Origin of the sequence: Microvirga massiliensis (assembly GCF_001006805.1) — a bacterium.
Lineage (GTDB): Bacteria > Pseudomonadota > Alphaproteobacteria > Rhizobiales > Beijerinckiaceae > Microvirga > Microvirga massiliensis.
Genome location: NZ_LN811354.1, coordinates 354,002 through 411,672, shown reverse-complemented (window position 1 = coordinate 411,672; position 57,671 = coordinate 354,002). Strand labels below are relative to the sequence as shown.

The window sequence follows — 57,671 nt, the reverse complement described above, 5'->3', positions numbered from 1 at the left end:
GGCCATCAAGGTCATCCTGCCGACCTTCAAGGACGGCGGCACCCACATCAACGTGTCCGGCATCGTGATGGCCAAGAACGCGCCGCACCGCGAGAATGCGCTCAAGCTCATGGAGTTCATGGTCACGCCGGATGCCCAGCGCGTCTTCGCGAACGTGAACTACGAATATCCCGTCCGGCCCGGCATCGAGATCAACCCGCTCGTGAAGTCCTTCGGGGAACTGAAGCCCGATGCCATGCTGGTGGCGGATGTCGGCAAGGCGCGCGCCAAGGCCAGCGAGCTCGTGGATCGCGTCGGCTTCGACCGGTGAACATTTGGCAGAACGAACCCACGGCGCGCTCATGAGCACCGCGGGTCTCGCCCCTCCGTCGTTCCTTGCCGTTGCCCGGCGGCGCGCCCTCCACGGCGCGCCGCTCTCGGCGTTCGTCTGGGTCTTCGCCGCCGCGGCGCTTGTCCTCGCGCCGCTCGTCTCGCTCGTCAGCGTCGCGGCGCAGGGGGACCGGACCCTCTGGGCGCGGCTCGTGGCGGATGTGCTTCCCGCCGCCCTCCTCGACACCACGCTCCTTCTCGCCGGCGTCGCCGCCCTTACCTCGGTGATTGGCATCGGCACCGCCTGGGTCGTCACGGCCCACCAGTTCCCGGGGCGGAACGCTCTCGCCTGGCTGCTGCCGCTGCCGCTGTCGGTGCCGACCTACATCACGGCCTATGTCTATGTGGAGGTGTTCGACTCCGCCGGGCCGGTGCAGGACTGGCTGCGGGCGCTGATGGGATGGTCGTCGCGGGCGGATTACTGGTTCCCCGAGATCCGCTCTCTGCCCGGCTGCATCCTCGTGATGTCGGTCGTGCTCTACCCTTACGTGTACATCGCGGCGCGGGCGATGTTCCTCACGCAGAGCGCCTCAATGATCGAGGTCGCACGGACGCTCGGCGCCGGCCGGCTCGAGATGTTCCGCACCATCGCGCTCCCCCTCGCCCGCCCAGCCCTTGCGGTCGGCCTGTCGCTCGCGCTCCTCGAGGCGCTCAACGATATCGGCGCCACGGAATATCTCGGCGTGCGGACGCTGACGGTCTCGGTCTTCACCACTTGGCTCAACCGCGGCAGCCTCCCGGGAGCCGCGCAGATCGCCTGCGTAATGCTCGCCGTCGTGATCCTGCTGATCCTGCTCGAGCGGTTCGGGCGGCGGAACCGGCGCTACGTGCTCTCGACCCGGCGCCCGCGCATGGTCCATCCGGTCCCGCTCGGGCGTCGGCTGGGCCTGATTGCCGCCATCCTGTGCGCCCTGCCGGTGCTCCTCGGCTTCGGGCTGCCGGCCTCGTTCCTGGCCCGAGAGGTGGCTGAGCGGGGGCTGCTGGCTCAGGCCGACTCGGCCTTCCTCGGCCATCTCCTGACGACGATCGCGCTCGCGGGCTCGGCCACCGTCGCGGCTCTCGGGCTCGGCATTCTCGTGGTGACCGGCGCCCGCCTCGCGCGTACCCGCATCGTCACGGCGGCGCGCTCGATCTCCGGGATCGGCTATGCGGTTCCCGGAACGGTGCTGGCGCTCGGTCTCCTCGGCCCGCTCGTCGCCGTCGACAACGGGCTCAACACGATCTGGCGGTCCCTCACCGGCGAGCGCCTCGGCCTCGTGCTCATGGGCTCCTCGGCCGCGATCGTCGCCGCCTACACGATCCGCTTCCTGCCTATCGCGACGGGCTCGCTGTCAGCGGGCATGGAGCGGGTCTCGAACGGCCTCGAGGATGCGGCGCGCCTCCTCGGCGCCCGCCCGCGCGAACTCGTCCTGCGGGTGCAGCTGCCGCTGCTGCGCCCCGCGCTCGCGAGCGCGGCCCTTCTCGTCTTCGTGGATTGCCTGAAGGAGTTGCCCGCGACGTTGCTGCTGCGGCCGCTCAACGCCGAGACGCTGGCGACCCTCGTTTACGGGCATGCTTCGCGCGGCATGTTCGAGGACGGCTCGCTCGCCGCCCTCCTGATCGTCCTCGTCGGCGTGTTGCCGGTGCTTCAGCTCACGCGCAGCGCCGAAGCGCAGCGCGCGTCATCCTCGTCGTCCGTCGAGAGCTGACTTACTCCGCGGCGTGCGCCGGCTTCTGGCCGAGCGTCACCGTGAAATCGGCCTGCGTCTTGGCCTTGATCTCATCGACCGTCACGCCGTCCGCGAGCTCGATCAGCGTCATGCCCGAGCCGCCCTTCTTGTCGATCGTGAAGACGCCGAGGTCGGTGATCACCATGTCAATAACGCCGGCGCCGGTGAGCGGCAGGGTGCAAGCCTTGAGGAGCTTCGGCTCCTCCGTGCCGTCCTTGGCTTTGGCGGTGTGCTCCATCACGACCACAACCTTCTTGACGCCGGCCACGAGGTCCATGGCGCCGCCCATCCCCTTCACCATCTTGCCGGGGATCATCCAGTTCGCGAGGTCACCATTCTGCGCCACCTGCATGGCGCCGAGGATCGACAGGTCGATATGGCCGCCGCGGATCATCCCGAACGAATCGGCGGACGAGAAATAGCTCGTTGTTGGCAGCTCGGTAATGGTCTGCTTGCCGGCATTGATGAGGTCGGGATCCTCTTCGCCCTCATAGGGGAACGGGCCCATGCCGAGCATGCCGTTCTCGGATTGCAGCTGCACCTTCATGCCGCTCGGGATGTAGTTCGAGACGAGCGTCGGGATGCCGATGCCGAGGTTCACGTAGAAGCCGTCACGCAATTCCTTCGCGGCCCGCGCCGCCAACTGATCTCTGGTCCAGGCCATCAGACTTCCTCCCCTGCTCCGGCGGCCACCGGCGCGTCGCTGCGCTTGCGGGTGGTGCGCTGCTCGATGCGCTTCTCCGGGTTCGTGACGTGCACGAGGCGGTTCACGAAGATGCCCGGCGTGTGGATCTGGTCGGGGTCGATCTCGCCCGCCTCGACGAGGTTCTCGACCTCGGCGACTGTGAGCTTCGCAGCCGTCGCCATCATCGGATTGAAGTTCCGCGCCGTCTTCCGGTAGACGAGGTTCCCTTCGGTGTCGCCCTTCCAGGCATGGACGACGGCGATGTCGGCGAACAGGCCGCGCTCCATCACGTATTTCTCGCCGTCGAACTCGCGGACTTCCTTGCCCTCGGCGATGATGGTGCCGACGCCCGTCTTCGTGAAGAAGGCCGGGATCCCGGCGCCGCCGGCGCGGATCCGTTCCGCGAGCGTGCCCTGCGGGTTGAACTCGAGTTCGAGCTCGCCCGAAAGATATTGCTGGGCGAAGAGCTTGTTCTCGCCGACATAGGACGAGATCATCTTCCGGATCTGGCGCGTCTCGAGCAGGAGCCCGAGGCCCGCTCCGTCGACGCCTGCATTGTTGGAGATGACGGTCAGGTTCTTGGCGCCGGATTCGCGGATCGCCAGAATGAGCGTCTCGGGTATGCCGCACAGGCCGAAGCCGCCGGCCATGATCGTCATGCCGTCCTTGACCAGACCGGCCAACGCCGCCCCGGCATCGGAATAAACCTTGTTCATAACCCGCTCGACCTCCCTCGCTCACAGCGTCGATGCTGTTTAGTGCGGCTTCCGGCCCCGATGCAAGGCGGCCTCAATTTCGACAAGCGGCTCGGGTGAATGAAGGTCAACCTTCAGGGGGAGTCGGCGCTCGGCTTTCGAGCGGACCCGGCATTCCGTCGCCGCATCGCTCTGCAGGGACCCGTTCGCCCATCCGGCTTTCCATGTCTCGCCGCCTCGTCTTGATCCTTGCCCTCGCCGTGCTGGCGGCCATGGCCGCGGCCGTCGCGCCCTGGACGCTGACGACCGGCGGCATGGCCGGATCCGTGGCCCGGCAGCTCGACGAGGCCTATGGGCTCAAGGTCGAGGTGCTCGGACGCAGCACGATCGCGATCCTGCCGATCCCGCGCGTGAAGTTCGAGAACGTGCGCATCGCCGCCCGGGACGGCTCGATCAAGGCCGAGGGCGGGACGCTGCGCGGCGAGCTGCGCTGGCTCCCGCTCCTCGCAGGCCGCATCGAGGTGGACGAGATCGCCCTCGCGGATGCCCGGATCGACATTGCAGGAGCTGTGCAGGCACCCAACCCCATCTCGGCGCTGCGCGCCTTCTTCATCGCCGAGCGCCCCGGCAAGCCGGTGCGGCGCCTCATTCTCACCGGGTCCACACTGCGCTGGGCGCCGGGCTGGGACGGCGCCCTCGAGAATCTGCAGACGGTCGCGAACTGGTACACCTCCGATGAGCGCATCGTGCTGGCCGGCGCGGCGCATTGGCGCGGCGAGCGCATCGAAGTCTCCGAACTGATCGTGTCGCCGCGGCGCTGGGCCGCGAACAAGCCGTGGCCCTTCGTGGTCAATGCCGGCAATTCCTTCGCCCGCGCCTCCCTTGCGGGCACGGTCGAGGGTGGCCCCGACCTCCTCGTCAACGCGAGCGGAACCTTCGAGGCCAAGTCGCTGAGGGATTTCGCGCGGTGGAGCGCCATCGACATCCCCCTCGCTTCTCTCATGCAAGCCGGCTCGGTCCAGGGGCGTTTCACCGCGGATCACCGTCGTTTCAGCTGGCCCGCTGCCGTCGTGCATCTCGGCAAGAATCGCCTCGACGGCTCGCTCGCCATCCGGTTCGATGCCGAGCGGCCGGTCGTTTCCGGCACCCTCGCCGCGGACCAGCTCGACCTCTCGAATTTCGCCACCCCCTTCACCCGGGCCCGGTCTGCCGCGGGCTTCTGGAGCTACGAGGAGTTCGGAAGCCTCACACCGCCGGTCTGCGATCTCGACCTACGGCTCTCCGCCAGCGATGCGCAGTTCGGGGCCGTCACCCTCGGGGATGCCGCCCTGAACCTGACCGCCCGCGCGAACCAGGTCGAGATCTGGCTCGGCCGTGCCGGGTTGCGGGGCGGAACCGTCAAGGGCCGGCTCGCCCTGGCCGCATCGGGCAATCAGGTCGAGGTCCGCAGCCAGGCGAATTTCGAGAACATCGATCTCGCCGCCGCCCTCGCCGATCTCGGCCATCCGCACTGGATCACCGGGCAGGCTTCCGGCCAGTTCGCCCTCGAAGGTTCCGGACGCAGCCCGCGCGAGATCGTGCGCCACAGCAAGGGCCATGCGCGAATCGCGGTACGGGACGGGGAGCTCGTCGGGATCGGCTTCGGCGATGCGCTGAAGCGCCTGGAGAAGAGGCCGCTGGCAGCCTCGCTCGACTGGAGAGGCGGCCGCACGCCCTTCGATCTGGCTCAAGGAGCCTTGACCGTCACGGGCGGAGCCGGCGAGATCGTCGCCAGCATGAATTCGGCGGCGCTGAATGCGGAGGTCGCGGGCAATGCCTCCCTGGTGGACCGTTTCCTTGCGATGAAAACGCAGGTCCAGTCCAGTGCTCCAGCCCTGTCCGCCCTTCCGCCCCTCGTCTTCGATGTGCGGGGCGGCTGGGACGATGTCGCCGTCATCCCGGATGCCCGCTCGCTGATCGAGCGTTCCGGCGCCGCCAAGCCGCTCCTGCGGATCGATTCCCTGGCGCCTGTCGCCGCGCCAGGCGCCGTGACACGCTGAATGGTCCGGGATCAGTTGCTCGCCGGTTGCTGAGCCGGGTTCTCCTGCTTCAGCGCAATGCGCTTCATGATCAGCGCCACCACGACGAGCGCCGCCGAAACGATCCCGACGAGGATGGTCGAGATCGCGTTGATCTCCGGAGAGACGCCGAGCCGCACCTGGCTGTAGATCCGGATCGGCAGCGTCGTGGCGCCCGGCCCGGTGTTGAAGCTCGCGATCACGAGGTCGTCGAGGGAGAGCGTGAAGGCGAGGAGGAAGCCCGCGACCACCGCCGGAGAAATCATCGGGAGCGTGACCGAAAAGAAGGTCCGGATCGGCGGCGCGCCGAGATCCATGGCGGCCTCCTCGTAGGACCGGTCCAGCGTAACGAGCCGCGCCTGCACGACCACGGTGACGAAGCACATCGTAAGGGTGGTGTGCGCCAGGGTAATCGTCCAGAACCCGCGATCGAGATCGATCGCTACGAAAAAGAGGAGAAGCGCGAGCCCCGTCATCACCTCCGGCATGACCATCGGGGCATAGACGAGGCCTGTGAACAGCGTGCGGCCCGCAAACCTCCCCCAGCGCACGAGCGCCAGGGCCGCGAGGGTCCCCAGGATGGTCGCAGCGCTGGCGGACACGAGTGCGATGCGTACCGTCACCCAAGCGGCTTCCATGAGGGGCTCGTTGTCGAGTAGGGCCCGGTACCACCGCGTGGAGAAGCCGCCCCAGACGGTGACGAGGCGGGAATCGTTGAACGAATAGACGACGAGCAGGAGAATCGGCACGTAGAGGAACGCGAAGCCGAGGGCGAGCGCTGTCGCGTCGAGGAAACCGAAGCCGCGTCTCATCACATGAATTCCGATTGCTGCATCTTGGTGCGGGCCATCGAGCCACGTACGCGCCCGGACTCGGCATCCCTTCGCATCATCCGTGCTGCCCGACCCGCTGTGCCTCGAAGTTCCGATACGCGACGATCGGGCCGACGAGGATGATGAGCATGACGATCGCCACCGCAGACGCGAGCGGCCAATCCCGGTTGGAGAAGAACTCGCTCCAGAGCTGGCGGCCGATCATCAGGGTCTCGGGTCCGCCGAGGAGATCCGGGATCACGAACTCTCCCACGGCCGGAATGAAGCAGAGGAGCGAGCCCGCTACGATACCAGGAAAGGCGAGCGGGATCGTGATCGTGAAGAAAGATTTCCATGGCGGCGAGCCGAGGTCCTCTGCGGCCTCGAGGAGAACCGGGTCGATTCGCTCGAGAGCCGCATAGAGCGGCAGCACCATGAAAGGCAGATACGCATAGACGATCCCGATGAAGATCGCCGTCTGCGTGTTGAGAAGCACCAAGGGCTCCGACACGAGACCGAGCCAGAGCAAGATCTGGTTGAGAAATCCATCCGCCTTGAGAATGCCGATCCAGGCGTAGATCCGGATCAGGAAGCTCGTCCAGAACGGCAGGATCACGAGGGCAACGAGCAAGGGCCGAACGCGCGGCGCCGCCCGCGCCATCGCGTAGGCAATCGGGAAGCCGACGAGCAGCAGCAGTAAGGTCGATGTGATGGCGATATAGACAGAGGACAGGATCGCATCGCGATAGAGAGGGTCCTCGAGGAGAACCCGATAATTCTCGAGGTCGAGGGCTGCGAGAAAGCCCTTCCAGTCGCCCCACTCGAAAACGGGGACGTAGGGCGGCTGGGCAGCGACCGGATCCGAGAGGCTGATCTTGAGGACGATCAGAATCGGCACGAGAAAGAAGATCCCGAGCCATAGGAATGGTACGGCCGGGACCAGGGCGTCGCGGAGGCGACGTGAAGCGCGCTTGCCCATCTATTCGGAAAGGATCACGGCAGCATTGGGCGCGAAGGTCACGTAGACCTCCTCCTCCCAGTCCAGAGGCGCGGAGACGTAACGGCTGCGGTTCGCCTGCGACACCCGGATGATCAGGCCCGATGCGAGCTTCACCCGGTAGACCGTCCAATCGCCGAGATAGCCGATGTCCCACACCTCGCCCACGAGATGGTTCAACGGCGTGTTCGCCGCGCCCGGAGCGGCTTCGGGAGGATTCCGGGAGATCGTCATTTTCTCGGGGCGCACGGCGATTGCCACGCCCTGCCCGGTGGCGAGCATCTCGTCCGGATCGTCGATCGTGAGGGGCTCCACGGCATGATCGCTCGCGATCCGCCACAGGCCCTCTTCCTGGCCCATGACCCGGCCCTCGAGGATGTTCACGTCGCCGACGAACTCGGCAATGAACCGGGTTTTCGGCTGCTCGTAGATCTCTGCCGGAGTCGCGATCTGCGCGATCCTGCCGTCCTTCATAACTGCGATCCGGTCAGCCATTGTCATGGCCTCCTCCTGATCGTGGGTGACCATGAGGAATGTCATGCCGAGGTCGTGCTGGAGGTCCATCAGCTCGAACTGCGTCTCCTCGCGCAACTGCTTGTCGAGTGCCCCGAGCGGCTCGTCCAGCAGCAAAACCTTCGGGCGTTTGGCGAGCGCTCGCGCCAGCGCTACGCGCTGCCGCTGCCCTCCTGAGAGCTGGCCCGGATACCGGCTCGCGAGCTTCTCCAGCTTCACGAGCCGGAGCATCTCGCGGACCCGCTCCCGGATGGCATCGCTTGGCAGACCGTCCTGCTTGAGGCCGAATGCGATGTTCCGCTCCACGCTCATGTGCGGAAAGAGCGCATAGGACTGGAACATCATGTTCAAGGGACGCCGGTAGGACGGGATGCCTGCAAGGTCCTGGCCGGCCAGCACGATCGCGCCCTCGTCGGGCGTCTCGAAACCCGCCAGCATCCGCATCAGCGTGGTCTTGCCGCATCCCGACGGGCCGAGAAGGCAGAAGAACTCCCGCTCGAAGATGTCGAGAGAAAGATGGTCGACCGCAACGGCCGCGCCGAACCGCTTCGTGACATCGGTAAATCGGATCAACGGTTTCGCGTCGGGATCCTGCCAGGGCGCAAACGAACGGCGCACCGCCCCTACCGAGGGGCGCAGCGTGGGAGCTGCCATGATCAGTTTTTGTCCAAGTGTTGTGAGGCCCGGAGAGGCCGAGCAGGGCATGCCTGGGATGTCATGGTTTCAGGCGTCCTCGCGTAGCGCTTCAGCCACCCGGGTCTCCAGAATCTCCGGATGCTTCAGCACCAAGGCGCCCCGGGTCCGCTCGATCAGCCCCTCCTGGGCCATGAGCGTGAATTCACGCGTCACCTGCTCGCGCCTGCAGCCGATCCGGGAGGCGAGATCATGATGGAACGGCGGCGGCGTCACGACGCGCTCGCCCGCGCCATTGGCGCGGGGGGTCGAGAGCCGGAGCAGTTCCGAATAGAGGCGATGGCGCAGGTCGAGGATCGTCTGTTCGATGAGCCGCGAATTGAGGTCGCGGATGCGCGACGTCAGCAGACGAAAGAGGCGATCGGCCAGTGCCGGAGAGGCGAAGGCGGCCTCGCGGAAAACCGCGGCTGGCATGACCCAGGCTTCGCCTCTGGTCAGAGCCGTGACGTTGGCGGAGCGCTTGATGCCGTCGAGCGCGGCGAGTTCGCCGAACAGCTCTCCCGGGCGCATCTCGTCCAGAATGACCTCCTTGCCGGAGGCGGTCCGCATCAGAACCCGAACCTCGCCGGCCGTCAGGAAGAAGACGTCCGTCGAAAGATCGTCGAAGTCGACGAGGATCTCTTCCGGCGCAAAGCGATGCCAGCGCGACCGGGCTTCGAGCGACGCGGTGTCCACGTCGATATCCCGGAAGAAGGGCACGGCTGAAAGAGGCGTCATCATTGGTTCCGCGAATATCGTCTACAAACCCGGCGGTACGGGTCAAGACCTCCGCAGGGCCGAGACGACGAAGTTACGCCTTTACAACAGCATAATCGGTCAAGCCCGATCGTGCCAGAGCATTGCGGGTATCCACGACGAGCCGTGCATGCGCGGCAACGGTCCGGTAATCGACCGCGTCGTGATCGGTCGCGATCAGGACCGCGTCGAAGGCCTGCAGCGTTTCGGGCAACAGATCCATGCTGCTCCGTCCAGCCAAGTGAGAATACTCGCGCGTTCGCGGAATCTCCGGGACGTGAGGGTCGTGAAAGGCGCAAGCGGCGCCACGACTCTCGAGGATTTCCATCAGCTTCAGCGAAGGGCTCTCCCGGATGTCGTCCACATTTTTCTTGTAGGCAAGTCCGAGGACGAGAATGCGCGCACCGGCCAGCCCCCTTCCCTGGCAACGGTCGAGCGCCCGCGCGAGGCGCTCGACGACGTAATAGGGCATCCGGGTGTTGACCTCGCCCGCGAGCTCGATGAAGCGCGCCGTAACGTCGTATTCCCGCGCCTTCCAGGAGAGATAGAAGGGATCGATCGGGATGCAGTGTCCGCCGAGGCCCGGGCCCGGATAGAACGGCATGAAGCCGAACGGCTTCGTCTTGGCCGCCTCCACGACCTCCCAGATATCGATTCCCATTGCCTCGAACACGACCTTGAGCTCGTTCACGAGGGCGATGTTCACGGCCCGGAAGATGTTCTCCGTGAGTTTTACCGCCTCGGCCGTCGCGGTCGACGAGACCGGAATGACGCGCGTGACGAGCTCGCCATAGAGCGTCTCGGCCAAGTGGAGCGCCGCTTCCCCATCGCCACCGACGATCTTCGGGATCGCCGTGGTCGTGAACTGGATGTTGCCGGGGTCCTCGCGCTCCGGGGAGAACGCCAGGAAGAAATCCTGTCCGCTCACGAGGCCGGTCTCCTCGAGAATCGGCTTGACGACTTCCTCGGTGGTCCCGGGATAGGTTGTCGATTCGAGAACGACCAATTGACCTGAGCGCAGGCGCTTCGCGATCGCACTCGTCGTTGACTTTACGAAGGAGAGGTCGGGCTCGCGATGGCGAGTCAGCGGAGTCGGCACACAGATGATGATGGCATCGGGCTCGGCAAGGTGCGTGAAATCCGGCGTCGCCTCGAACCGCCCGGCAGCGATAACCTCGGCGATGTCCGTTGCCGGAATATGGCCAATGAACGTGTCCCCGCGGTTGAGGCCTTCGCAACGGCTTTCGTTGATGTCGAAACCGATAACGCGGAAGCCCGCCCGGGCCGCTGCGATCGAAAGCGGCAGACCCACATAGCCGAGGCCGATCACGCCAAGGCATGCGGAGCGGTCCCGAAACGCCTGCGACAACCGTTCAGGCAGCAGAGTCGATGGCATCGGGCGACCGGCTTGGATGCGTCACGATGTCATCGTAGCTCACGGGCCTCCATCCGCCAAGCTTCGGCCGGGCTCGGCTACAGGGTTCTAGCCGTCAGGGCCCTTCAGGCGATCAGGAAGTCGGCATTCGTCAGGGACAATCCCGGCGCGAGCTGGGCGAATTTCAAGGCTGCGGCGGAACCCGTTCCGTCCTGATCATAGACGAGACTACCAGTATTTCGGTCATAGAGAATCCGGTCGCTGGCATCATGAGCCGTGCTGCCCGTGTAGAATGCCTCTGCTGCCAGAATACCGGTGGTCGTCAGGGCGGTGAAGATCGCCTTCGACAGCTGGATCGTATCGTCTGCGACCACGAAGTCGGTGATTTGGTCGACATTCGTCGGCGATGGCGCCGTCGAGAACACGAAGGTATCCACGCCCGCGCCCCCGATGAGCACATCGCTCCCGAGGAGCCCATCGAGCACGTCCGATCCCGCCCGACCCTCGAGTTTGTTGGCGGCATCGTTCCCCGTGATCTGGTCAGGACCGGATCCGCCGACGGCATTCTCGATGAGAGAGCGCGGATCGCCGTCGTGGAGCAACGCATTGTAGATGTTGCCCTTCGCGTAGTGCCCGTCTCCTAGATAGGCCCGCTGCGTCATGCCCGTCGTCGAGAAATTGCCCGGGCGCAAATCGATGGTGAGCGCGCTCGTGTAATTGGAAAAATCGTAGGTATCGATCCCGCCGCCGTCCCAGACGGTCAGAAAGATCCGGTTCGCGGATCCGCCGGCGCCGCCCCCCGGCGCGCCGTATGCCACGCCGTCGACAAAGGTCTCACCCGTCCCCGGGCTCCAGCTGTAAGTGTTGTTGCCGCCGCGGGTCGTGTAGTCGGCCCCATACAGTTCCTGCAGGGCGGCGATGTCATCCATCATATACGTCTGCGGGTAGCCGAACGTCTCGTTGACGTAGTAGCTTCCGGACTGTCCTGCATATGAGTTGTAGCTCATTACGGAGTATTCGAGCGCGTCGCGCTCAGTGCTGGCCGTCGTGCCGGTGACGCCACTTGCCTCATGGGGGTGCTTGAGGCCCAGCGCATGGCCAAGCTCATGAAGGATCGTGAGAAACGCGTAATTTCCAACCTCGGGATTCCGGTAATCGTAGGCGTTTCCGAACCAGACATCCCCACCATAGGGAGAATTGCCGGGATAATATGAGTAGGCCGTCGGGTTGGCGCTCGCGGATTGGCCGATCCGGATATCGGCTCCATCGAAGCCGTTGTCGTAGAAGTTCGCATTCGTGAACCCCTCGACCCCCATCAGGGCCATCTTCGGTCCGCCTGAATATGGGCTGCGCCCGTCCAGGATGAAGCGGACTGCCTGCATCTGGTCATATGAGACCTGGGCGAACGCCTCCGAGGCCTCGAGATAGCCGGCCTCGTAGTCGGAGCGGCTGTCCGGGAAGCTGTAAGTGACGAGCCCATTCCAGTGCGTGCTCGCAAGGAGCGCATCAACCGAACGGGACTCGGTGGCCGACGTTCCGACGCTGGTTGCCCAGTTCGGAGCCATTGTCTTCTCGAGCCCCCAAGGGCTCCACTCTTCAGAGTGCAAGGCATGCAGATGACGGGCAGCAGACTTGAAGACGTCCATGATCCCCTCGGGCAATCAATCCGTGATTCGCGGATCTGCGAGCAGGTTCCGCAAGGGAAGTATGCTCCGGTGTAAGCACCAAAACGGCTAAACCAAGACTGCCTGCCACCCCTACGCACGAAGCCGCCCGGCCGGCCCCGCCGCATTCGGTTTTGCGTTGCTGCTTGAATGGCTGCAAAAGGCCGCGATGCTGACCGTCCAAGATCTCACCTACCGCATCGGCGACAGGATCCTCCTCGATCATGCCTCCTTCTCGATTCCGAGTGGCGCACGCGTCGGCCTCGTGGGTCGAAACGGTGCCGGCAAGAGCACGCTCTTTGGTCTGATTCGCGGCGACCTCGTCCCGGAGGGTGGGGAGATCGGCATGCCGCGCCAAGCCCGGATCGGATCGGTTGCTCAGGAAGCGCCCGGCGGGCCGGAAACCCTGATCGAGGTCGTTCTCGCCGCCGACACGGAGCGCACTGCCCTGATGGCTGCAGCCGAGACGGCCGAGGGGTTCGAGCGGGCCGAGATCGAGACGCGCCTCAACGACATCGGTGCCTATTCCGCGCCGGCGCGCGCCGCCTCCATCCTGCACGGCCTCGGGTTCGATGCAGAGGCTCAGAACAGGCCCTGCTCCTCCTTCTCGGGCGGCTGGCGCATGCGCGTGGCGCTCGCGGCCGTGCTCTTTTCCGAGCCGGATCTCCTTCTCCTCGACGAGCCGACGAATTACCTCGACTTGGAAGGGACACTTTGGCTCTACGACTATCTGGCGCGCTATCCGCACACGCTCGTCGTCATTAGCCACGATCGCGAACTCCTGGACAACGCCGTCGATCACATCCTGCATCTCGACCGCGGCAAGCTTTCCGTCTATCGCGGTGGCTACACCTCCTTCGCGCGTCAACTCGCCGAGAGGCGCGAGCTCAATGCGAAGATGCAGGCGAAGCAGGAGGCCGAGCGCAAGCATCTTCAGGCTTTCGTCGACCGCTTCCGCGCCAAAGCCTCGAAGGCAAAGCAAGCCCAATCCCGCTTGAAGCGGCTCGCGAAGCTCGAGCCGATCGTGCCGCTTACGGCGGAGGACGCCCTTTCATTCAACCTTCCGAATCCCGAAGCTCCCCTTGCTCCGCCGCTTATCACTCTCGATCGGGTGGATGCCGGTTACGGAGACCGGAAGATCCTGCAGCGGCTCAGCCTCACGATCCTGCCGGACGACCGTATCGCCCTGCTCGGCTCCAACGGGAACGGAAAGAGCACCTTCTGCAAGCTCGTGGCCGGACGTCTGCCGCCCCTCGCTGGCGAAATCAGGCACCCCGGCAAGCTGGAGGTGGCTTATTTCGCGCAGCACCAGCTCGACGAACTCGATCCGTCCGAGAGCGCCTATCAGCATGTTGCCGCACGAATGCAGGGCGCGCCGGTTGCGCGGGCAAGAGCTCGCGCAGCAGCCATGGGCTTTCCGGGCTCGAAAGCCGATACGGTCGTCTCATCGCTGTCCGGCGGCGAGAAGGCGCGCCTCCTGATGGGGCTCACTGCGTTCGGCGGCCCACACCTCCTGATCCTCGACGAGCCGACGAACCATCTGGACATCGACAGCCGGGCCGCGCTCATCGACGCTATCAACTCCTATGAAGGGGCGGTGATCCTCGTCAGCCACGACCGGTTTCTGATCGAGGCTTGCGCAGACCGGCTATGGCTCGTCGGTAACGGGACCGTAAAGCCCTTCGAGGGCGATCTCGAGGAATACCGACGTCTCGTCCTCGCCGGCGCTTTGGACGAGGAGGTGCGCCCGGCGAAGAAGGGTGGAGACACCGGATCGCGGCAGGACGAGCGGCGAGCCGCGGCCGAGCGCAGAGTGGCGCTCGCACCGATCCGCAAGAGGATCGAGACTGTCGAGGCGCGCCTGTTGCGCCTGACGGAGATCATTGCGAAAATCGATGCCGCTCTGGCGGACGGGGCCGCATTTCAGCAGGATCCGGAAAAGGCGCTCGATCTCTCACACAAGCGGGCCGAGGCTGCCGCTGCGCTCCACCGTCTCGAAGAGGAATGGCTCACTTTGAGCTCCGAACTCGAGAGTGCCGATGGCTGAGAGGACATCGCATCTCTGACGAAGGGACAGCAGCGCCTGAGTGGGAGCAAGCGCAGATCGGTGTAGAATTTTCCGATCGGCGGACACGGGCAATTACCGCGACCCGATCAGGCGCCCATCTGCGAGATGGACGAGCCGTCCACCCGCGATCGTTGCCACTACTCTCGGCTGCGGCTTGGTCTCGACAAGCACGATATCGGCACGCAATCCGGGGGCGATCATGCCGCGGTTGTGAAGTTGCAGGGCCTCGGCCGGCCCTTGCGACACGAGGCGCCAGGCATCCGCAAGGCCCGTTTCATCCTCGCCGGTAAGGACGAAGGGCGACAAGGCCATAGCGGGATAGTAATAATCGGATGCGAGGACATTGCAGAGGCCTTTTGCGATCATTTCAGCTGCTGCGACACAGCCGGTATGGCTGCCGCCACGAAGAACATTCGGAGCGCCGAGCACAATCGGCTCTCCTTTCACGGCAGCTCCCCGCGCGGTGGGTTCATCAAGGGGGGATTCGGCGATGGAAGCACCGAGTGCCCGAAACCAACGGCGCATCTCCGGATTCATGTCGTCGTGCGACATCATCGGGATGCCGGAACTTCGCCTTTGCGCGAATAGACCCGCTCGACGAGCCCCATGAACTCTCCGTCGGTCAATCCGGACCGTTCGACCATCGTTGCGATCTTGTCGGGCCTGTGCCGCGCCTTCAGGGTGCCTTCCATGTGATCATTGAAGGCCAGGATACCGATCCGGCGCATGGTGATCCAATCGATGATCTCCCGCTCGGCCGCCAGATTGAACGTCTCGTGACGCAGGTGAATGCGGGTGTCGGCGCAGAAGCGTGAAGCCAGACGCTCGATCGCTGCCACGAGACGGCGCACATTCTCCGCACCTCGCAATCCCGGCTCCCACGACCATGTGACGCCATGAAATGCCGTCGTGATGCCGTTCGCGACGAGAGAGCGATCCGCGTCGAGGAGCGCGACCTCGATGTCGAAGGCCGCGCCCAGCCGTGGACACGATCGGCTATGCAGGCCGCTTCTTCGCCGAGGCCATGGAGGAAACGGACAGGGGCCCGCGCGAGGCCTTGTTGACGATTGGAGCGACACGAACCGGGCTCGTCTTCTCAGCAGTCGTGCCGAACGCGATGCCCTCCTTCATCGCCACTGCGCTCTTCTGCCTCGAGAAGGCAACGCGGGCGTCGGTCGTCCTTGGGCTCGTCGGGCCGGAGGGATTGGCATTGAGTTAAATGTCGCTTTCGATCTCTTCGACTACGACACCGCCGCGACGATCGTCATCGTCGTGTTCATCCTGGTCGTAGTCGTCGAGCAGATTGGGGCTTACCTGCGACGACGGATCCTTTGACCGTCGGACCGCGATCAAGCGTCGGGGGCCTGTCCGTCTTCCGCCCTGTCGGAGACGCTACCTGATCCAACTGCACGGAAACCCTTGCGGTGTCGGTCGTGCGAGCTACCGCACGACCCGGTCCAGCCGGTTGTCGACGAAGAAATACAATTCTCGCCCACCGGGTTCGGAGTAAAGCACTTGAACTTCGCGCTGGCCTCGGCCGCTTTCTCCGATGAGCACATCCGTCGGCGTGCGCCCCTTCAGACGAACGAGATCGCATTCGCCGATGCCGGGCTCGATTCGCGCAGCGGTTGTCAGGGACTCGCCGGTGCAGCGCCCATCCGGTCCGAGCACCGGACCCATGACACGCGCAGGAGTTGTCGCGACCGGTGGTGCGGCGGCTACCCGCGGCGGTTCGGAGCCGCCTCCGACACAGGCCGCCAGGGCGAGACAGCCGGCAAAGCCGAGCAGAAACGTGAATCCTCGGATCGCTTTCAATTTCAAGGCTCTTCCGCGTTTCGGGCTCGAAGGGCTTCGGAATAGGTCCGCTGGGCTACGTCGCGAAACGCGCGGCGACTCGCCCCACGGGAGTAGAACATGTGCCCGCCCTCGAAGACCTCGAGGGATACCCGAGGTTCCGGACCGAGCGACGGGAGCTGGTTCAGCAGGAGCTGGCTCGCGAAGTAGGGCGTCACGAGGTCGGTGTAGCCATGGGCGACGAGAACCCGGAGATTTCCGTCGAGCGCCAGCGCGCGACGCATCTCCTCCAGGCTCTCGGGCTGTCCGCGCCCCCTGCCCCAGCGCCATGCACCATTCACGTCGCCGTTCAGAAGTTCGTATCGGCGACCCTCGACGGGGTATGAAAGTGTCCGTGACAGATGATCGATGATCGCGCTGGTGAGCGGCGCAGTCATTCCGGTCAGCCCGGGATCCTCGAATCGAGTGAAGGCGGCAGTCGGGTTCGGATCGGCGCTCCTGACATCCGTGTCGTAAGCACTGACCACCTCGGAACTGCCGCGCCGGAACTCTCGCTGGAATGTCCCGGGCTCGATGCGCCCCGCAAGCCGCCGCACCAGATCCCGGTCGAGGCCGGTGAGTTCAGAGACGCGTTTGCTGAGCCGGTCCAGGGCCGCGGCGTCCTGCAATCCTCGCATGAGGTCGACGAGATATTCCCCGGATGCGTATTGCTCGACATCCTGCAGTGCTTCGCGGGACAGGCTTCCGCGCCTTGCGAGGACCGCAGCGGCCATCGAAGGTAGCCGCGTCGCGTGAACCCATGGAGAGTGCCCGGGCTGGCTGAACCAGCCAAAGTCCAGAACCGGGGAGATCAGGACGACCGCGCTCAGGCCCACTCCCAGATCGCTTTGCAGCTTCTGTGCCAAAAGCGGGCCGCGAAATCCACCATAGCTCTCGCCCACGAAGGCCTTCGGGGATTGCAGCCGGTTCTTCTCCTTCAGCCAACGCATCACGAAAGCGGCGAGCCCGTCGATGTCTCCCTCGACGGAATAGAAGCGTTCCCGAACCTGATCGCCTCCGATGACGCGCGCGTATCCGGTTCCCGGCGGGTCGATGAACACCAGATCGGTGAAGTCCAGCCATGTCTCGTCATTCGGGACGAGAGCCGGGGATGTGGACGGAGAGATCCGTTGATCGTTAAGCGGAAGGAGCCATGGTCCGAGGGCCAGGAGATGGAGATAGGCCGAGGATGCGCCCGGCCCGCCATTGATTGCGAAGGTGACGGTTCGCGTCGACGGGTCCGCCCCGTCGAGCGTGTAGGACGTGAAGCCGTATTCCGCGACCGGATTTCCCTGCGGATCCGTCAGGGTCAGCGCGCCGGTCGTCGCTATGAATTTCAGCGTGCGCCCGGGCAGTTCCAGCGAGTGGCGGGTCGTGACCTGAGGCGGCAATTTGGCCGGCTCGGGGGCGCGCTCGCGCCTGGACGCCTCGGAGCCTGAACGCGGCTGATCTTCCCTCCCCTGCTGGGTGTTCGAAGCTGGCTGCGCGAGTGATGCCGACGGAACGGACAGGGGGGTGGCCAGGGCGAGAGCCAGGATCAGGGCGAAAAGGCGAGACATGTCGATCTCCGTGCTGATGGACGCACCTAGCGCGGATTGGATGCACGGCGATGCGGCATCCATCGTCCCGATCGGATTTGTCCGTTGAGTGCGGCCTATGCTTTCTTCTGCCAGCGCCCTCGCTCGTCCTGCTGCCAATAGGTCGCGGACATTCCGGACTTCGTGACCGCCCGCCACTGTGTGCGTGCACGAGCAAGCGCCTCCTCATCGTCACCATCGAAGAGAATCACCACTCGCTCATAAGTGTCGATCGGGTCCGGGAGGTCGGCCCCTTCCACGAGAAAGCGGATTTTCGCGGCGTTCGGGTTTGAAGGTAGAGTGGTCAGCAGAACGGGCTGGCTCTCCGGCTGCGGTTCCCGATCCGTGCCGTGCGGCAGGAAACTCTCATCCGAATAAATCCAGAGATGGTCGTCCAGTGCGGCCAGACGTTCCTCGGTCACTGCCTGGACGACGACGCGCCAGCCGCGCTCGATCGATTTGACGAGGAGGCTGGGCAGCACCGCCTCGAGGGGCTGCCGTTGCAGGTGATAAAAGAGAATCTCCGCCACGGCGACCCCGGGAACTCAACCCTCGTAATGGTCGCGCACCAGACGATCGAGGAGGCGGACACCCCACCCGGAGCCCCAGCTGCGGCTGGTTTCGGTATTCGGTGACCCCATCGCGGTGCCTGCGATATCGAGATGAGCCCACGGAACGTCGTTGACGAAGCGCTGAAGCAGAGCCGCCGCCGTGCTGGAGCCACCGTGACGCCCGCCGGTATTCTTCATGTCCGCGAACTTCGATTCGATCATCTTGTCGAACTCGGGGCCAATGGGCATCCGCCATACCCGCTCCCCAGTCGCCTGTCCGGCTGCGACGAGTCGTTCCACAAGCTCGTCATTGTTGGAGAAAAGCCCGGCATATTCCTGCGCGAGAGCAACGAGAATGGCGCCCGTCAACGTCGCCAGATCGATCATCATTTTCGGCTTGAAGCGATCCTGCACGTACCAGAGCACGTCGGCGAGGACGAGGCGTCCCTCAGCATCCGTGTTGATGATCTCGATCGTCTGTCCGGACAGCGTCGTCACGATATCGCCGGGGCGTTGAGCTCCGCCGTCCGGCATGTTCTCGACGAGACCGATCGCCCCGATCGCGTTGACCTTCGCTTTCCGCGTCGCGAGGGCATGCATCAGGCCAACGACGCAGGCTGCGCCGGCCATGTCGCCCTTCATGTCCTCCATGCCTCCGCCCGGCTTGATCGAAATGCCGCCGGAATCGAACACGACGCCCTTGCCGATGAAGGCGACCGGCGCATCGTCCGACTTTCCGCCGTTCCAGCGCATGATCGCAACGCGGCTGTTCCGGGCCGAGCCCTGGCCGACACCCAGGAGGGCGCGCATCCCGATCTTGCGCATCGCCTTCTCATCGAGCACTTCCACGTCGACCCCATTCTTGGAAAGCGCCTGGGCCCGAAGCGCGAACTCCTCGGGACCGAGGACATTGGGCGGCTCGTTCACGAGGTCACGGGCGATGACCACGCCCGTAGCAACGGCATCACGGCTCTTCGCGGCTCGCTTGGTGCCCGCGGCGTCCGACACCGCCAGGACGACCCGGGTCTGGCCGGCCGGTTTCTCGTCGTCCTTCTTCTTCGTCTTGTAGCGGTCGAAGGTATAGGCCCGCAGGCGCATCCCGAGAGTGAAATCAGCTGCAGCGTCGCTGCTGAACGGCACGCCCGGACAATCGAGCAGAACGGTCGCAGTCTTGGCGCCGAGCTTGCCCGCCACGAAACCGCCGAGCTGGGCGAAGTCCAGCTTGGCGCGCTCCTTCTCGCCCCCGAGGCCCACGACGATCAGGCGGTCGATGGGCAGATCGGCAGGGGCGACGATCGTCATCCCCGACAGGTACTTGCCCTTGAATCGCTCCAGCTCGGCCGTCCGCGCCAGAAGATCCGTGATCCGGCTGCCAAGCTGTTCCGAGACGCCTGGGGTCGGCGCGAGATCTTCCGCAACGAAGATGACGACGTCACCGCCTTCGAGGCTGGCGGTGGACTGGAACTCCATCTTGAAAGTGTCGGCCATTCTGACCTCTGATCGCGTGAAAGCGGGAAACTGGGGCAGAGATGCCGCCAAATTGCCTCAGTCACACGCCTCTGAAGAGGCGTCAACTTGCGTGGCCGGACACCTCGGGTTACCCACGCCAGGGCCCGAAAGTTCCAGAGATCCACGTCCTCCATGCAACTGGCCGAGCGCTATATTTTCGGGATCGCGTTCAGCGCGTTCGCGGCATGCCTGATCGGGCTCACGGGTGTGATCTGGATCACCCAACTCCTGCGCGAACTCGATCTCCTGACGGGCAAGGGACAGACCCTCTTCGTGTTCCTGGTGGCCACCGCATTGTCGCTGCCGGCGCTCATCACGGTGATCTCGCCGGTCGCGCTCTTCATCGCGACGATCTACACGCTCAACCGGCTGAACAGCGACTCCGAACTGATCGTCATGAGCGCGGCCGGCATGGCGCCGTCCAGGTTGATGCGGCCCTTCCTCGTCCTGAGTCTTCTGGTCGCCATGCTCGTCGGGCTCATGACCATGCACCTGATGCCTGCCAGCCTCCAGGAGCTGCGTGATCTCGTCACCCGGGTCCGCGCCGACTTCGTCGCGAACATGGTCAAGGCCGGCCAGTTCACGAGTCTCGATAATGGCATCACCTTTCATTACCGGGAGCGATCCGGGGACGCCCTGCTCGGCATCTTCATGCAAGATCGGCGGGATCCCGATCGTCCCATCGTCTATCTCGCCGAGCGCGGACAGACCGTAGAGGTGAATGGCCAGCCCTATCTCGTGCTCGAGAAAGGCAGCGTTCAGCGCCAGGAGCAGAACAGCCGGGATTCGTCCATCGTCTCCTTCGAGCGCTATGCGGTGGACCTGACCGCCTTCAACCAGGAGGGAGACGAAGTCGTCTACAAGCCGCGCGAGCGCAGCACCATGCAACTCCTCTTCCCCGACAAGGAAGAGCCCTACTACAAGGTCCAGGAAGGCCGCTTCCGCGCCGAGTTGCACGACCGCCTGTCGGCCTGGCTCTATCCTCTTGCCATGATGATGATCGCCTTCGCGGCGCTCGGAGACGCCCGCACGACCCGGCAGGGGCGTGGGCTCGCCATCGCTGCAGCGGTCACGGCCGTGGTCGGCGTGCGGATCGCCGGGTTCGCGGCGTCCGGAGCCGTCGTGCGCAACCCCCTCGCCACGATCGGCGTCTATGGAGCACCGCTCGCCGCCATCGCGATCTCCCTAGTCTATATCTTCAGAGGCTCCTTGAAATCTGCACGAGCCTTGAGCCGTGCCGGACGCAGCCACCATGCCGCCCTCCGCGGCTTTGCACGCGGGAGGACATGATTTGATCATCGGTGCGACCCTCGGGCGCTATTTCTCCATACGGTTCGTCAAGACCATCCTCGTGGTGTTCGGCACGGTCTTCGCACTCGTCTACACGATCGACTTCGTCGAGCTCATGCGTCGCGCCGGCGATGCACCCGGCGCCACCGCCGCGATGATGGCCCAGCTGGCCCTTTTCCGGACTCCGTCGGTCGCCGAGCAGGTGCTGCCCTTCGCCGTACTCTTCGGCAGCATGGCGACCTTGCTGCAGCTCAGCCGAAAGCTCGAGCTCGTCGTCGCCCGCGCAGCCGGCATATCCGCTTGGGAGTTTCTGCAGCCCGGGCTTCTGGTTGCCGCCTTGCTGGGGGTTGCATCGATCACCCTCTACAACCCGCTCTCCGCGGCCCTGCGGCAACAGGCCGGGATCATCGAGGCACGCATTTTCGACAATCCCTCCCGCGCAACTGGACGGGAAATCTGGATGCGGCAGCGCAGCCCCGAGGGACAGGCCATCATTCGGGCAGAGGCACTCGTTCCGGGAGCCTCGACTCTGACCCGGGTGACCATGTTCATGTTCGACGATTCGGGAGCGTTCATCCAGCGCGTCGAGGCTAAGGAGGCTCACCTCCGGGACGGGTTCTGGGACCTCCGCGACGCTCGTGTCCTGACAGCCGAGGAAGAACCCCGCAGCTATGGCCAGATGATGGTAGCGTCCTCACTCGAGCCAGCGCAGCTCAAGGAGAGCTTCACCGCGCCGGACGCAGTTTCGTTCTGGTCTCTTCGCGAGACCATCGAGCGGACGGAGCGGGCCGGCCTCGACGCCCGTCCCTACCGGCTGCATTACGACACCCTTCTCGCACGTCCCGTGCTCTTCGTCGCCATGGTCCTGGTGGCGGCGTCGGTTTCGTTAAGATTTTTCCGATTTGGTGGGATCGCGAAGTTGGTTCTGGGTGGTGTCGCAGCAGGCTTCATGCTTTATGTCGCGACCGAACTCATGGAGGATCTGGGCGCCTCGGGTCTCGTTGAGACAAGGGTCGCAGCCTGGTTCCCCGCTATTGTAGGCGTGATGCTGGGTGTCCTTGCTCTCTTGTACCAGGAGGACGGCTGATGGTTCTCGGAGCAGGATCCCGGTAGGAGCGGGAATGGGACGGGGCAGGACACCGGTCGCAGCCGCTGCAGTGGCGGCGGCGCTACTTTGTACCACTGCTTTGCACGCGCAGGCTCAGGGCACTCTCAACGAGGCCATCGCCAGCCGCGCGCCCGCGCAGTCGGGCGAGGACCGGCTGCTCGTGGATGCCCGCGAGATCGTTTACGACAACGACCGGAACACCATCTCGGCCTCCGGCGATGTCCAGCTCCATTACCAGGGCAGGACATTGCAGGCCGACCGGGTCACCTACGACCGCAATACCGGGCGGGTGTTCGCGGAAGGCAACGCGCGGCTGACGGACCCCTCCGGCGCGGTCATCACGGGTGATCGATTCGAGCTGACTGACGATTTCAAGAGCGGCTTCATCGATTCGCTGCGGCTCGTGCAGAGCACGAAGGATGAGATCGGGCCGGTGACCACACGTTTCTCGGCCCCGCGCGCCGAGCGTGCCGCCGGCGAGACCACCACGTTCCAGCGTGGCACCTACACAGCCTGCGAACCCTGCAAGGAGCACCCCGAGCGCCCTCCCCTCTGGCAGGTCAAAGCGGCGCGGATCATTCACGACAACAGCGAACGCACGATCTATTACGAGAATGCATCGCTGGAATTTCTCGGCGTCCCGATCGCCTATGTCCCATATTTCTGGACCCCGGATCCGACCGTCAAACGCAAGTCCGGATTCCTGGCTCCGCGCTATGTCGCCTCGACATCCCTCGGGACTGGCGTCACGATTCCCTATTTCTGGGCGATCGCGCCGAACTATGACTTGACATTTTCACCGACGTTCCTGAGTCGCCAGGGCGTTCTCGGACAGGTGGAATGGCGCCACCGGCTGTTGACCGGCGCCTACAACATTCGCGCGGCCGGAATCATCCAGCAGGACAAGGACGCCTTCCTGGTCAGCCCGCTCGGCGCCGGCGACCGCGAGGACCGTGGCTCACTCGAGAGCTCGGGTCTCTTCCATCTCAATGAGCGCTGGAAGTGGGGCTGGAACATCGCCCTTCTTTCCGACAAGTGGTTTCTTCAAAACTACCATATCCGCAGCGAGAGCGTGACCTCGCTGTACTACTTCAAGGAATCGATCTCGACCCTGTACCTTCAGGGTCAGGGCGATCGCTCATGGTTCGATCTGCGCGGCTACTACTTCCAGGGCCTCTCGACCTACGATTGGCAGAAGCAGCAGCCGGTCGTGCATCCCGTCCTCGACTACAACAAGCGCTTCGACGGGCCCGGTGCGCTCGGCGGCGAGATTGCGGTCGACATGAACGTCACCAGCCTCACGCGTGAGGCTGCCCAGTTCCAGCAGATCCCCGTTCAGGTCGAGCGTCTATTCGGCCTCTATCCAACTTGCACAATCTTCGAGCGCGGCGTGTGCCTCGTGCGCGGGCTCAGCGGGACGTACTCCCGTGCGTCTGTCGGCGTGTCCTGGCGCCGGGAGGTCATCGATCCGATCGGTCAGGTCTGGACGCCATTCACCTATATGCGGGCGGACGGCTTCTTCCTGGCGCCCGACACAACCAACTTTCAGAACGCCGAGATCCTGAATTTCATCGGTGGGGAGGACCACACCGCCACGCGCTTGATGCCGGCTGTCGGGCTCGAGTATCGTTTCCCGCTCGTGGCAAGCCTCGGCGAAAAGGCTTCTCAGGTTATCGAGCCGGTCGCGCAGCTAATCGTGCGGCCGAACGAGACGAGAGTGGGTCATGTGCCGAACGAGGATGCGCAGAGCCTAGTTTTCGACGACACCTCGATCCTCGAATGGGACAAGTTCTCGGGCTATGATCGAGTCGAGGGCGGAACGCGTGCCAATGTCGGCGTGCAGTACACGGTCACTGGAGAGGATGGCTTCTATGCCAATGCCCTCTTCGGCCAGTCCTTTCAGATCGCGGGCAGAAACTCCTTCCGCCAGTTCGATCTCGTGAATACTGGCCGGGATTCGGGCCTCGAATCCCAGCGGTCGGATTACGTTTCGCGCGTTCAGGTTTCGCCCAGCAATTCGTTCTCATTCTTCGCACGCGGACGGCACGATCAGGATGATTTCGGCCTGAAGTCGTTCGAGGCTGGAACTGTCGCAAACTTCGCCCCCTATGTACCGCTCAGCGCCTCGGTTCTCTACGCACGATACGCTGCGCAGCCCGAAATCGGCTATGATCAGCGCCGCGAAGGCGTCGTCGCCTCGGCCCGCTGGGGGCTGCCACAGAACTGGTTCCTGACCGGATCTGTCACCGTCGATCTCGACCGGTACATCACGGCACGCAACCAGTTCATTGCGGATTTCATCAACGACCCTACAACGGCATATTATCGCCGCCGCGACCCGTTGAATCTCAACCAGGTATCACTCGGCGTCGGGTATATGGACGAGTGCACGACGTTCTCTGTCAGCTACATCATGACGCCGCGTGATGATTCCCTTGCATCTGGAGAGCGGGACCGAAACCAGACGCTCCTCTTCCGGCTCGAACTGCGCACGCTGGGCGCAGCCACGGTCCAGCAGCAACTGAGCGGGGGCGCGAGCAATGGCACTGCGGACCGGTGAATACTGCTGAACCGACTCCTCTCATCCTGACGCAGGGCGACCCCGCCGGGATCGGACCGGACATCACGCTTGCCGCCTGGCAGTCTCGCTCGTTCCTGCAGCTTCCGCCCTTCGCGGTGCTGGCCGACCCGGAACTCCTTCGCGAACGTGCCGTACGTCTGGGTTGGGATATTCCGCTCGCGGAAATCGAGCCTGATCGGGCCTGCGTGACCTTTGATCGTGCCTTTCCGATACTGCCTCTCGCACAGAAGACTCGTGCGGAGCCCGGGCAGCCGGATCCTGCTTCGGCTGCGGGAACGATCGAGGCAATCGAGCGCGCCGTCTCGCTCGTCACTTCGGGTCGCGGCGCCGCCGTCGTCACCAATCCCATCGCGAAGGACGTATTGAGGGAGGCGGGTTTCCCGCATCCGGGCCACACCGAGTTTCTCGCAGAACTTGCACGCACTCCGGATTCTCCTCCGCCGCATCCCGTCATGATGCTCTGGAGCGAAACGCTCGCCGTCGTGCCCGTCACGGCCCATGTGCCACTTGCACGCGTGCCATCGCTGCTCGACGCGGCTCTGATCGTCAAGACCGGTCGCATCGTTGCTCGGGAGCTGGCCGAGAAGTTCGGGATCCGACACCCCCGCCTTGCCGTCGCCGGACTGAACCCTCACGCCGGGGAGAGCGGAATGCTCGGCTCGGAGGATCAGGCGGTCATCGCGCCTGCTGTTCGGATGCTTCAGGATGAAGGCATCAATGCCCGTGGCCCGCTTCCAGCGGACACAATGTTCCATTCGCGGGCGCGGCAGGAATACGATGCCGCCCTTGCCATGTATCACGATCAGGCGCTCGTCCCGATCAAGACGATCGCTTTTGACGACGCCGTCAACGTCACGCTCGGGCTGCCATTCGTCCGAACCTCGCCCGATCATGGCACCGCATTCGACATCGCCGGTACGGGCCTCGCGCGACCGGAGAGTCTCGTCGCCGCAATACGGCTCGCTGCCCGGCTCGGTCGCACCGTCAGGCCATGAGCCAGATCGACGATCTCCCGCCACTTCGTGATGTCGTACGGAAGCACGGCCTCCTAGCGCGCAAGTCGCTCGGTCAAAACTTTCTGTTCGACCTGAACCTGACCAGCCGAATTGCACGAGCTGCCGGCCCGCTCGAGGGCGTCACGGTCATCGAGGTAGGGCCGGGACCGGGCGGACTGACCCGCGCGCTTCTCGCTGCCGGGGCGGAGCGGGTCGTCGCCATCGAACGCGACCCCCGATGCCTCCCAGCCCTGGCCGAAATTGCGGAACACTACCCGGGCCGGGTCGAAATCGTCGAGGCCGATGCGCTGGCTTTCGATCCGCGTCCTGCCTTGGGCGACGGGCCCGTCCGCATCGTCGCCAATCTTCCCTACAATGTCGGGACGGCTTTGCTCACCGGCTGGCTCGCCGGCGAAACTTGGCCTCCCTTCTGGCAATCTCTTACCCTGATGTTCCAGCGCGAGGTCGCGGAGCGGATCGTTGCAGACGAGCACCGGCCCGACGATTACGGGCGTCTCGGAGTCCTGTGTGGCTGGCGGACCGCCGCCCGCATCCTCTTCGACGTTCCGCCGAGTGCCTTCGTGCCCCCTCCGAAAGTGACCTCGAGCGTCGTTCACCTCGAGCCGCACGAGACACCTCTTCCATGCCGGGTTCGCAGCCTCGAGACCATAACCCGGGCAGCCTTTGGACAGCGCCGCAAGATGCTTCGCCAGAGTCTCCGGCCGATTGTTGCGGAACCAGTGACCATCATTACGGCAGCCGGCCTGGAGGAAACGGTTCGCGCGGAAGAGGTTCCGGTTGAGGGCTTCGTGCGTCTGGCGAACGCCTGGGATCAGAGCCTCGGACGTGGAATTCCAAGTTCTCCGTGAAGCAGGCTTGCCGCTTCAATCCTACGCCTCTTCGGCAAGGAGAGCCGGCACGAAGGACGAGAGGTCAATCTGCCGTTCCCGGCGAAGCCGCTCAGCTGCAAGTATCGCCTTCAACTCTCCGAACGTCCGGTCGAGATCATCGTTCACGAGCACGTAGTCGTAGCTTTCCCACTGCGCGATTTCCTCCCGTGCGTTCCGAAGACGCCGAGCGATGACTTCGGGCGCGTCCTCGGCGCGCCGCTCCAGACGCGCCCGAAGCTCGGACATCGAAGGCGGAAGCACAAAAACGCTCACCACGTCCTTACGCATCTTCTCGACGATCTGACGAGTGCCCTGCCAGTCGATGTCGAACATCATGTCTTCACCGCGCGCGAGGGCCTGCTCCACGGGTTTGCGCGGCGTTCCATAGAAATTGCCGTGCACCTCGGCCCACTCGAGGAGATCCCCTCGATCGCGCATTTCGATGAAATCCGTCTCCTGGGGCAGGAAATGGTAATGGATTCCATCGATCTCCGAAGGGCGCCGGTGGCGCGTCGTCACGGAGATCGAAAGCTTGATTCCGCGATCTTCCCGGACGAGGTTACGGGTGAGTGTCGATTTGCCGGCTCCCGATGGCGAGGAGAGGATCAGGAGAAGTCCGCGTCGCTTGAGGTCCAGTTCAGGCATGTTTACTCCACGTTCTGAACCTGCTCACGAAACTGCTCCACGACGGCCTTGAGCTCCAGGCCGGTTCTCGAGAGCGATATGTCGTTCGCCTTCGAGCAGAGGGTATTGGCCTCGCGCCCGAATTCCTGCGCCAGGAAATCCAGCCGGCGCCCGACCGGGCCGCCACCCTGCAAGAGAGAGCGCGCCGAGACGATGTGCGCCTTGAGCCTGTCGAGTTCTTCGCGGATATCGGCTCTCGTTGCGATCAGGACCGCTTCCTGGTGCAGGCGCACCGGGTCGAGCGCCAATCTTCCTTCGAGAAGCTCCGCGAGTTGCGTCTCCAGCCTTGCCCGAACCGCCTCGGGACGACGCCCCGGCGCTGAATCCGCCTGCTCGACGAGCTTCTCGATCGTATCGAGCTGGCCGCGAAGAACTTCGGCAAGAGCGGTGCCTTCACTGGTGCGCGCCACTTTCAGGGCCTCGACGGCTTTGGCCGCGCCGTCACGCAGGTCGTCGGACAGGATCTTGCTGGTCGCAGGGTCAGCCAGTTCGTCTTCGACCTCCACGATCCCTTTCACCTGCAGCAATCCATCGAGCGATGCCGGTTGCACCGACGCCGGGAGCTCGAGGCCCTCCAGGGCCGAGAGGAGCGAGGCTAGGACATCCCGGTTGACGCGAATTCGGGTCGCACCCGCCCCCCTCGTGAGGGAGAGCGTGAGCTGAACTTGCCGGCGTCCAAGGGCCTTGGCCACGATGCCCCTGGCTTCTTCCCCAGCGCTTTCGAGTCCCGGGGGCGTCCGGACCCGGACATCGAGCCCGCGGCCGTTGACGGACTTGAGCTCCCAGGCCCACTGAAAAGGGCCAATCGTTCCCCCCTCCCGAGCGAAGCCGGTCATACTGCTGATTGTCATGGCAGAGGATCGTTCCTGTCAGGTGTGAGTATACCGGCCGTCCCGGCCCTCAACGACCGCAAACGCCCGGCATTGCCGTTCGCACTTCTATCGCGAGTGCTTCTGCAAGTGGCGCATACGAGATGAGAGCACAACTCGGGGCAACACAGTCCTGCTCAGGGCTGCTTCAGGTCCGGAACCGTCTTAGCGCTGTTCAGGTCATAGGTGCGGTTCAGGAGAGGGTCCAGGTTTGTCCCTTCGCTGGCATCGACGTTGCGGCGACCGGCCGTGTTGTTGCGGCCAGAATTCCGTCCGGCCGCAGGATTGGTCTGCGAGAGGGCAGAGGCTGTTGCCGGGAGTTGCAAGCCGCTCGCATCGCCCCTGACTTCGGGCTGGCTGCGGTCGACGTCATTCTCCGTGTCACCGGTGGATTTGGCACGCTCGATCTGGCGCCACCGGGTAACGTTTCTCACGTGCTCCTCATAGGTTTCCGCAAAGGCGTGACCACCGGTTCCATCCGCGACGAAGTACAGGTCTTTCGTCCGGGACGGGTTTGCCACAGCCTCCAGAGCTGCACGGCCGGGATTGGCGATCGGGGTCGGGGGAAGCCCCTCGACGACATAGGTGTTGAACGGCGTGGGTCTCTCGATCTCGCTCTTGAGAATGCTCCGCCCCAGGGTCCCCTTCCCGCCCACGAGGCCGTAAACGATCGTCGGATCCGACTGGAGCTTCATCCGCTTCATGAGCCTGTTGATGAAGACGCCGGCAACTCGCGTCCGCTCATCTGCGCGACCGGTCTCCTTCTCGACGATCGACGCTAGGATAACGAGTTCCTGAGGAGTCTTGATCGGAAGATCCGGCGACCGACGTTGCCAGATCTGTGCCAAGGTCTGGCGTTGCGACGCCATCATCGAGTTGACGAGCTGTTGACGGCTCATGCCCCGTTCAAACTTGTAAGTGTCCGGAAGCAGGCTGCCTTCGGGCGGAATCTCTGCAATATCGCCGGTCAGGACATCGTTCTCTTTGAGACGCGCAACGATCTGCTCGCTCGTGAGGCCCTCGGGAACGGTGACGGCATGCAGGATGGACTTCCCCTGAACCAGGGTGTCGATTGCGTCATCCATGCTGATGCCGGCCCGAAACAGGAATTCGCCGGCCTTCAAATGGCCCCGCTGCCGGTTCAGCATCGCGTAGGCCTCGAAAAGGAGAGGCTGCTCGATCACGCCCTCGCGCCGCAGAAGCTGCGCGATCTCGCTCACACCCGTATTCCGCGGAATGACGACAACCTTGTCGGTCTCGAGCGGCCCCGGCGCGGTAACCTCACGTTCGAAGAGCGCGATCCCGATCATTGCCGCGAGAGCCACGGCGATCAGAAAAGTCAGAAAACCGCTGAGCGCCGAGAAGAATCCGCCGCGGGGCCGCCGGATCCTCGGCGGTGGTGGAGGTGCAGCCGTCGGTTTGATTGCTTCGCTCGGCGAGCGGGGAGCGAGCCGGAACTGCGTCGCCCCGTTCGTCTCCTCGACCGAGGCAGGTGCCTGAAGCTTCTTTCTGCCGAAAATCACGAGCAACAACCCTGCAGCCAGGCTATCGGAATGCGGTCGGACAGTCGCGGCAGAATGTGGCGAAAAGCCGTTGCCTCACGTCAAGCCGCGCGCCGGAGGATAAGCGATGCATTCGTTCCGCCAAAACCGAAGGAGTTCGAGAGCACCGTATTGACCTCGCGCTTGCGAGCCCGATGCGGAACGAGATCGATGGCCGTCTCGACGGACGGATTGTCCAGATTGAGGGTCGGCGGGACGATCTGGTCGCGCATGGCCAGGATCGAGAAAGCTGCCTCCGCGGCGCCAGCCGCACCCAGAAGATGTCCGATTGCGGATTTCGTGGAAGACATCGACAGCTTCCCGGCCGCATTGCCGACGATCCGCTCGACGGCGCGCAACTCGATCTCGTCACCAAGCGGCGTCGATGTCCCGTGGGCATTGATGTAGTCGATTTCGGACGGCGAGATTCCAGCGCGCTTGATGGCAGCCGCCATGCAGCGAAACGCGCCGTCGCCATCCTCGGTCGGCGACGTGATGTGAAACGCGTCGCCCGACATTCCGTAGCCGATGACCTCGGCATAGATTTGCGCGCCTCGCGCCTTAGCGTGCTCATAAGCCTCGAGAACGAGGACCGCAGCACCCTCGCCCATCACGAACCCGTCTCGATCCTTGTCGTAGGGACGTGATGCCCGGGTGGGCTCATCGTTATATGCCGTTGACAGTGCGCGGCAGGCTGCAAATCCGGCGATCGACAGCCGGTTGATCGGGGATTCGGCTCCTCCCGCGACCATGACCTCGGCATCGCCGAGCGCAATCAGCCGTGCCGCATCGCCGATGGCATGAGAGCCGGTCGAACAGGCGGTGACCACGGAGTGATTGGGGCCCTTGAGGCCATGTGCAATGGAGACATAGCCCGAAGCGAGATTAATGAGCCGGCCCGGGATGAAGAAAGGCGAAATCCGTCGGGGCCCCCGTTCGGCCAGAACCATCGAGGCTTCATAGATGCCTCCGATGCCCCCGATGCCGGATCCTATCAAGACGCCAGACGCGCATTGCTCGTCGTAGGTCTTCGGGTGCCACCCGGCATCCTCCAGCGCTTCGCCGGCCGCCGCCATGGCATAAACGATGAACGGATCGACTTTCCGCTGCTCCTTGGGCTCCATCCATTTATCGGGATTGAAGGTGCCCTCGGTGCCGTCGCCCCTCGGGATCTGGCAGGCGATCTTGCAGGCGAGATCCGATACATCGAAATCCTCGACTCGCCGTGCACCGTTCTGTCCGTCGAGAATTCTCGACCAGGTCGCCTCCACCCCGCATCCGAGCGGGGTGACCATGCCAAGCCCGGTCACGACAACACGCCGCATTAGACTCGCCTCAACTCGGTGAAAGATCGGGAAGCCGCGTCATCGCCGGCTCCCCTAAGAGCATTCACGGGCTGAGCCAATCCGACTCGCCCGGAAAAATGCGTTTGCCAATAGGACGAGAGCCGATCCGCACCTGCGGACCACAGCCGTCAACCGGCGCTCTTCTCGAGGAAGCGAATGGCGTCGCCAACGGTGACGATGGTCTCCGCAGCGTCGTCCGGGATCTCGACGTTGAACTCTTCCTCGAAGGCCATCACGAGTTCGACGGTGTCCAGGCTGTCCGCGCCGAGGTCGTCGATGAAATTGGCGTTCTCGGTAACTTTGTCAGCTTCCACGCCCAGGTGCTCGACAACGATCTTCTTCACGCGATCAGCGATGTCACTCATGTTCTTTCCTCATTCGTGGCTGGCTCCCGCCCGGCACAACCTGGGCGGTTATGGAATAGTACGCAGGTCAGGATCTCCGGCGGGCAGCAAGACCGCCGCGCCCGGGTGCAAAGCCCCAATTCAAGTTGCCGGTCAACCCCTCAAGCCGGATTGCGCGATGATTAACACAGGGTTCCAGCATCTGGCGAGTAGGGCGAACGACTTGGCCCAAATCGGCACGATTTAACGCAAGCCTTTCTAGAACATTGCCATTCCGCCATTCACGTGGAGCGTTTGCCCGGTCACGTAGGCAGCTTCGGCGGAGGCGAGATAAAGCGCAGCCGCCGCGATCTCGTCGCCGGTCCCGAGCCGGGACATGGGGATCGTAGCGAGGATCGACTCCCGCTGCTTCTCGTTCAGCGCCTCGGTCATCGGCGACTCGATGAACCCCGGGGCTATGCAATTGACGGTGATTCCCCGGCTCGCGACCTCGGCGGCCAGCGCCTTGGTCATGCCGACGAGGCCTGCCTTGGAGGCGGCATAGTTCCCCTGCCCCGGATTTCCGGTTGATCCGACGACCGAGCCGATATTGATGATGCGCCCGAAGCGCCGCCGCATCATGCCTTTCACGGCCGCTCGCGACAGCCGGAACGCGGCGGTGAGATTGACCGCGATCACCGTATCCCACTCCTCGTCCTTCATGCGGAGGAAGAGGTTGTCGCGCGTGACGCCTGCGTTGTTGACGAGGATGTCGAGACCGCCCATGGCCGTTTCGGCGGCGGGAACGAGTTCCTCGACCGAATTTCGATCGCTCAGATTCGCCTCGACGATCTGCACGCGATCTCCGAGGCTCGCTGCGAGCGCATCAAGGGCTTCTCGCCGAGTCCCCGACAGCGTGACCGAGGCTCCCTGGCTGTGCAGCGCTCGTGCGATCGCCCCTCCGATACCCCCGGTTGCGCCGGTGACGAGCGCCTTCTTGCCGGTCAGATCGAACATCTCAGTCTCCTTGTGCTCGAATGCGGAAGCCGCTGGCCCATCCGCCGGCGGATCTCGAACGGGCCGACGGAGCCCATCACAGGGTCAGCTCCGAAGCGCAGCCTTGGCGGATGCCACATCCTCGGGGGTGCCGACCGAGATGGCCGTCGCAGCAGACGCGATCCGCTTGACGAGGCCGGCCAAAACCTTCCCGGCGCCGATCTCGAAGAAGCTGGTGGCACCGGCGCCAGACATCGCGGCCACGGATTCGCGCCACCGGACGGTTCCGGTGACCTGCCGAACGAGACCCTCGCGGATGGCTTCCGGATCGGTCACGGGGCTGGCGGTCACATTCGCCATGAGCGGCGCGGCCGGAGCCTGAATCGCGACCTTTGCCAAGGCCTCTCTCATGACCTCTGCCGCTGGGGCCATCAGCGCGCAATGGAATGGCGCCGAGACCGTAAGCATGATCGCACGCTTCGCTCCCCTGGCCTGTGCCAGGGATATCGCCCGTTCGACTGCGGTGCGATGCCCGGAGATGACGACCTGGCCGCCGCCATTGTCGTTTGCGGGATCGCAGACTTCACCCTGGGCCGCCTCGCGGACGATTTCGAGGACTTGCTCGAGTTCGAGGCCCAGCAGGGCAGCCATGGCGCCCTCGCCCACCGGCACCGCTTCCTGCATGGCGTTGCCTCGAATGCGAAGCAGCCGCGCCGTATCGGCCAAGCCGATCGCGCCGGCGGCCGCCAGGGCGGAGTATTCCCCGAGGGAGTGGCCGGCCACAAACCCGATGTCCCTTTTGATGTCCAGGCCCGCCTCCGCCTCGAGGACGCGCATGACGGCGAGGCTTGCCGCCATCAGGGCCGGCTGGGCGTTCGCGGTAAGCGTTAGCGTATCGGCCGGCCCGTTCCACATCACTGAGGAGAGTTTCTCACCGAGCGCATCGTCCACTTCGTCGAAGACAGCCCGGGCCTGGGGGAAGGCATCGGCGAGAGCCTTGCCCATTCCGACCGCTTGGCTGCCCTGGCCTGGAAACACGAATGCGCGCATGACGGGCCTGCTCCGTTGCCTGGGGCATTTTCAGGAGAGCGAGATCCGGCTCACCGTTGAAAATGCGCGGAAATCAAAGAAGAGAGCTGCTCCACAGGATCGATATCAGCTCCAGCGGGGGCGAACTCGCATCGCCCCCGGCACCTGTCAAGGCAGCCCCGGGGCCAGCCTCGGTCCAATCGGCCCCGTCTGTCCACACGATGGCGGGCAAGAAGCACCAAGCGCGAGACCGCGGCAGCAATTCTCTTGTTTTTCTGGTCGTTTCGGGATAACAGACGCCCTTCCCCCTTCCGCTGATCTGCCAGAAGGAGCCGATTTTCATGGCTCGTGTGACCGTCGAAGATTGCATCGATAAGGTCGAAAACCGGTTCGAGCTCGTTCTGCTCGCCAGCCATCGGGCTCGCCTGATTTCGTCCGGTGCGCCGCTGACCGTCGACCGCGACCGGGACAAGAATCCCGTGGTCGCACTGCGCGAGATCGCAGAACAGACGATAGCGCCCGACGATCTCAAGGAGCAGCTCATCCACTCGCTCCAGAAATATGTCGAGGTGGACGAGCCCGAGGCGGAGACCGTGCCGCTCCTCGGCAACACAGCGGCGGCCTCGACCGCAGATTCGGACGCCGACATCCAGTTCGATCGGATGAGCGAGGAGGATCTCCTGCGCGGGCTGGAGGGTCTCGTTCCTCCTGCCGCGACCGAGGAAGACGAGCGGGAGTGATCCCGCAGGTATTCGTTATCAGCCCGGCTTCGGCCGGGCTTTTTCATTTCCGGATCGGACGGCGGCATCCACGACCCTTGCGAAAGCCCAGCTCGCAAGATTATCTTTTCAGTTCAGCCGATTAGCTTCAGCCAAAGGGTTGTCCGCGCGATGATGCGCCAGTACGAGCTCGTCGAGCGGGTCAAACGTTACAACCCCGCGGCGGACGAGGCGCTCCTCAACCGTGCCTACGTCTACGCCATGATGGCGCATGGCAACCAGAAGCGCGCCTCCGGAGACCCTTTTTTTGGGCACCCTCTCGAAGTGGCGGCCATCCTGACGGATATGAGGCTCGACGACGCTACGATCGCAGCCGCTGTCCTGCACGACACCGTTGAGGATACGGAAGCGACGCTCGAGGAGATCAATAAGACCTTCGGTCCGCAGATCGGCGCTCTCGTCGATGGGCTCACCAAGATCAAGCGCCTGGATCTCGTCTCCAAGCGGGCCGCCCAGGGCGAGAACTTCCGGAAGCTCCTTCTCGCCGTCGCGGATGATGTGCGCGTCCTCCTCGTCAAGCTGGCGGATCGCCTCCACAACATGCGAACCCTCCAATTCATGCCGGAGGAGAAGCGTCGCCGCATCGCCGAGGAGACGCTCGACATCTATGCGCCTCTCGCGGGCCGCATGGGCATCCACGAGATGCGGGAGGAACTGGAGGATCTGTCGTTCCGGACCTTGAACCCGGATGCCTACAACACGATCAGCAAGCATCTCCAGGACCTGACGGCGAAAAGCGAGAAGCTCGTCGACGAGATCGAGCGCGATCTCACTGCGAAGCTGAGGGACCGCGGGATCGCCGCGCGGGTCAAAGGACGACAGAAGCGGCCATACTCGATCTGGCGCAAGATGGAGCGCAAATCCGTCGCCTTCGAGCAGTTGTCCGATATCTTCGGTTTCCGGGTGCTCGTGAAGGAGATCGACGAGTGCTACCGGGCTCTCGGTGTCGTCCACACGACCTGGCCGACGGTGCCGGGCCGGTTCAAGGACTACATCTCGACGCCGAAGCAGAATGATTATCGCTCGATCCATACCACGGTGATCGGACCAGGCAGCCAGCGTGTGGAGTTGCAGATTCGCACCGAGGCCATGGACGAGGTGGCGGAATACGGGATTGCGGCCCATTCCCTCTACAAGGACAGCCTCAACGGCGACGGCCAGCTCGTCGGCGAAAGCCGGGCCTATCAGTGGCTCCGGAGAACCGTGGAACTCCTCGCCGAGGGCGACAATCCGGAGGAATTTCTCGAGCACACCAAGCTCGAGCTTTTCCACGATCAGGTCTTCTGCTTCACCCCGAAGGGCCGTCTCATCGCTCTGCCGCGCGGCGCCACCCCGATCGACTTCGCCTATGCGGTCCACACGGACGTCGGAAACACGGCTGTCGGCTGCAAGATCAATGGCCGGATGGCGCCGCTCCTGACGGAGCTTCAGAACGGCGACGAGGTCGAGATCGTGCGTGCGGACGGCCAGACGCCGCCTGCGGCGTGGGAGTCGCTCGTCGTGACCGGCAAGGCTCGGGCCTCGATCCGGCGAGCCACTCGCGCCGCGGTACGACGTCAATATACCGGGCTCGGCCGCCAGATCCTCGAGCGCGCTTTCGAGCGAGCCGGAAAGCCCTTCTCGGACGAGAAGCTGAAGGGAGCGCTTCCCCGGCTGGCGCGCGCGAGCTTCGAGGACGTCCTGGCCGCCGTCGGCCGCGGCGAGATGTTCTCGGGCGACGTGGTCCGGGCCGTCTATCCCGAGCACAAGGATGACCGGAGACTGGCCGGCGAGGCCGCCCGGAGCAGAGCACGAGGAACGATCGACGGGGCTGAAGGCGGCCCTGGAATCCCGATCCGCGGCCTGAATTCGGATCTTCCCGTCCGCTTCGCTCCCAATGGCGGAGCCGTTCCGGGGGACCGGATCGTCGGCATCCTGACACCCGGCGAGGGCGTTACGATCTACCCGATCCAGTCGGCGGCTCTCGCCGCTTTCGACAACGAGCCGGAGCGGTGGATCGATGTGCGCTGGGACGTGGAAGCGAGCGAGCCCCAGCGGTTTCCCGCTCGGATCTCCCTGCAATCCATCAACGAGCCCGGCACGCTGGCACAGATCTCGCAGGTGATCGCCGATCACGATGGGAACATCGACAACATCTCGATGGTCCGGCGCACCCATGACTTCACGGAGCTAACGATCGATCTGTCGGTCTGGGATCTGAAGCACCTGAACGCGATCATTGCGGAACTGCGCGCGAAGCGGGTCGTCAGCCGCGTCGAACGGGTGACAGGCTAGGCTCCGGCTCGCCGGAGCAGAGGCTCTGCCCGGCTCTCGCATCCTCGACATCGGCCGCTCGAGGACTGCCCGTCGCACTCAAGGCGGCCCGGACCCCTGGCCTGTCCGCCAACTAGGCCATCTGGCCAGTTTCCATGCTTTGACCAAACCGTGACAATTGCTCTGCAGTCGGGCGGGAGTGCCAGGCTCATTCAGGCTTTGTAACAATCTATTTTTGAGCAAACGCGGCCTGCCTGCGCTTCGGATGTAACGGCGCACCGTTCTTCTGCAGCGCCGCTACCGCAAGCGCTCCCGGGTTTTACCCGGCACGAGAGACACCATGACAGGTAATCAGCGCATCGCAGTATTCATTGACGGCGCCAATCTCTATGCGACCACAAAAACACTTGGATTCGACATCGACTACAAGCGTCTTTTGAAAGAATTCCAGAATCGTGGGAGCCTCGTTCGGGCTTTCTACTACACGGCGCTCGTCGAAGAGCAGGAATATTCCTCCATCCGGCCGCTCATAGACTGGCTGGATTACAATGGATACCGTGTCGTTACCAAGCCGACCAAGGAATTCGTCGATTCCACAGGTCGCCGCAAGGTGAAGGGCAACATGGACATCGAGCTCGCGATCGATGCCCTCGAGCTCGCGCCATTCATAGACCACATGGTTCTCTTCTCCGGCGATGGGGATTTCCGCTCGCTCGTCGAGGCGATGCAACGCCGTGGCGTCCGTGTGACCGTGGTGTCGACGATTGCCACGCAGCCCCCAATGGTCGCCGATGAGCTCCGCCGACAGGCGGACGAGTTCCTCGACATCACGCAGCTGATCGCAAAGATCGGCCGCGATCCGGCCGACCGGGCTGTCAAAGGCGCCGGCGAGAACGGCGATCGGCCTGAGCGTTCGCGTTCACCTGCCCTCGAGCGCCGCTACGGCATTCGCCAATCCCATCCCGAGGACAATACCGGAAACTGAGCTTCGAGACGAGGCAGGAGCAGGCTTCGGAGAAGGGCGGCTCAGCCCTTCTCCCGCAGGAGGCGGCTCCGCTCGCGGTTCCAGGTCCGCTGCTTCTCGGTTTCCCGCTTGTCGTGGAGCTTCTTGCCTCGGCCGAGACCGATCTCCACTTTCGCGCGCCCGCGCTCGTTGAAGTAGATGCGGAGCGGCACGACCGTGAATCCTTCCCGCTGCGTGGCGCCGATCAGCTTGTCGATCTGGCGGCGGTGCAGCAGCAGCCGTCGGGGACGGCGCGTCTCGTGATTGAAGCGGTTCGCCTGCAGGTATTCCGGAATATAAGCGTTGAAGAGAAAGAACTCTTCGCCCGACGGACCTGCATAAGCCTCGCCGATCGTCGCCTTCCCCTGCCGCAACGACTTGACCTCCGTGCCCGTCAGGGCGATGCCCGCCTCGTAGGTGTCGGTGATCTCATAATTGAAGCGAGCCTTTCGGTTGTCGGCGACGACCTTTCGTGTGTTTTTCGGGTCCTTGGCCATCGTCTTGATCAGCGGTCCTGATTGGTGCGCGAGAGGCCGACGGGGCCTTGGAAACGGATGTCCCAGGCCCGGAGCCAGCCTCGCTCGTCGATACTACGCGTTCAGGAGTCCTGCGTGCACCATGGCGACCCGCACCTCGCCCCGAGTCTTCTCGGACACCGGGATCATCGGGAGGCGGACGTCCTCTTCCATGCGCCCGAGAGCCGCGAGCGCGAACTTCGTCGGAGAGGGATTGGTCTCGATGAAGATCGCGGTGTGAAGAGGCATCAGCCGATCCTGGATCGTCAGGGCCGAAGCATAATCGCCCTTCAGGCAAGCCGCCTGAAAGTCACTGCAGAGTTTCGGCGCGATGTTCGACGTGACGGAGATGCAGCCGTGCCCCCCATGCGCCATGAAGCCTAGTGCCGTCGCGTCCTCGCCGGACAGCTGGATGAAATCCGGGCCCATGGCCTGACGCTGGAGGCTTACCCGGGCGACATTCGCGGTCGCATCCTTCACGCCGACGATGTTCTTCAACTCGTACAGACGAGCCATGGTCTCGACGGACATGTCGATGACCGACCGCCCCGGAATGTTGTAGATGATGATCGGCAGGCCGACGGCATCGTTGATCGCCTTGAAATGGCGGTAGAGTCCCTCCTGAGTGGGCTTGTTGTAGTAGGGCGTGACGATCAGCAGGGCATCGGCCCCGACTTTCTCGACGTGCCGTGAGAACGCAATCGCCTCGGCCGTCGAGTTCGAGCCTGCACCGGCGATCACCGGCACGCGGCCCCGGGCTTCCTCGACACAAACCTCCACGATCCGCTCGTGCTCGCGGTGGCTGAGGGTCGGGCTCTCGCCCGTCGTCCCGACGGGGACGAGCCCATGTGTTCCGGACTCGATCTGCCAGTTGATGTGAGCCCTGAAGGCATCCTCGTCGATCTCACCGCTCCTGAAGGGCGTAACGAGCGCCGTAATTGAGCCCCTGAGTGTCTTCATGTGCGGCGTCCTCGCGCGTCTGTTTCGCCCGACCTTTGGCCAAGTGCTGGTGGGGCGTGACACATAGCGCGGGATTGGGAAAAGGGGAACCGGTCGCCCGGAGGGAGCAGAAGCGGCCGTCCGGGAAACGACCACCGATCCCGTGGAGTGCCTGCAGTCGCGAATTGACCGAAGCCGTCGGGTCACAATGGCAGAGACAGCGTCAAAGCCCCGGGGCGCGTCTTTGTACACTTCGCATGCCGGGTTGCCCGACCGCCCAGGTTAGTGTTTCCTCAATGCCAATCGTCTCAACTTGAGACTTTGCGGGGAACAAGCGGGGGATCTCATGAGCCTTCGGCAAGGCCTCGGATGCCTTCTGGCATCGGGTGCTCTCTTGGCGAGCATCGGTGGGACGGTCGCAGCGGCGGACCGGGGTGCAAGCGACCAGCGACCCTTTCAGGTAGCTATCCTCGACGTGGAGGCCTTTCCGCCTCTCGAGGTGCCGGAGCCGCCCCCACTGACCGATTTCGATTACCTGCCGCGCATCTTTTCCCTCTATCGCAGCGGAGATATCGCGGAAGCGGACATCCTGCGGTCTAGGCTTACCGAACCGGCCTCATTGGCCCTGTCCGAATGGTTCGCCATCCGCACCGGCGCCCGGCTCGGGCTGGACAGACTGCTGGCGTTCCAGCGCGACTACCCGGATTGGCCCTCGTCGCGATCCCTGCAGCGCCGGATCGAGGAGGCCCTCCTCGCAGCGCGCCCGTCGCCGGAACGCATCCGTGCGCACTTCGCCACACAGCCGCCTCTTACGACCTCGGGAAGAGTCGCACTGGCTTTCGCCCTGAAATCGGCCAGCGAAGAGGAGAAGGCGACGGAGATCATCCGCAATGTCTGGCGAGAGGATCTCTTCGGCCCGGAACTCGAGGGACGCATCCTGGAAAGTTTTTCGGAAGCGCTCCGGAGCAGCGACCATCGGTTCCGGATGGAGCGTCTTTTGTTTCGGGAGAACTGGAGCGGCGCGCTGCGCGCGGCGGAGCGCGCGGGCAAGGATTACCCGACACTCGTGCGCGCACGGATGGGGATATATCAGGGCAAGAAAAAAGCTGAGAAGGCCTTCGCGGCCGTGCCGTCCCAGCTGCGGACGGATTCCTCCTACATCTTCTCGCGCGCGCTGTATCTGAAGCGGCAAAAGAAACTCGTCGAAGCCGCCGATGTAATGGCCAAGGCGCCCCAGGATCCCGATCTGCTCGTGGACGGGGACCGGTGGTGGAGCGAGCGCCGCTACATTACCCGTGAGCTACTCGACGAAGGCGATCCCAAGGCGGCCTATCAGGTCGCAAGCCAGCACGGGGCCGAGGGGCCGGCGCAGAGAATCGAGGCCGAGTTTCATGCGGGCTGGATCGCGCTGCGATTCCTGAACAACCCTGCCGACGCGAAGAAGCATTTCGCCGAGGCGGCGACAATCGCGGGAACCCCGATCTCCGTCTCCCGTGCGGCCTATTGGCAGGCCCGCGCCGCCGAAGCCGCCGGCGAGACGGAAGATGCGCAGAAACACTATCGGCGCGCTGCGGAGAACGGCATCACGTTCTACGGACAGCTCGCCCGGGAGCATCTCGGCATGCCTCTCGAACTGCGCATGCCGGGACATGTAGATCCGGAAGCGCGCACTGCCTTCCTGGCTAGGACGCCGGCACGAGCATTCGCGCTGCTGCACAAGATCGGGGAGAAGGACCTCGCGGTCTCTCTTGCCGTCGAACTCGCGCAGAGTCTGGAGGGTGAAGCCGAGCTCGAGACTCTGGCGAGCATCGCAGACGAGAACCTCAACCCGCGGGCCGTCCTCGTCATCGGAAAAGCCGCCGTCCAGCAGGGCCTTCCGCTCGATCTCCACGCCTATCCGGTAAGCGGGATTCCCGAGTTCACGCCGGTCGGCGACGTGGTCGAGCCGGCCATGGTCTACGCAATCGCTCGCCAGGAAAGCGCCTTCAATCCGCGCGCGATCTCCTCTGCGGGTGCACGCGGGCTGATGCAACTCATGCCGGCCACTGCCAAGCGGACCGCCCAGCGTTTCGGTGTCGGGTTCGACGTCCAGAAGCTCGTCGAGGATGCCGCGTACAACGCGAAGATCGGCGCCGCCCATCTCGGCGAGCTCATGGAGGATTGGCGCGGGTCCCACGTGCTCGCTTTCGCATCGTACAATGCGGGCGGCGGGAATGTGATGAAATGGGTCAAGGCCTATGGCGATCCCCGCAAGCCCGAGGTCGATCTCGTCGACTGGATCGAACGCATTCCCTTCCACGAGACCCGCAACTACGTGCAACGGGTGATCGAAAATCTGAACGTCTACCGCGCCCGCCTCGACCGCGCGGCCTCATCTGCCAATGCGGTTATCGCGACGGACGGGAAGCAGGAGTTCTGATACGTCGGCGCCGCCATCCCTCACCCGGACGCTTCGCGTCCGACCTCTCCCACAAGGGGAAAGGTGACGTGCGTGTTGCCGCCGCTCCGCCTCTCCCTTGATGGGAGAGGCAACGCCCGAAAGGCGGCGGGTGAGGGTGGCAGCGCCGACCGGAATAGGTTCGCACTTTGGACACGACACCCCAAACCAGCGCATTCGCACCGGCTGGTTCAGAAAATACATCTGAGAGAGCCTCGAAAGATCAAGCCTGGCGCGATCTCTACGTCTCGGCCTCAGACGGGTTGCGCCTGTACGCGCGCGACTATGGCCCCATCCTCAGCGGTACCACTCCCGTCATCTGCCTCCCGGGCCTGTCCCGGAACTCCGTCGATTTCCACGCGCTCGCGCTGAAACTGGCGCACCATCCCGACCACCCACGCCGCGTGCTCGCTCTCGATTACCGCGGACGCGGGCGGTCCCAATACGACAATGATTGGCGTCGCTATGATGTAAGAGTCGAGACCAATGACGTGCTGCAGATGCTGGCGGCAGCCGGAATCGAGCGCGCCTCCTTCGTCGGGACCTCGAGGGGCGGTCTGATCATCATGGGTCTCGCGGCGATGCGCCCGGGCCTCATCGAGAAGGTTGTGCTGAACGATATCGGCCCGGTCATCGACCCGAAGGGGCTCATCCGCATCAAGGGTTATGTGGGACGCCTGCCCGTTCCGCGAGACTTCCGTGAGGCCGGCCGGATCCTGAAACAGATCTCCGGCACACAATTTCCCCGATTGCCAAGCGAGAAGTGGGAGGAGATGGCACGCGGGACATGGCGCGAGGAGAAAGGGCGCCTCGTCCTCGACTACGACCCTCGCCTTCTGAAGACGCTGGAGCTGCTCGATCTGGAGCAGCCGTTACCTGCCCTCTGGGGATTGTTCGAAGGTCTGAAGCCGATTCCTGTGCTGGCGCTGCGTGGTGCGAACTCGGACCTTCTCGGCGCAGAAACTCTCGCGGCCATGGCGGAATTCCACCCGAAGCTGAAGGCTATCACTGTGCCCGACGAGGGCCACGCGCCGTTCCTGGATGGAGCGCTTGCCCAGCACATCGTCGGGTTTCTCGACCTGCCGTGATCTGATCTCTCAGAGAATCAAAAAAGCCCCGGTGTTTCCACCGGGGCTCTCGTCAGATCGATCTGAGTCGATCAGAAGTCGCGCTGGACGCGGAGGCGGCCCTCCCAGACGTTGACGTCGCTCGTTCCGGCAGGCCGGACCGCGTTGGCCAGAGCACCGAGGTCAAAGCCCGGAATACGGTTGTCGAAGTCGACCCGCGTGTACATCACTTCGAGACCGAGGTTCAGGCCCGCAACCGGCGACCAGATCGTGTTGCCGCCGATGCGAATCTCGTTGAAGTCCGTGAAGCCGACGCTGAGACCAGCGAAGGGCCCAGTGGTGAGGATCGTAGAGGATCCGCTACCGAACTGCACGTTGGCATAGGACCCGAAGATGCTCGAACGCAGCGTCGGAGCCCAGAAATGCGTGAAGTTCGCGGCAATGCTCCAGACGTCCGTCTTCTCGAGATTACCCGTGAAGGCGTTAATCGTGGCATCGGCCACGAGACTGGTGGCCGTGAAAGTGTCACCACTTAAATTGCCTACCCTGTTGTCGCCGCCGGCGAAGCCCGCGTAGTTCGGCGCACCCTGAGCGTAGGTTCCCACCACCCAGAAGTAGTCACCAGCCGCAAAGAACGGGAGGTTGATCTGGACGCTCGGAGAGATCGCCCAGCCGTATTCGGCATCGTTAAACAGGCGGCCCGTATTGGGAACGATGGCGCCAGCCGCGGTGAGGGTTGGAGGAACACCCAGATCGCGGATCTGATGGACCGCACCCGACAGCTGCGCGTTACCCCAGGTGCCGACATACTTGATATTGGCGACGAAATCCGGAGCCGTGTCACCCGCCGGTACCCATTGGGTGAACGGGAAGTTGAAGCCGGGGAACACGTTACCGACCGGCAATCCGGACGCTGCTCCCAGGAACCCGAGCGGCAGGCCGGCGTTACGACGGCTGATGTTGTCTTCCAACGCAACCGTCGCCGAGAAGCCGCCGCCGAACGCGAAGGTGTAGGCCAAGGCCGGGAGGTCGGGAGCGTCGTCGAAGCGCAACGTGCCGAAGTGCTGCGTGGCGATGTCGGCGTTCGTGAAGAACGACGTGATTCGACCAGCAGTCAGGCCGCCGAACTGGACGAAGGCCTGCGCAACGTCGGGAGAATTTGCGGCGGTGCCGGCGAGCGGGAAATTGTACACGCCGGTGTTGCGGGTGATCTCGTACCGGATGTAGGCCCGCAGGGTGCCGTAATCCGTCGGCGTGCGAGCGTCGATGTTCAACCGGCCGCGTGCCCGGAAGCCGATCGAATCCTCGGATCGATCGAAGGGTGTCACATACCGGTATTCGGCGCGGACACGGCCGCCGACCCGCAAGCAGGTCTCGGTGCCCGGGATGTAGAAGAAGCTGGATCCGTAGGCGGAGCAGACGCGGACGTAATCAACAGCGACAGGTTCGGCCTTCCGGATGGGAAGATCCGCAGCCTGTGCCCCGGCGACGACAGCGAACCCCGCTGCGGATCCGAGGAGTAGGCTCTTCACGAGCTTCATTTATAACCTCCAAAGTTGTGAGACCCTGGGGATAGGCTTTGTGCCTCGACAGCTTCACCGAAGCCCTGACCACAGACCCCTTAACCCCTGGGATTTGTCCCCCTCCCCGCTTCCCTGCCTGGAGAGGACCAAACCACGACCGGGGCGCCCCCTGTCGCAGGCTCACAATATCGAGGGCCGTTCCCCGATCAACCGACCGGAGCCGTTAATCGGCCACATTGGGACCTTTTCAAGGGGTATGTTGCACAAAGGCCACGTGCGCTCAGGGCCCATTTAACCGACCGTTAACGCCGTCGCCGCTTCGTGGCACTTGAAACCTCTGAGGGGCGCACGTTGGCACGGGCCTCGGAGTGCCACCAGGCGGGCCACCCCGGATCCAGACAGGTAGCTTGCCTAGCCATCAGGCAGTCTCCGCCTTGAGGACGCCACGACGAATCTGGTCCTCCTCGATCGATTCGAAGAGCGCCTTGAAGTTGCCCTCTCCGAATCCGTCATCGCCCTTGCGCTGGATGAACTCGAAGAAGATCGGGCCAATCGCCGTTTTCCCGAAGCGCTGGAGCAGCACCTTGGTGAAGCCGCCTTCCACGACGCCCTCGCCGTCGATGAGGATGCCGTTCGTCTGGAGGCGCTCGACCGGTTCGCCGTGCTTCGGCAGGCGCCTGTCGATCCGGGAGTAATAGATTTCGTTCGGGGCCGGCATGAACTCCACGCCCCGCTCGATCAGCGCCTCGATCGATTCGTAGAGATCGGTGGCCCCGAGCGCGACGTGCTGGATGCCCTCGCCCTTGTACTCCTGCAGATACTCTTCGATCTGTCCGGTCTCGCCCGCATCCTCGTTGATCGGGATGCGGATCTTGCCGTCCGGACTCGTCATGGCGCGCGAGTGAAGGCCGGTCAGCTTGCCCTCGATATCGAAGTAGCGAATCTGCCGGAAGTTGAAGAGCCGCTCGTAAAAGGCCGCCCACTCGTTCAGGCGCCCGCGATAGACGTTGTGGGTGAGGTGGTCGATGTAGTAGAGGCCAACGCCATGGGGCTTCGGATCCCGCTCCCCGAGCCACTCGAAATCCACGTCGTAGATCGAGCCCTTCGCCCCGTAGCGGTCGATCAGATAGATCTGGAGCCCGCCGATTCCCTCGATCGCGGGGATGTTGAGTTCCATAGGCCCGACATTCGTCGGGGCGGGCTTGGCGCCTAAGCTGAGCGCACGCTCATAGGCATGCTTCGCATCGACGACCCGGAAGGCCATCGCCGGGGCACTGGGCCCGTGCGCCTGCGCGAACTTCGCCGCGAAGGATTCGGGCTCGGCGTTGAGGATGAAGTTGATGTCGCCCTGCCGATAGAGCGTCACGTTCTTGGAGCGATGACGCGCGACGGCCGCAAATCCCATCTGCTTGAACAAGGCATCAAGCTTCTCGGGCTCGGGATGGCAATACTCGACGAACTCGAATCCGTCCGTTCCCATCGGATTCTCGTCGCTAATGGCCGGAGGCGGCGCGTCATGCGGATACGGTCCCATCGTTTCCTCCTCTGTCTGGCCGACCCTCGATTTGCGTGCCGGTCGGCTCGGGCCATCGGCGCGGCTCGCGAGGAAGAGCCCTCATCTGCCGCCGCTTCCCGACCGCCGGTCACGAGAGGCGCCGACCGGTATGCTGGCTGCATATCTGGGGTTGGAGACGGGCCCCGGCCAGAGCCGGCGCAGACGAGCCAAGCGTCATCGGGCCGACCTGAGCCCTTAGGGCGTTCGACCTTGAATCTGTTGCTCGTGCAACTAGCATGCAGGAGATATGGTTCTCGCAACCCCTCGCGGATTGCCGACGCCGAACCGATTGCGAGCAGCCTCCAAGAGGGTGCCATGAACCTGCAGAACCAGAACACCTTCGCCCGGGCCGACCGCCAGACCACCGCCCTCCTCCCGGGTTACATGTCTGGTTTCGGAAACTCGTTCGAGACCGAAGCCCTGCCCGGCGCCCTGCCGGTCGGCATGAACTCGCCGCAGAAATGCGCCTATGGCCTCTACGCGGAGCAACTGTCCGGTTCCCCCTTCACGGCGCCCCAGGCGACGAACCAGCGCTCCTGGCTCTACCGCATCCGGCCGACCGTGAAGCATTCCGGCCGCTACCGCCGCGCCAACAAGGCGTTTCTGCGAACCGCGCCGGGCGCCCGGGACGAAAGCGACCGACCGCTCGGGCAACTCCGCTGGGGGCCCGTGCCGATTCCCGATGAGCCGCTGACCTTCGTGTTAGGACTGAGAACGGTGACGACGGCCGGCGATTCGGACACCCAGGTCGGGATGGCCGCCCATCTCGCCCTGGTCACACGCTCGATGGAGGACGAGTATTTCTTCAACGCGGATGGCGAGTTCCTAGTGGTCGCGCAGGAGGGGCGCCTTCGTTTCCGCACCGAGTTCGGAATCATCGATATCGAACCGGGCGAAATCTGCGTGATTCCGCGCGGCGTCATCTTCACGGTCGACCTCATCGACGGCCCGGCCCGGGCCTATGTCTGCGAGAACTACGGCGGCGCATTCACCCTGCCGGACCGTGGCCCGATCGGCGCCAATTGCCTCGCGAACCGCCGGGACTTCTATACGCCGATCGCCGCCTACGAGGAGCGCGAAGTCCCCTCCAGGCTCTTCGTGAAATGGGGCGGCGAGCTCCATCTCACCGAGATCGGCCAGTCGCCTCTCGACGTCGTCGCCTGGCACGGCAATTACGCACCTTACAAATACGATCTGCGCCGTTTCTCGCCGGTCGGGCCGATTCTCTACGATCACGCCGATCCGTCGATCTTCACGGTCCTCACCGCACCGTCGGAGACACCCGGCACCGCAAACGTCGACTTCGTGATCTTTCCGGAACGCTGGCTGGTGGCGGAAAACACATTCCGTCCGCCGTGGTATCACCGCAATCTAATGTCGGAATTCATGGGGCTCGTCCTCGGCGTCTACGACGCGAAACCGGAAGGGTTCGTGCCCGGCGGAATGAGCCTGCACAACCAGATGCTTCCGCACGGCCCCGACGAGAAGGCGTTCGAACACGCCAGCAATGTCGATCTCAAGCCCGTGAAGCTCGAAGGCACTCTCGCCTTCATGTTCGAGACACGTTTCCCGCAACGCATCACGGCCTATGCGGCGAGCCTCGAGACCTTACAGGAAAACTATATCGAGTGCTGGTCCGGTCTCCGGAAGCATTTCGATCCGGAGGGTCGCGAGCCGAAATAGGTCGCTTTGTTTTTTGGCCTCGAGAGGCGCAGGTTTCTCCGGCGCCTCTCGCTATTGAGCGCCCGCTTACGAACGGCCGCGTGTGCGGATGAGGAAGGTATCGTAGGCGTATTCGTTGAACTGCCACCAGGGCAGCAACTCGTTCCGGAACGCGATCATCGATTCGTACGCGCGCTTGAAATCCGCGTTCTTCGCGGACTGCTCGGCGTAGAACTCGTTGGCGGCCTTGAGCGCCGCTTCCATGATGGATTGCGGGAAGGTGCGCAGCTCCGTACCGGCCGCAACCATGCGGCGGAGCGCCGGCGCGTTCACGGCGTCGTATTTCGACAGCATCCAGTTGTTGGCGGCCTCGCAGGCGTGGAACAGGATGGCCTGGTAGTTCTTCGGCAGCTCGTTCCATTTCTGCAGGTTCACGGCGAGATGCAGCATGGCGCCGCCCTCCCACCAGCCGGGGGCGTAGTAGTATTTGGCAACCTGCGAGAGCCCGAGCTTCTCGTCGTCGTAAGGCCCGACGAATTCCGCCGCGTCGAGCGTCCCGCGCTCGAGAGCCGGATAGACGTCTCCGCCCGCGATCTGCTGCGGGACGACGCCGAGCCTCGCGAGGACCTGACCGCCGAGGCCGCCGATCCGGAACTTCAGGCCGGACAAGTCAGAGACGTCCTTCAACTCCTTGCGGAAGAAGCCGCCCATCTGCGTGCCGGAATTTCCGCACGCGAAGGAAATCGCGTTGAAGTTCTCCAGCACACCGTTGATGATCTCGCTCCCGTCGCCGAAATGCCACCAGGAATGCTGCTGCCGGGCATTGAGGCCGAACGGCACGCCGGTCGCGAAGGCCAGCGCAGGGTCCTTGCCGAAGTAAAAATACAGCGGCGTATGAGCACACTCGATCGCCCCGGTCTGCACTGCATCGAGCGCCTGCAGCCCGCCGACGAGCTCGCCAGCCGGAAAGGCCTGGATCTGGAACTTGTTGTCGGTCGCTTCGGCCACGTATTTCGCCAGGGTCTGGGCCGTGCCGAAGATGGTGTCGAGCTGCCGCGGGAAGCTCGACGTCAGCCGCCAGTGTATGTCCGGCGCCGACTGCGCAATCGCCGGCGCGGCGAGCGTGCCCGTGGTCGCGACGGCAGCTCCGGCCAGAAAATCGCGTCTTTTGATCGTCGGCGTGGTCATCAGGGGCTACTCCTCTTGCAACGCGTCGTTGGTCCGGCCACTCATGCACTGAAAACCGGATTTTGGCTATGAAGCTTGCCTCGCTCAAACACGGCCGGGATGGCCGGCTCGTGATCGTCTCGCGGGATCTCACGCGCGCGACGGATGCCTTCATCGTTGCGCCGACCCTCCAGCAGGCCCTCGACGACTGGGACCGGGTCGAGCCCCGCCTGCAGGACCTCACGGAGCAGCTCGAGCACGGGTCGGTCCCGTCGTTCCGGTTCCACGAGCACGATTGTTCCTCTCCGCTCCCGCGAGCCTACCAATGGGCGGACGGCTCGGCTTACGTGAACCATGTCGAGCTCGTCCGGAGAGCCCGCAGCGCCGAGATGCCGCCCTCCTTCTGGACGGATCCGCTGATATACCAGGGCTGCTCGGATGCGTTTCTCGGACCCCGCGATCCGATCCCGGTGGCCGACGAAGGGTTCGGGATCGATTTCGAGGCGGAGGTAGCGGTCGTCACCAGCGATGTCCCGATGGGCGTTTCGCCGGAGGAGGCCGCTTCCCTGATTCGCCTCGTCCTCCTGGTGAACGACGTTTCCCTTCGCAACCTCATCCCCGCGGAGCTCGCAAAAGGCTTTGGCTTCTTCCAGTCGAAGCCGTCCTCCGCGCTCTCCCCGGTCGCGGTCACGCCCGACGAACTCGGCTCGGTCTGGGACGGCCGACGCGTGCATCTGCCGCTGAATTCGACCTACAACGGGCAGCCATTCGGCTGCCCGAATGCCGGGATCGACATGACGTTCGATTTCCCTACCCTGATCGCGCATGCGGCCAGGACACGCCCGCTCGGCGCCGGCACCATCATCGGCTCGGGCACCGTCTCCAACCGCGACCGTGATGGCGGGCCGGGCCGGCCGATCAAGGACGGCGGCGTCGGGTATTCCTGCATCGCCGAGATCCGGACGGTGGAGACGATCCGCGACGGAAAGCCCTCGACGCCCTTCATGAAATTCGGAGACTGCATCCGCATCGAGATGAAGGACGCATCGGGACACTCGATCTTCGGAGCGATCGAGCAGGAGGTGGTCCGCGCGGGATAGAAGCTCCGGCGCAGTGTTTTCCTACTCGCCCGCTCCTTTGGGGCTATCCCTTCCACGAGGAGAGGTGAAGAGGGCAGCGATCATGCGATCCTTGGGAAGCGACCGCCCGCGCGAGAGAAGCCTCGAAGACGGGGCATCGCGCGGATTAACCGGTTGATCGGATTGCAGCCTTGTTTCCGTTCTGACACGGTCGCCGGGAGACTGCGTGGCGACGCGACAAGAAGCCCAAATGGGCAGAAGAGGAGAACGTCCGATGAGTACCCCGACGAACCCGGCCCGGCGCCGATTTCTCGCGGTCTCCGCGGGAGTGCTGGCCGCCCCTGCCCTGCTGCGTGAAGGCTATGCCCAGGCTCCGCAGGTGACGTTGCGGATGCACCACTTCCTGCCGCCGACCACGAACGGACAGGTGAACTTTCTGGCGCCTTGGGCCAAGAAGGTCGCAGCGGATTCCGGAAACCGCATCAAGATCGACATCTTCCCGTCGATGCAGCTCGGCGGTGCGCCACCGCAGCTCTACGATCAGGCGAAGGATGGTGTCGTGGACCTCGTCTGGACATTGCCGGGCTATACGACCGGGCGCTTCCCCGGCAGCGAAGCCTTCGAGCTTCCCTTCGTCGCGGATCGCAAGGCGATCGTGAATTCCCGCGCCTTCCAGGAATTTGCCGCCGAGCATCTCAAGGAGGAATTCAAGGACGTTCATCCGATCTGCTTCTGGACGCACGATCACGGACTGATCCATGCGAACAAACCCGTGCATACCCTGGAGGATCTTAAGGGTCTGAAGCTCCGCTTCCCGACGCGCCTCGCCGGCGAAGCGCTGCGGGCGCTCGGCGCAACGGTCGTCGGCATGCCGGTCCCGCAGGTACCGGAATCGCTGGCGCAGCGCGTGATCAACGGTTGCGTCGTGCCCTGGGAGGTCGTGCCGTCCATCAAGGTGCACGAACTCGTCAAGAACCATACGGAAATCCCAGGCTCGCCGACGCTCTACGTAGCGACCTTCATCCTCGCGATGAACAAGGCAAAATACGAGAGCCTTCCGGCCGACCTGAAGGAGGTGCTCGACAAGAATTCCGGGCTCGCCGCCGCGACGATGGCCGGCAAGGCTTGGGATGACCAGGCGATCGTCGTGTCCGAGATGGTGAAGGCGCGCGGCAACACGATCATCACGATTTCCGAGGACGAGAAAGCGCGCTGGCGCAAGGCGACCGAACCGGTCATCGAGCACTGGCTGACGACGATGAAGGAGCGTGGCCTCGACGGCCAGAAGCTCCTCGACAGCGCTCGCGCCGCGATCCATAAGCACGAGAACGCGGCCTGAAGCCTGCCGTTCTCGCGACCGGGGCGTGCTGGCCCCGGTCATCGTCTCGCTCGATCACGCCCGTAGACGGGCCGTCCCCTCGCTCGCAGACATGCCCTCAGACCAAGGCACCACGAGCGCTCCGTGGGAGCGCAGCATCGAGGCTCTCGTACGGCTTTTGGCCCTCGCGGGCGGCCTCCTCGTCGTGGGTCTCGGCCTCCTCGTAACGACGAGCGTGCTCATGCGCTGGATTCTCGACGAGGGAATCAACGGCGAGTTCGAGCTCGTCCAGATGGGCCTTGCAATCGCGGTCTTCGCATTCCTGCCGCTCTGCCAAGCCAAGCGCGGGAACGTGATGGTCGACACCTTCACGACCCGGCTTCCGCGAGGAGCTCAGATCGCGCTCGACATGGTCTGGGACATCGTCTTTGCTGGTTTCGCGGCCTTCATTGCATGGCGGCTCACGCTCGGCGCCATGGAGGCGCATGTCAACGCCACGACATCCATGGTCCTCGGCCTGCCGATCTATTACGCGATCTGGCTCTGCGCGGGCATGGCGGCCTTCCTCGCCGTCGTGTGCCTTGCGACTGCTTGGAGCCGCATGAGGGACATGTCCTGAGATGGATCAGCAGCCACCCTCACCCGCCGCCCTCTTCACCTCTCCCCTTGTGGGAGAGGTCGCGCGCTTCAGCGCGCGGGTGAGGGGTGTTGGCACTGCGCCCTCCTTCTGGACGCAGCGGTGCACTGTGCTTGTTGCGTTGGCGCAGCCACCCTCACCCGCCGCCCTTCGGGCGTCGACCTCTCCCGTCGAGGGAGAGGTGAGAACGCGGGTGAGGGGTGCCACCGCAAGCGCCGGGAGCTGCGCATGACCGGCACGGCGCTCGCCATCTGGGGCTTCGTCGGGATGCTGGCGCTCATTGCGCTGCGCATGCCGGTCGGGCTCGCGATGCTGGCAGCGGGAAGCGCGGGCTATCTTTCTATCGCAGGGTGGCCGGCCTTCCTGAACTACATGAAGACGACGCCGTATTTCCTGTTCTCCAACTACACGCTCTCCGTCATCCCGCTCTTCATCCTGATGGGCGCCTTCGCGGAGCGCTCCGGACTCTCGCAGGATCTGTTCCGCGCGGCGAATGCCGTTGTCGGCCACCGGCGCGGCGGCACGGCGATGTCGGTGATCGGCGCTTGTACGGCGTTCGGCGCAATCTGCGGATCGTCCGTTGCGACGACGGCGACCTTCGGGCGCGCAGTCCTGCCGGAGTTCCGGCGTTATCGCTATGCGCCGGGTCTCGCGACCGGCGTCATCGCCGTCGGCGGAACGCTCGGCATCCTCATTCCGCCCTCCGTCATCCTCGTCGTCTATGCGATCGCGACCGAGCAGAACATCGTGAAGCTGTTCGAGGCCGCGCTCATCCCGGGCCTCCTCGCGACACTGTTCTACTGCCTGACGATCGCCTGGATCGCCCGCCGCAATCCCGAACTCACCCCGTCGCACCCGCGCGTGAGCAGAGCGGAACGGCGGACCGCGCTGATCGCGATATGGCCCGTGATGCTGGTAGCCCTGATTGTCGTAGGTGGAATCTATGGCGGCGTGTTCACGCCGACGGAGGGAGCGGCCGTCGGTGCGGTCGCGATGCTGCTCATTGGGCTCCTGCGCCGATCGCTGTCCTGGAAGGATTTCCTCACGAGCCTTCTACAGACGGCCGAGACGACCGCGCTCATCTTTCTTATTCTTCTCGGCGCAGAAGTCTTCAACGCCTTCCTGGCCTTCTCGCAATTGCCGACCAACGCGGCAACGATGATCTCGGAAGCGGGACTGCCGCCCTATGCGGTTCTCGCCACGCTCCTTCTCTTCTACATCGTTCTCGGCGCGGTCATGGACGAACTCGCCATGATCCTGCTGACGCTGCCGGTGTTCTTTCCGATCGTGACGGCGCTCGATTTCGGCCTGCCGCCCGACGAGGTCGCGATCTGGTTCGGAATCCTCGTGCTGATCGTCGTCGGAATCGGTCTCACGGCGCCACCGATCGGGCTGAACGTCTTCGTGATCAACTCGATCGCGCGCGACGTGCCGATCGCGCAGACCTATCGCGGCGTGCTTCCGTTCCTGGTAAGCGACATCCTGCGTCTCACGCTGTGCGCCGCGTTCCCGGTGCTTTCGCTCGCCCTGGTCCGCTGGCTCGCGTGAGAGCCGGGTTGATCAGCCGAACTCCTCGCCGAGTACCTCGCGCGTCCACCGGAAGGCGGCGTTCGCGGCCGGCACGCCGGCATAGACGGACGCCTGAATGAGCAGAGCGCGCAACTCGTCGCGCGTCACGCCGTTCCGCAGCGCGGGCTTCAGGTGGAGCTTGAACTCCTCCTCGCGATGGAGCGCGACCATGATCGACAGGGTCACGAGCGACCGGGTCTTCCATGGCAGCGTCGGGTCGCCCCAGATTTCGCCCCAGGCATAGCGGCTGATGAAATCCTGCCACGGCTGGGCGAACTCGCTTGCACTGTCCAGCGAGCGCTGCACGTGCTCGACCCCGAGCACGCTCTTGCGCGTCGCGAGACCCACGGGGAGGCTGGCGCCGCCGCCGACGATCTCGCGCTTGCCGAACTGCTCGAGAAATCCGAGGATCGCCTCGTTGAGCGCATCCGACTGCTCGACGGCCACGAGATGCGCGGCCTCCGGGATCACCGTCAGTTCGGCTTCCGGGATCAGCGAGGAGAGTTCCTCCGCCATCTCGATCGGCGTCGCCGGATCCTCCTCGCCGGCGACGAGCAGTGTCGGCGCGCGGATCGCGCCGATCTCGCTCCGGAGATCCATGGCGCCGATCGCATGGCAGGCCGCCGCATAGCCGCGGGCATCGGTTTCGAGAAAGCGCTCGCGCACATAGGAGACAGCATCCGGGCACAGCGCCACGGTGTCCGGCGTGAACCAGCGCGCCATGACGGAATCGACGAGGCTCCCCACGCCGCGGCTGCGCACGGTGGCGGCCCGCTCCTCCCAGCTCTCCTGCGTCGGCATGTATGCGGCGGTCGCGACCAGGATGAGGCTCTCGACGCGATCCGGGTAACGGGCCGCGAAGGATTGCGCGGTCATGCCGCCAAGCGACAGGCCGATCAGATGAACCCGATCGATCCCGAGCCCGTCGAGGAGGCCTGCGAGATCAGCCGCGAGATCCGCGATCGTGAAGCGCTCGTCGACCACCGCCGAACGGCCGTGCCCGCGGGTATCGTAGCGCAGGCAGCGGTAGCACCCCGCGAGAGCACGGACCTGCGCGTCCCACATCTCGAGCGTCGTCCCGAGCGAATTCGAGAACGCGACGACGGGCGCATCATCCGGGCCGGTGATGTCGTAGAACAGGTTGACGTCGCGGAGATTCATCAGGGGCATGGCGTCACCGATCGATCTGCGGAGGTGCGAGTCTTAGCGCATCGTTCGATGCGCTGTTCAAGGACCGAAGCATCGGATTGGTCCCAAAAGTGGAACCCACTTTTAGGTCCGATGCTATAGCACGGGTTCCCATCACCGACTGCTCTGCAGAATCTGCACCACCCTGTCGGCCTCCTCGATCGCGCGATCGATCCAGGGTTGCGCCGCCTCGATCGCGGGCGCCAGGTCGAAAGCCTCGGCGATTTCGGGGCCATGATCACGGCAGAGCACCTCCTGAAGGCTCCGGCCGGACGTGCGGACCTCGTCGGCCGCACGCTCGACGGCCTCGTGCGCGGCCTCGCGGCCGAGCCGATGGGCGAGCCGGCCCGCGGCGGCATCGGCGAACAGGAGGCCACGGGTCGCGTCGAGATTCGCGGCCATGCGCTTCGGGTAAATCTCGAGGCCCTCGCACAAAAGCCGGCTCTCGCGCAGGGCTCCGGACGTGAGGCCGAACAAGGTCGGGAGCGCACCCCACTCGGCGTGCCACAGGCCGGCCGGACGTTCGTGCCGCGCCGACAAGGCTTGGAGGAGCAGAGCTGCCTGGCCGATGGATGCCTGATGGGCCGCGATGATGATCGTGCTTGAAACCGGATTGCGCTTGTGCGGCATCGACGAGGAGCCGCCGCGGCCCGGGACATGGGGCTCCGCGACCTCCCCGACCTCCGTCGTGCAGAGATGCGCGACGTCGACGGCCATCTTGCCGAGCGCTCCGAGCAGCACGGCGATGGAAGTGCCCCCTTCTGCGAATCCCGCTCGGCGCGTGTGCCAGGTGATCGCCGGCGCCCGCAGGCCGAGAAGGTCCGCGAAGGAATCGGCCACGCGTGGCCCCTGTTCTCCCAGCGCCGCGAGCGTGCCTACCGGACCGCCCAGGGATGCTACGAGCAGGCGGCCCTTCGCGCGCGCGATACCCTCGCCCGCCTCGGCGATCCCGGCGAGCCAGACGGCCGCCTTGAAGCCGAAGGTGATCGGCGCCGCATGCTGGCCATAGGTGCGACCCACGCAGGGCGTGCGGCGGTGGGCTTCCGCCAGCCGCTGCAATTCCTGGAGCACCGCGGCGAGGTCCGGCTCTATGAGGCGAAACCCGTCGCGCAATTGCAGCACGAGCGCGGTGTCGAGGATGTCCTGCGTGGTCGCGCCCTTGTGGAACGATGATTCGTACTCCGCCGGCAGGCGCTTCTGAACGGCCTTCACGAAGGGGATCGTTGGAACGCCCGCGTTCGCGGTCGCCTTCCCGATCTCGTCGAGGTCGAGATCGTCGGGCGAGATCGCGGCGATCGCCTCGGCGAGGGCCTCCGGTGCGAGGCCGAACCGCGCCTGCGCCCGCGCGAGCGCCTCCTCGACGGCGAGCATCGCGGCGATCCGCGCCCGGTCGGAGAACACCGCCTGCATGGCGCCGCTGGTGAAGAGCGGCCCGGTGATCGCGGAATTGAGAGGCGAGAACGTCACGGGCCTGAGTCCTTGCGGCTGTGCGGAACCGGGATTCCGCCATCATCCTCCGCTTCCGGCTGCGCGTCACCCCGGGTAGCGCGCCGGCCCGTTCCGCGCATCAGGCGCCGAGTTCCTCCCGGAGCATCTCGAGGGTGAGCCAACGCTCCTCGGCGGCGGCGAGCTGCGCCTCTGCCTCGGCCAGCGCCGCCGAGGCCTTCTCGAACAGTGCCGGATCCCGAGCATAGAGGCCGGGATCCGCCAGCGTCTCGTGCAGCTTCGCGATTCGGGTCTCGAGCTCGCTGATGCGCCCCGGCAGGGTCTTGAGCTCGTGCTGCTCGTTGAAACCGAGCTTGCGGCGTGGGGCCGAGCGGTTTCCCGGCTCGCTCGCCGGGCGCTCCGCTTTCGCCTTCGGCTTCTCGACCGTGCGGGCCTGAACGCCTTCGCCGCGCTGGGCGACCATGTCGGAATAGCCGCCCGCATATTCGACCCAGCGCCCCTCTCCTTCAGAAACCAGAACCGAGCCGACCGTGCGGTCGAGGAAGTCGCGGTCGTGGCTCACGAGGACGACCGTGCCGGGATAGTCGTCGATCATCTCCTCGAGCAGATCGAGCGTCTCAAGATCGAGATCGTTCGTCGGCTCGTCGAGGACGAGAAGGTTCGAGGGCTGCGCGAGCGCGCGGGCGACCATCAGGCGGTTGCGTTCGCCGCCCGACAGCACGCCGACGGGCGTGCGCGCCTGTTCGGGCGCGAACAGGAAGTCCTTCATGTAGCCGACGACGTGCTTTCTCTGTCCGCCGATCACGACGCTGTCGCTGCCGCCGCCCGTGAGGGTCTCGGCGACAGTGGCATTCGGATCGAGGCTCTCGCGCCGCTGGTCGAGGGTGACGAGCTCGACATTCGCACCGAGGCGCACTTGGCCCGAATCCGGCGCGAGAACACCGGTCAGGAGATTGAGCAGCGTCGTCTTTCCCGAGCCGTTCGGGCCGACGATGCCGAGCCGGTCGCCGCGCAGGATGCGCAGCGAGAGATTCTGAACGATCGGGCGGCCGTCGAAGGACTTGCTGATTCCGTCCGCCTCGATCACCAACGTGCCGGATTCCTGGGCTTCGGCGAGCGTCATCTTCACCGAGCCGGCCGCCTTCACCTGGTCGCGCCGCTGCTGCCGCAGCGTGTGAAGATGGGCGAGGCGCCGCACGTTGCGCTTGCGCCGTGCGGTCACGCCGTAGCGCAGCCAGTCGGCTTCCGCGGCGATCTTGCGATCGAGCTTGTGGCGCTCCTGTTCCTCCTGTTCGAGGACTTCGTCGCGCCAGGATTCGAAGCTCGCGAATCCCTTCTCGATCCGCCGCGTGATGCCGCGATCGAGCCAAATCGTGGCGCTCGAGAGCCGCTCGAGGAAGCGGCGATCGTGGCTGATCAGGACAAGGCCCGAACGGATCGAGAGGAGCTCGTTCTCCAGCCACTCGATCGCCGGCAGGTCGAGATGGTTCGTGGGCTCGTCAAGAAGGAGGATGTCCGGCGCGGGCGCCAGCACGTGCGCGAGCGCCGCCCGCCGTGCCTCGCCTCCGGAGAGACGGTCGGTCGGTTCATCCCCGTGCAGCCCGAGCTGCTCGAGCAGGTAGCGGGCGCGGTAAGGATCGTCGCCCGGGCCGAGGCCCGCTTCCACATAGGCGAGCGTCGTCGGGAAGTCGGTGAGGTCCGGCTCCTGCGGAAGGTAGCGGATCGTCGCGCCGGGCTGCACGAAGCGAGTGCCGTGATCGGCCTCCAGCAAGCCGGCCGCGATCTTCAGCAGCGTCGACTTGCCGGAGCCGTTGCGGCCGACGAGACAGATCCGGTCGCCTTGCCCGACGGCGAGATCCGCTCGCTCGATGAGCGGCTGACCGCCGAAGGTGAGACTGCAATCCTGGAGAGAAAGAAGCGGTGGCGCCATGCGCCTCCCGTGGCATCAGAGGCGGGCGATGGCAAGGCGGGGGCTGCATGGCGTCGAACGTTGACGCAGCCACCCTCACCCGCCCCTTCGGGGCGACCTCTCCCCTCAAG

Annotated in this window: 49 protein-coding genes (1 of these 49 cut by a window edge); 20 read left to right on the top strand and 29 right to left on the bottom strand. The window is 64.5% G+C overall.

Annotated elements, in window-relative coordinates:
- Together BN1233_RS17960 and BN1233_RS17955 are read left to right on the top strand one after the other, a co-directional pair.
- Window positions 1-310: the 3' end of a Fe(3+) ABC transporter substrate-binding protein gene (locus BN1233_RS17960; protein WP_244470702.1), read on the top strand. The gene continues 728 nt to the left of window position 1, outside the view; only the last 310 of its 1,038 coding nucleotides appear in the window; its start codon lies off the left edge, out of view; its stop codon occupies window positions 308-310.
- Window positions 311-341: 31 nt separating this feature from the next.
- On the top strand, window positions 342-2,057 hold the full coding sequence (locus BN1233_RS17955; protein ID WP_046864941.1) for an ABC transporter permease: 1,716 nt from the start codon (window positions 342-344) through the stop codon (window positions 2,055-2,057).
- 1 nt (window position 2,058) lies between these two features.
- Here BN1233_RS17955 and BN1233_RS17950 read toward each other — a convergent pair whose 3' ends face one another.
- Window positions 2,059-2,742, bottom strand: coding sequence for a 3-oxoacid CoA-transferase subunit B (locus BN1233_RS17950; protein ID WP_046864940.1), 684 nt, complete (start codon window positions 2,740-2,742; stop codon window positions 2,059-2,061).
- Window positions 2,742-3,479, bottom strand: coding sequence for a CoA transferase subunit A (locus BN1233_RS17945; protein WP_046864939.1), 738 nt, complete (start codon window positions 3,477-3,479; stop codon window positions 2,742-2,744). Before BN1233_RS17945 ends, BN1233_RS17950 begins: the two co-directional genes overlap by 1 nt.
- Window positions 3,480-3,682: 203 nt before the next feature.
- Here BN1233_RS17945 and BN1233_RS17940 point away from each other — a divergent pair, with 203 nt between their 5' ends.
- Window positions 3,683-5,497 (top strand): AsmA family protein, encoded by a 1,815-nt coding sequence (locus tag BN1233_RS17940; protein ID WP_046864938.1) that lies wholly within the window; start codon window positions 3,683-3,685, stop codon window positions 5,495-5,497.
- Window positions 5,498-5,508: 11 nt separating this feature from the next.
- Here the strand turns inward: BN1233_RS17940 and BN1233_RS17935 are convergent, their stop codons facing one another.
- The 6 genes from BN1233_RS17935 to BN1233_RS17910 all read right to left on the bottom strand — a co-directional run bounded on the left by BN1233_RS17935 (window position 5,509) and on the right by BN1233_RS17910 (window position 12,286).
- On the bottom strand, window positions 5,509-6,327 hold the full coding sequence (locus tag BN1233_RS17935; protein ID WP_046864937.1) for an ABC transporter permease: 819 nt from the start codon (window positions 6,325-6,327) through the stop codon (window positions 5,509-5,511).
- A 76-nt stretch (window positions 6,328-6,403) separates the two neighbouring features.
- Window positions 6,404-7,306: an ABC transporter permease subunit gene (locus BN1233_RS17930; protein ID WP_046864936.1), complete on the bottom strand. Its 903-nt coding sequence runs from the start codon at window positions 7,304-7,306 to the stop codon at window positions 6,404-6,406.
- Window positions 7,307-8,491, bottom strand: a complete 1,185-nt coding sequence (locus tag BN1233_RS17925) for an ABC transporter ATP-binding protein (RefSeq protein ID WP_046865061.1) — start codon at window positions 8,489-8,491, stop codon at window positions 7,307-7,309.
- A 69-nt stretch (window positions 8,492-8,560) separates the two neighbouring features.
- On the bottom strand, window positions 8,561-9,247 hold the full coding sequence (locus BN1233_RS17920; RefSeq protein WP_046865060.1) for a Crp/Fnr family transcriptional regulator: 687 nt from the start codon (window positions 9,245-9,247) through the stop codon (window positions 8,561-8,563).
- A 73-nt stretch (window positions 9,248-9,320) separates the two neighbouring features.
- The gene (locus tag BN1233_RS17915; protein WP_046864935.1) at window positions 9,321-10,661 is read right to left on the bottom strand and encodes a nucleotide sugar dehydrogenase; all 1,341 of its coding nucleotides are present in this window, start codon (window positions 10,659-10,661) and stop codon (window positions 9,321-9,323) included.
- Window positions 10,662-10,765: 104 nt separating this feature from the next.
- Window positions 10,766-12,286 (bottom strand): M10 family metallopeptidase, encoded by a 1,521-nt coding sequence (locus tag BN1233_RS17910; protein WP_082145518.1) that lies wholly within the window; start codon window positions 12,284-12,286, stop codon window positions 10,766-10,768.
- Window positions 12,287-12,473: 187 nt separating this feature from the next.
- Between BN1233_RS17910 and BN1233_RS17905 the strand changes: the two genes are divergently transcribed.
- Window positions 12,474-14,351 carry an ABC-F family ATP-binding cassette domain-containing protein gene (locus tag BN1233_RS17905; protein ID WP_046864934.1) on the top strand — a complete coding sequence of 626 codons (1,878 nt, stop codon included), beginning with the start codon at window positions 12,474-12,476 and terminating at the stop codon, window positions 14,349-14,351.
- A 93-nt stretch (window positions 14,352-14,444) separates the two neighbouring features.
- Here the strand turns inward: BN1233_RS17905 and BN1233_RS43010 are convergent, their stop codons facing one another.
- Complete coding sequence (locus BN1233_RS43010; protein ID WP_342341653.1) at window positions 14,445-14,819, bottom strand: amidohydrolase family protein; 375 nt, start codon at window positions 14,817-14,819, stop codon at window positions 14,445-14,447.
- Between the two features lie 104 nt (window positions 14,820-14,923).
- A complete protein-coding gene (locus BN1233_RS43005) occupies window positions 14,924-15,241 on the bottom strand; it encodes an amidohydrolase family protein (RefSeq protein ID WP_052763837.1) in 318 nt (105 codons plus the stop codon).
- A 113-nt stretch (window positions 15,242-15,354) separates the two neighbouring features.
- Between BN1233_RS43005 and BN1233_RS49740 the strand changes: the two genes are divergently transcribed.
- Window positions 15,355-15,591: a PhnE/PtxC family ABC transporter permease gene (locus BN1233_RS49740; protein WP_052763836.1), complete on the top strand. Its 237-nt coding sequence runs from the start codon at window positions 15,355-15,357 to the stop codon at window positions 15,589-15,591.
- Window positions 15,592-15,812: 221 nt separating this feature from the next.
- On the opposite strand, the gene BN1233_RS47040 is transcribed toward BN1233_RS49740, so the two are convergent.
- The 4 genes from BN1233_RS47040 to BN1233_RS17875 form a co-directional block, all read right to left on the bottom strand.
- On the bottom strand, window positions 15,813-16,178 hold the full coding sequence (locus tag BN1233_RS47040) for a hypothetical protein (RefSeq protein ID WP_425311724.1): 366 nt from the start codon (window positions 16,176-16,178) through the stop codon (window positions 15,813-15,815).
- An 11-nt stretch (window positions 16,179-16,189) separates the two neighbouring features.
- Window positions 16,190-17,764, bottom strand: coding sequence for a S10 family peptidase (locus BN1233_RS17885; RefSeq protein WP_046864933.1), 1,575 nt, complete (start codon window positions 17,762-17,764; stop codon window positions 16,190-16,192).
- A gap of 95 nt (window positions 17,765-17,859) precedes the next feature.
- Window positions 17,860-18,312: a DNA polymerase III subunit chi gene (locus BN1233_RS17880; RefSeq protein WP_046864932.1), complete on the bottom strand. Its 453-nt coding sequence runs from the start codon at window positions 18,310-18,312 to the stop codon at window positions 17,860-17,862.
- A gap of 15 nt (window positions 18,313-18,327) precedes the next feature.
- The gene (locus tag BN1233_RS17875; RefSeq protein ID WP_046864931.1) at window positions 18,328-19,821 is read right to left on the bottom strand and encodes a leucyl aminopeptidase; all 1,494 of its coding nucleotides are present in this window, start codon (window positions 19,819-19,821) and stop codon (window positions 18,328-18,330) included.
- Between the two features lie 153 nt (window positions 19,822-19,974).
- Here BN1233_RS17875 and lptF point away from each other — a divergent pair, with 153 nt between their 5' ends.
- The 5 genes from lptF to rsmA are packed head-to-tail and all read left to right on the top strand — an operon-like array spanning window position 19,975 to window position 26,685.
- Complete coding sequence (gene lptF / locus BN1233_RS17870; RefSeq protein ID WP_046864930.1) at window positions 19,975-21,132, top strand: LPS export ABC transporter permease LptF; 1,158 nt, start codon at window positions 19,975-19,977, stop codon at window positions 21,130-21,132.
- A gap of 1 nt (window position 21,133) precedes the next feature.
- Complete coding sequence (gene lptG / locus BN1233_RS17865; protein WP_046864929.1) at window positions 21,134-22,219, top strand: LPS export ABC transporter permease LptG; 1,086 nt, start codon at window positions 21,134-21,136, stop codon at window positions 22,217-22,219.
- 34 nt (window positions 22,220-22,253) lie between these two features.
- On the top strand, window positions 22,254-24,800 hold the full coding sequence (locus tag BN1233_RS17860; RefSeq protein WP_046864928.1) for an LPS-assembly protein LptD: 2,547 nt from the start codon (window positions 22,254-22,256) through the stop codon (window positions 24,798-24,800).
- Window positions 24,797-25,816, top strand: coding sequence for a 4-hydroxythreonine-4-phosphate dehydrogenase PdxA (gene pdxA / locus BN1233_RS17855; protein ID WP_046864927.1), 1,020 nt, complete (start codon window positions 24,797-24,799; stop codon window positions 25,814-25,816). The genes BN1233_RS17860 and pdxA overlap by 4 nt, the downstream gene beginning before the upstream one ends.
- The gene (gene rsmA / locus BN1233_RS17850) at window positions 25,813-26,685 is read left to right on the top strand and encodes a 16S rRNA (adenine(1518)-N(6)/adenine(1519)-N(6))-dimethyltransferase RsmA (protein ID WP_046864926.1); all 873 of its coding nucleotides are present in this window, start codon (window positions 25,813-25,815) and stop codon (window positions 26,683-26,685) included. Before pdxA ends, rsmA begins: the two co-directional genes overlap by 4 nt.
- Before the next feature lie 21 nt (window positions 26,686-26,706).
- Here rsmA and gmk read toward each other — a convergent pair whose 3' ends face one another.
- The 7 genes from gmk to fabD form a co-directional block, all read right to left on the bottom strand.
- A complete protein-coding gene (gene gmk / locus BN1233_RS17845) occupies window positions 26,707-27,351 on the bottom strand; it encodes a guanylate kinase (protein WP_046864925.1) in 645 nt (214 codons plus the stop codon).
- 2 nt (window positions 27,352-27,353) lie between these two features.
- The gene (locus BN1233_RS17840; protein WP_046864924.1) at window positions 27,354-28,241 is read right to left on the bottom strand and encodes a YicC/YloC family endoribonuclease; all 888 of its coding nucleotides are present in this window, start codon (window positions 28,239-28,241) and stop codon (window positions 27,354-27,356) included.
- A 155-nt stretch (window positions 28,242-28,396) separates the two neighbouring features.
- On the bottom strand, window positions 28,397-29,782 hold the full coding sequence (mltG, locus tag BN1233_RS17835; RefSeq protein WP_425311722.1) for an endolytic transglycosylase MltG: 1,386 nt from the start codon (window positions 29,780-29,782) through the stop codon (window positions 28,397-28,399).
- A gap of 80 nt (window positions 29,783-29,862) precedes the next feature.
- Window positions 29,863-31,125, bottom strand: coding sequence for a beta-ketoacyl-ACP synthase II (fabF, locus tag BN1233_RS17830; protein ID WP_046864923.1), 1,263 nt, complete (start codon window positions 31,123-31,125; stop codon window positions 29,863-29,865).
- 149 nt (window positions 31,126-31,274) lie between these two features.
- Window positions 31,275-31,511 carry an acyl carrier protein gene (locus BN1233_RS17825; RefSeq protein ID WP_046864922.1) on the bottom strand — a complete coding sequence of 79 codons (237 nt, stop codon included), beginning with the start codon at window positions 31,509-31,511 and terminating at the stop codon, window positions 31,275-31,277.
- Between the two features lie 237 nt (window positions 31,512-31,748).
- A complete protein-coding gene (gene fabG / locus BN1233_RS17820; RefSeq protein WP_046864921.1) occupies window positions 31,749-32,486 on the bottom strand; it encodes a 3-oxoacyl-[acyl-carrier-protein] reductase in 738 nt (245 codons plus the stop codon).
- A gap of 84 nt (window positions 32,487-32,570) precedes the next feature.
- The gene (fabD, locus tag BN1233_RS17815; protein ID WP_046864920.1) at window positions 32,571-33,515 is read right to left on the bottom strand and encodes an ACP S-malonyltransferase; all 945 of its coding nucleotides are present in this window, start codon (window positions 33,513-33,515) and stop codon (window positions 32,571-32,573) included.
- A gap of 320 nt (window positions 33,516-33,835) precedes the next feature.
- Here fabD and rpoZ point away from each other — a divergent pair, with 320 nt between their 5' ends.
- The 3 genes from rpoZ (at window position 33,836) to BN1233_RS17800 (ending at window position 37,511) form a co-directional block, all read left to right on the top strand.
- A complete protein-coding gene (gene rpoZ, locus BN1233_RS17810; protein WP_046864919.1) occupies window positions 33,836-34,234 on the top strand; it encodes a DNA-directed RNA polymerase subunit omega in 399 nt (132 codons plus the stop codon).
- Window positions 34,235-34,384: 150 nt separating this feature from the next.
- Window positions 34,385-36,547: a RelA/SpoT family protein gene (locus BN1233_RS17805; RefSeq protein WP_046864918.1), complete on the top strand. Its 2,163-nt coding sequence runs from the start codon at window positions 34,385-34,387 to the stop codon at window positions 36,545-36,547.
- Between the two features lie 319 nt (window positions 36,548-36,866).
- Window positions 36,867-37,511 (top strand): LabA-like NYN domain-containing protein, encoded by a 645-nt coding sequence (locus BN1233_RS17800; protein ID WP_046864917.1) that lies wholly within the window; start codon window positions 36,867-36,869, stop codon window positions 37,509-37,511.
- A 41-nt stretch (window positions 37,512-37,552) separates the two neighbouring features.
- Here the strand turns inward: BN1233_RS17800 and smpB are convergent, their stop codons facing one another.
- Together smpB and dapA are read right to left on the bottom strand one after the other, a co-directional pair.
- A complete protein-coding gene (smpB, locus tag BN1233_RS17795; protein ID WP_046864916.1) occupies window positions 37,553-38,026 on the bottom strand; it encodes an SsrA-binding protein SmpB in 474 nt (157 codons plus the stop codon).
- Between the two features lie 93 nt (window positions 38,027-38,119).
- Window positions 38,120-39,004, bottom strand: a complete 885-nt coding sequence (gene dapA / locus BN1233_RS17790) for a 4-hydroxy-tetrahydrodipicolinate synthase (RefSeq protein ID WP_046864915.1) — start codon at window positions 39,002-39,004, stop codon at window positions 38,120-38,122.
- Between the two features lie 325 nt (window positions 39,005-39,329).
- Between dapA and BN1233_RS17785 the strand changes: the two genes are divergently transcribed.
- Both BN1233_RS17785 and BN1233_RS17780 read left to right on the top strand, forming a co-directional pair.
- On the top strand, window positions 39,330-41,402 hold the full coding sequence (locus tag BN1233_RS17785) for a lytic transglycosylase domain-containing protein (protein WP_052763834.1): 2,073 nt from the start codon (window positions 39,330-39,332) through the stop codon (window positions 41,400-41,402).
- A 281-nt stretch (window positions 41,403-41,683) separates the two neighbouring features.
- On the top strand, window positions 41,684-42,508 hold the full coding sequence (locus BN1233_RS17780; protein WP_046864914.1) for an alpha/beta fold hydrolase: 825 nt from the start codon (window positions 41,684-41,686) through the stop codon (window positions 42,506-42,508).
- 71 nt (window positions 42,509-42,579) lie between these two features.
- Here BN1233_RS17780 and BN1233_RS17775 read toward each other — a convergent pair whose 3' ends face one another.
- Window positions 42,580-44,028, bottom strand: coding sequence for a porin (locus tag BN1233_RS17775; RefSeq protein ID WP_046864913.1), 1,449 nt, complete (start codon window positions 44,026-44,028; stop codon window positions 42,580-42,582).
- Window positions 44,029-44,428: 400 nt separating this feature from the next.
- Window positions 44,429-45,544, bottom strand: a complete 1,116-nt coding sequence (gene hppD, locus BN1233_RS17770; RefSeq protein ID WP_046864912.1) for a 4-hydroxyphenylpyruvate dioxygenase — start codon at window positions 45,542-45,544, stop codon at window positions 44,429-44,431.
- Window positions 45,545-45,880: 336 nt separating this feature from the next.
- On the opposite strand from hppD, the gene hmgA reads away from it, so the two are divergent.
- Entirely contained in the window at window positions 45,881-47,248 is a 1,368-nt protein-coding gene (gene hmgA, locus BN1233_RS17765) for a homogentisate 1,2-dioxygenase (RefSeq protein WP_046864911.1), read from the top strand.
- 66 nt (window positions 47,249-47,314) lie between these two features.
- On the opposite strand, the gene BN1233_RS17760 is transcribed toward hmgA, so the two are convergent.
- Window positions 47,315-48,400 (bottom strand): TRAP transporter substrate-binding protein, encoded by a 1,086-nt coding sequence (locus BN1233_RS17760; RefSeq protein WP_046865055.1) that lies wholly within the window; start codon window positions 48,398-48,400, stop codon window positions 47,315-47,317.
- Window positions 48,401-48,483: 83 nt separating this feature from the next.
- Between BN1233_RS17760 and BN1233_RS17755 the strand changes: the two genes are divergently transcribed.
- The 4 genes from BN1233_RS17755 to BN1233_RS17740 all read left to right on the top strand — a co-directional run bounded on the left by BN1233_RS17755 (window position 48,484) and on the right by BN1233_RS17740 (window position 52,976).
- Window positions 48,484-49,494 carry a fumarylacetoacetate hydrolase family protein gene (locus tag BN1233_RS17755; RefSeq protein ID WP_046864910.1) on the top strand — a complete coding sequence of 337 codons (1,011 nt, stop codon included), beginning with the start codon at window positions 48,484-48,486 and terminating at the stop codon, window positions 49,492-49,494.
- A gap of 253 nt (window positions 49,495-49,747) precedes the next feature.
- Window positions 49,748-50,812, top strand: coding sequence for a TRAP transporter substrate-binding protein (locus BN1233_RS17750; RefSeq protein WP_046864909.1), 1,065 nt, complete (start codon window positions 49,748-49,750; stop codon window positions 50,810-50,812).
- Window positions 50,813-50,837: 25 nt separating this feature from the next.
- Window positions 50,838-51,410: a TRAP transporter small permease gene (locus BN1233_RS17745; protein ID WP_082145516.1), complete on the top strand. Its 573-nt coding sequence runs from the start codon at window positions 50,838-50,840 to the stop codon at window positions 51,408-51,410.
- Window positions 51,411-51,656: 246 nt separating this feature from the next.
- A complete protein-coding gene (locus BN1233_RS17740) occupies window positions 51,657-52,976 on the top strand; it encodes a TRAP transporter large permease (protein ID WP_046864908.1) in 1,320 nt (439 codons plus the stop codon).
- A 12-nt stretch (window positions 52,977-52,988) separates the two neighbouring features.
- On the opposite strand, the gene pcaDC is transcribed toward BN1233_RS17740, so the two are convergent.
- From pcaDC to BN1233_RS17725, 3 genes are all read right to left on the bottom strand, one after another.
- Window positions 52,989-54,167 (bottom strand): bifunctional 3-oxoadipate enol-lactonase/4-carboxymuconolactone decarboxylase PcaDC, encoded by a 1,179-nt coding sequence (gene pcaDC / locus BN1233_RS17735; protein WP_046864907.1) that lies wholly within the window; start codon window positions 54,165-54,167, stop codon window positions 52,989-52,991.
- Between the two features lie 132 nt (window positions 54,168-54,299).
- A complete protein-coding gene (gene pcaB, locus BN1233_RS17730) occupies window positions 54,300-55,652 on the bottom strand; it encodes a 3-carboxy-cis,cis-muconate cycloisomerase (RefSeq protein WP_046864906.1) in 1,353 nt (450 codons plus the stop codon).
- Window positions 55,653-55,752: 100 nt separating this feature from the next.
- Window positions 55,753-57,561, bottom strand: a complete 1,809-nt coding sequence (locus BN1233_RS17725; protein ID WP_046864905.1) for an ABC-F family ATP-binding cassette domain-containing protein — start codon at window positions 57,559-57,561, stop codon at window positions 55,753-55,755.
- Window positions 57,562-57,671: the final 110 nt, after the last annotated feature.

Coding starts and splice junctions, on each gene's coding strand:
- BN1233_RS17800 (WP_046864917.1), top strand. CDS start 36,867: ATGACAGGTAATCAGCGCATCGCAGTATTCATTGACGGCGCCAATCTC.
- rsmA (WP_046864926.1), top strand. CDS start 25,813: ATGAGCCAGATCGACGATCTCCCGCCACTTCGTGATGTCGTACGGAAG.
- BN1233_RS17755 (WP_046864910.1), top strand. CDS start 48,484: ATGAAGCTTGCCTCGCTCAAACACGGCCGGGATGGCCGGCTCGTGATC.
- BN1233_RS17785 (WP_052763834.1), top strand. CDS start 39,330: ATGAGCCTTCGGCAAGGCCTCGGATGCCTTCTGGCATCGGGTGCTCTC.
- BN1233_RS17945 (WP_046864939.1), bottom strand. CDS start 3,479: ATGAACAAGGTTTATTCCGATGCCGGGGCGGCGTTGGCCGGTCTGGTC.
- BN1233_RS17825 (WP_046864922.1), bottom strand. CDS start 31,511: ATGAGTGACATCGCTGATCGCGTGAAGAAGATCGTTGTCGAGCACCTG.
- smpB (WP_046864916.1), bottom strand. CDS start 38,026: ATGGCCAAGGACCCGAAAAACACACGAAAGGTCGTCGCCGACAACCGA.
- BN1233_RS17950 (WP_046864940.1), bottom strand. CDS start 2,742: ATGGCCTGGACCAGAGATCAGTTGGCGGCGCGGGCCGCGAAGGAATTG.
- BN1233_RS17920 (WP_046865060.1), bottom strand. CDS start 9,247: ATGACGCCTCTTTCAGCCGTGCCCTTCTTCCGGGATATCGACGTGGAC.
- BN1233_RS17840 (WP_046864924.1), bottom strand. CDS start 28,241: ATGACAATCAGCAGTATGACCGGCTTCGCTCGGGAGGGGGGAACGATT.
- BN1233_RS17885 (WP_046864933.1), bottom strand. CDS start 17,764: ATGTCTCGCCTTTTCGCCCTGATCCTGGCTCTCGCCCTGGCCACCCCC.
- BN1233_RS17805 (WP_046864918.1), top strand. CDS start 34,385: ATGATGCGCCAGTACGAGCTCGTCGAGCGGGTCAAACGTTACAACCCC.
- hmgA (WP_046864911.1), top strand. CDS start 45,881: ATGAACCTGCAGAACCAGAACACCTTCGCCCGGGCCGACCGCCAGACC.
- BN1233_RS17930 (WP_046864936.1), bottom strand. CDS start 7,306: ATGGGCAAGCGCGCTTCACGTCGCCTCCGCGACGCCCTGGTCCCGGCC.
- BN1233_RS17955 (WP_046864941.1), top strand. CDS start 342: ATGAGCACCGCGGGTCTCGCCCCTCCGTCGTTCCTTGCCGTTGCCCGG.
- hppD (WP_046864912.1), bottom strand. CDS start 45,544: ATGGGACCGTATCCGCATGACGCGCCGCCTCCGGCCATTAGCGACGAG.
- BN1233_RS17935 (WP_046864937.1), bottom strand. CDS start 6,327: ATGAGACGCGGCTTCGGTTTCCTCGACGCGACAGCGCTCGCCCTCGGC.
- BN1233_RS17750 (WP_046864909.1), top strand. CDS start 49,748: ATGAGTACCCCGACGAACCCGGCCCGGCGCCGATTTCTCGCGGTCTCC.
- gmk (WP_046864925.1), bottom strand. CDS start 27,351: ATGCCTGAACTGGACCTCAAGCGACGCGGACTTCTCCTGATCCTCTCC.
- BN1233_RS17775 (WP_046864913.1), bottom strand. CDS start 44,028: ATGAAGCTCGTGAAGAGCCTACTCCTCGGATCCGCAGCGGGGTTCGCT.
- dapA (WP_046864915.1), bottom strand. CDS start 39,004: ATGAAGACACTCAGGGGCTCAATTACGGCGCTCGTTACGCCCTTCAGG.
- lptF (WP_046864930.1), top strand. CDS start 19,975: ATGCAACTGGCCGAGCGCTATATTTTCGGGATCGCGTTCAGCGCGTTC.
- BN1233_RS17740 (WP_046864908.1), top strand. CDS start 51,657: ATGACCGGCACGGCGCTCGCCATCTGGGGCTTCGTCGGGATGCTGGCG.
- fabG (WP_046864921.1), bottom strand. CDS start 32,486: ATGTTCGATCTGACCGGCAAGAAGGCGCTCGTCACCGGCGCAACCGGG.
- BN1233_RS17875 (WP_046864931.1), bottom strand. CDS start 19,821: ATGGCCGACACTTTCAAGATGGAGTTCCAGTCCACCGCCAGCCTCGAA.
- BN1233_RS17925 (WP_046865061.1), bottom strand. CDS start 8,491: ATGGCAGCTCCCACGCTGCGCCCCTCGGTAGGGGCGGTGCGCCGTTCG.
- pcaDC (WP_046864907.1), bottom strand. CDS start 54,167: ATGCCCCTGATGAATCTCCGCGACGTCAACCTGTTCTACGACATCACC.
- BN1233_RS17910 (WP_082145518.1), bottom strand. CDS start 12,286: ATGGACGTCTTCAAGTCTGCTGCCCGTCATCTGCATGCCTTGCACTCT.
- fabF (WP_046864923.1), bottom strand. CDS start 31,125: ATGCGGCGTGTTGTCGTGACCGGGCTTGGCATGGTCACCCCGCTCGGA.
- fabD (WP_046864920.1), bottom strand. CDS start 33,515: ATGCGCGCATTCGTGTTTCCAGGCCAGGGCAGCCAAGCGGTCGGAATG.
- rpoZ (WP_046864919.1), top strand. CDS start 33,836: ATGGCTCGTGTGACCGTCGAAGATTGCATCGATAAGGTCGAAAACCGG.
- BN1233_RS17860 (WP_046864928.1), top strand. CDS start 22,254: ATGGGACGGGGCAGGACACCGGTCGCAGCCGCTGCAGTGGCGGCGGCG.
- BN1233_RS17905 (WP_046864934.1), top strand. CDS start 12,474: ATGCTGACCGTCCAAGATCTCACCTACCGCATCGGCGACAGGATCCTC.
- BN1233_RS17940 (WP_046864938.1), top strand. CDS start 3,683: ATGTCTCGCCGCCTCGTCTTGATCCTTGCCCTCGCCGTGCTGGCGGCC.
- BN1233_RS17915 (WP_046864935.1), bottom strand. CDS start 10,661: ATGCCATCGACTCTGCTGCCTGAACGGTTGTCGCAGGCGTTTCGGGAC.
- BN1233_RS17725 (WP_046864905.1), bottom strand. CDS start 57,561: ATGGCGCCACCGCTTCTTTCTCTCCAGGATTGCAGTCTCACCTTCGGC.